The sequence below is a fragment of the Prosthecochloris sp. genome, assembly GCA_015482705.2.
Lineage (GTDB): Bacteria > Bacteroidota > Chlorobiia > Chlorobiales > Chlorobiaceae > Prosthecochloris.
This window is the reverse complement of record JADMLA020000041.1, coordinates 1-57,671: the sequence shown is the minus strand read 5'-3', so window position 1 is coordinate 57,671 and position 57,671 is coordinate 1. Positions and strand designations below refer to the sequence as shown.

Below are 57,671 nucleotides of genomic sequence, written 5' to 3'. Positions count from 1 at the left end.
ATCGTTCATCCTCCATCATCCTCACTGCTGCCATGACACCCATACCGTCATAACCTTTCCGCTTACGATGACATTCTCGTAAAATCGATACCCTTCAGGTCTTCGAGCGACTGAAGCCGCTACTGAAAAGGGAATGTGCATATTCTTTATCGAAAAGATGTATATTGTTTCTTACCGCAGGGTGAGTGATTTTTTCAAATTCGTTCAATGCAAAGGGAGCACCGCTATGAGCTGGGGAATGGAAGACCCGAAAAAAAGAGAGGATATCCTCTACCTGATGGAGTTGTCCACAAAGAAAATGATGGAAAACCCCAACTATGTCAACGAGGTCAAAAAAAGCTCCAACGGTTGCTGGATGGAACAGATGTATGGCATTCAGCGGTGCGATATTTGTGATCTCGACGATAACTGCCCCGGCAAACTCGAAAAATTATGGCAGGAGTATTGCGAAGCAAACAACATCATCATCGAGAAAAACAGTGATGACAATCACTGAAAAACTTGTTTGATCTTTTTTTTAAAGCTATATTTTTAGCTTTGCTGAAAACCTGAAGAACAGGTTTTCAACCCTCCGTTAGTTTTTTTTCACCACTCGCCGATATCAAGCTCTGAAATGAAATGACTATTCATTGGCAGGGGTGAAATCGTATTTTTATTTTTTTTACAAGCAAGAACACCAACAATGAGTGACCAAATAATCCTAAACAATGAAAATATGGTAACATCTAAAACCAGTGTGTCGGTTCTTTTTGCCGGAGACTCCGGCGACGGCATGCAGCTTACTGGCACCCAGTTCGCAAATACTGTAGCTGTTTACGGTTCTGACCTCAATACATTCCCGAACTTTCCGTCAGAGATACGCGCCCCTGCCGGAACAATTTCAGGTGTTTCAGGTTTCCAGCTTCAGTTTGGAAGCAAAGCGGTTTACACGCCTGGTGCGAAGTTCGATGTCATGGTGGCAATGAACGCGGCCGCGTTGAAAGCAAATTTGAAAAACCTGCATCACGGCGGAATCATTCTTGCAAACACCGATGGATTCGATGCAAAAAACCTCAAACTTGCAGGTTACGGTGAAGAAAACAATCCGCTTGATGACGGTACACTCAAAGATTATACCGTATTTACAATACCGGTCGTGACTCTCACCCGGAAAGCTCTTGCCGATACCGGACTCAGTACGAAAAACATCGACCGCTGCAAAAATATGTTTGTACTGGGAACCCTCTACTGGCTCTACAGCCTTCCGATCGAAACAACGATTGAAACCCTCAGAACAAAGTTCAAGAAAAAAGCCGATGTTGCCGAAGCGAACATCAAGGCGGTCAAAGCCGGCTACAATTTCGGTGATGAAACGGAAATGTTTTCACAGCATGGCCGCTTTTCAGTCGATCCGGCAAACAAGAAACCGGGCATCTACCGCCGTGTCACCGGTAATGAGGCTTCGGCCATCGGCCTGACTGCGGCGGCAAAGAAAGCCGGTATAGAGCTGTTCCTCGGCTCCTATCCGATAACCCCTGCCTCGGAAATCCTGCAAACGCTTTCCGGCCTGAAAAAATGGGGAGTCAAAACATTCCAGGCGGAAGATGAAATAGCCGGTGTTCTAACCAGTATCGGCGCATCGTATGGAGGAGCTCTCGCAGCAACCAACACCTCCGGTCCGGGCCTCGCGCTCAAGGCAGAAGGTCTCGGTCTGGCCATGATTCTGGAAGTTCCTTTGGTCGTCGTCAACGTTCAGAGAGGGGGGCCCTCTACAGGTCTTCCTACGAAACCGGAGCAGTCCGACCTTTTCATAGCCATGTTTGGCCGTCATGGTGATGCACCGGTCCCGATTATCGCAGCTACATCTCCGGTCGACTGTTTCTACGCAGCCTATGAAGCAGCGAAAATCGCCGTTGAATACATGACTCCGGTCATTTGCCTTACCGATGGTTATCTCGCGCTCAGCTCCGAGCCCATGTTGATTCCTTCACCGGAAGATCTTGCTGAAATAACACCAAAGCTTGCCAAAGCACGAAATGAGGACGACCCGCCTTACCTCCCTTACAAACGTGATGACCGGGGTGTCCGTGAGTGGGCCATTCCCGGTACAAAGGGCCTTGAACACCGTATAGGCGGTCTTGAAAAACAGCACGAAACCGGCCATGTTTCACATGACCCGGAAAACCATGCTTTGATGACAAGACTGCGCGCCGAAAAAGTCGAACGCGTCATCGATCTCGTTCCTGACCAGACCATTGACAACGGCCCTGAAAACGGTGATCTCCTGGTTCTTGGCTGGGGCTCGACCTACGGAGCGATTAAAATCGCGGTTGAACAAGCACTTGCTGGAGGATGCAATGTTGCTCATGCCCATCTCCGCTACTTGAATCCGTTCCCGAAAAATCTTGGTCAGATTCTCGGCAACTATAAGAAGATTCTGATACCGGAAAACAACAACGGTCAACTTATCCACATTATCAGGGACAAGTTCCAGATAGAACCCATCGGCTTCAGCAAAGTGCAGGGTCTACCGTTCAACGAGATGGAAATCGAAGCAAAAATTACAGACATTTTAAAGGAGCTTTAAACTATGAGCGATACAAATACTCTATTGACGGCTAAAGATTTTACGTCAAGCCAGGAACCCAAGTGGTGTCCAGGATGTGGCGATCATGCTGTACTTCAGCAGCTCAAAAATGCGATGGCCGATCTGGGCCTAAAACCTGAAGAGGTAATCGTTGTATCAGGTATCGGCTGTTCTTCGAGGCTACCATACTATGTTTCGACCTATGGTGTCCACGGCATTCATGGCAGAGCCATGGCTATGGCATCAGGGCTCAAAACCGCACGTCCTGATCTGAGCGTTTGGGTAGCTACCGGTGATGGCGATGCTTTATCCATAGGCGGCAACCACTATATTCATACTGTCAGAAGAAACCTCGACATGAATGTCATCCTGTTCAACAACGAAATCTACGGACTGACGAAAGGACAGTACTCACCGACCTCGAAAGTCGGGCTTAAAACGGTCACCTCTCCCAATGGTGTCGTCGACTACCCGATGAACACGGCTGCCCTGACGCTTGGTTCGGGAGGAACGTTTGTAGCAAGAGTTCTTGATCGTGATGGCAAATTTATGCGCGAAGTATTCAAGCGAGCCGCACATCACAAAGGCACATCGGTTGTTGAAATCTACCAAAACTGCCCGATCTATAACGATGGTGCTTTTGCTGTGTTTACCGATAAGGAAAGAAAGGCCGATACGACCGTCTACCTCGAACAGGACAAGCCTCTTGTTTTCGGTGCACAGCAAGACAAAGGCATCAAACTTGACGGTTTCACACCTGTGATCGTAGACCTTACCGATTCATCGGTTTCGAAAGACGATCTGTGGATTCATGATGAAAAGGATAAACTGAAAGCGAACATTCTTGCCGGTTTCTTCGATGATCCGGATACAATGGAAAACTGCCTGCCCAGGCCAATCGGCATCTTTTATGTCGAAGATCGCTTTACCTATGAGAATGCTCTCGACGAACAGATTGCACAGGCACAATCAGGCGGGGAAGGAACTCTCGAGGAACTGCTTGCAGGGCCCAGCACCTGGACGATCAAATAATGATTATTATCCTCGGGCTTGCCCCGGGGATCCATCTTCCAATGAAAGTCAGTATGGATGCCGCATCAAGTGCGGCATGACTTTCTGCCGGAAATGTAGGCAACGGTGACTGATAGTCGTGAAGCAGTGCTTTTGAGACAGCTACCTTGTATGTTGAGCAGTCACTCGTTTTCAAAGCCTCTTTTCACGGGGCAATTTGGCATCTTTTCCCCTGTCGTCCTTGGGCTTGACTTCTCCCTCTCTCATCCTTGAACCTGCCCCGGAATCAAAAGTAATTCTATTTTTCTTTGTAAATGCACCACATCATGTTTGGTATGACGTTGGGGAATTTGGGTGCTGACTGACACAATCAAGAGGCTGCCTCGGTTCTGTTTCTGAGACGACCTTTTCTTCTTAGTTGAACTCTATTAATTGCCTGCTGAAGATTGCCACAAACATTCCTCGGCACACTGGCGTGGATGCCACAAGCCTCTTTCCTTTCTTCGAATTTTCCTTTTGATTTTTACCTTTCGACCTTTGACTTACACCTGTCCATCCTTATTCCATACCCCCATCCCTGCAAACTTATCGATTCTTTCATCAACGAGCTCTTCAGGTGTTCTTCCTTGTAGAAGTCGTAACTCATCAATAAGCACCGACTTGACTGTTTCCGCCATTTTTTCCGGATTATGGTGCGCTCCACCAAGCGGCTCGGGTATGATTCTATCAATAATCTTTTGTTCGAGAAGATCTTCAGCAGTCAGTTTCAGTGCTTCTGCCGCCTGTTCCTTGAACTTCCAGCTTCTCCATAGAATGGATGAACAGCTTTCCGGAGAAATAACCGAGTACCATGCATTTTCAGCCATCAGTATACGATCTCCAACACCAATACCTATTGCGCCACCGCTCGCCCCTTCCCCTATGATGACACAGATAATAGGGACACGCAGTCCGGCCATCTCGAATAAATTGCGGGCAATCGCCTCCGCCTGCCCCATTTCTTCAGCTTCGATACCAGGGTACGCCCCGGGAGTATCGATCAGGGTAACGACCGGTTTACCGAACTTTTCGGCAAGCTTCATCAACCTAAGAGCCTTGCGATACCCCTCTGGCTGAGCCATGCCGAAATTCCTGTACAGATTCGACTTTGTATCACGACCCTTTTGGTGCCCGATAACCATAACCGTCTGATTGAAGCCTGACTCCTCCTCCTCTATCCTGGCAAATCCCCCGACAATCGCTTTGTCATCACGGTAATGCCTGTCACCGGCGAGTTCTACAAAGTCCTGCGTCATCATGTAGATATAATCCAGGGTATACGGTCGTTCCGGATGACGCGCCAGCTGCACCTTCTGCCACCTTGTAAGGTTCTGGTAGATCGAAAGCCTGAGGGCATCAACTTTTGATTCAAGAACCTCTATCTCACGATTCAGCCCTTCCGTCTCAACAAGATTATGCTCACCTGAACTTTTTTTCAAACACACCCGCATCTCGTGAAGCTTCTCTTCGAGCTCGAACAGTGGCTTCTCAAAATCAAGAACTACTTTTGTTGCCATAAAATCAGATGCCTTTTTTATAAAAAAAGCCCATCGAGCACTCGCCGGATGGACTTGAAGAAACAGAAAAAAAGAAAGGATACATAGAAAAAAGGACCTCTCAGGCCACCTCTTCTTTCAATGCCTTGCCAGGCTTGAATTTCACAACTTTTTTCGCTGCGATGGTAATTGTCTCGCCTGTCTGAGGATTTCGTCCCTGCCGTTCGGCTCTTTCACCTGTGGAAAAAGTCCCGAAACCAACAAGCGTGATATCATCACCTGCTTTAAGACCAGCTGTCACAACATTCACAAAGGCGTTCACAGCCCTTTCCGCGTCGGCTTTGGTTAACCCTGCCTGGGATGCGATCTTTTCAACTAACTCAGCTTTAGACATAGGATAATTTTTTTGTTGTTGGAGTCAATAACCACCAGATTAACTGTAAACTGCATTAAAATTAATGTAACCAGTCTGTTACAAACTTGCAATCTGTTTTTCCGTCGGCATCGGAGCACCATTTTCACCGCTCCCTGCCATGAACAATTGCTCGAATATCGACTGTGGCAATTAAAAACGCTCAACTTAGGAGATTGTTAATCACATTGCGCTGTATTATATTAAACTCTTCGCCGAACAGCAAGCCATAAGGCACAGAACATTTGTTTATTTTCGCTTCATATGACATCAATCAGTAACGTATCGAAAGGCTCGATCATCCGTTTTCGGGGTGAGCCGCATCGTATAGAAAGTCTGGTACACCGGACCCCCGGCAATCTGAGAGCATTTTACCAAGCCGGTATGAAAAACCTCAATACCGGACGCAATGTCGAATACCGTTTCAGCGCAAATGAATCAGTCGATGTCGTTCAGACTGAACGGAAACAGTACCAGTACCTCTATCGGGATGGAGAAGATTTTGTGATGATGGATTCCGAAACCTTCGACCAGATCAACATTGCGAAGGAAATTATCGGTACACCGGCAAGCTTTCTCAAGGAAGGAATGCTTGTCGATATCGTCTTTGCGGATGATGGATCGATCATCGAAGCAGAACTGCCTATATTTGTCGAGCTCGAAATAACCGAAACAAGTCCTGCGACAAAAGATGACCGGGCCACGAGCGGAACAAAGCCTGCGATTCTTGAAACCGGAACGGAAGTCAACGTCCCCATGTTCATCCAGACCGGCAGCGTTATCCGTGTCGATACTCGTAGCGGAGAATACATGGAAAGGGTAAAAAAATAACCCCACCCCTATACGATCTGCACCAAACTTAAAGCATGAAATCATGAACCTGAAAGAAATTCAGCAGCTTATCGATATGATCAATAACTCGGATCTCGATGAAGCGACTATCGAAGAAGGTGATTTTAAAATCACCCTTAAAAGATCTTCTGCGAACCCTGTTCCCAACAACAGCCAGTTAGTTTCGACGCATGCTGTCACTCAGGCAGTTTCCGAACCCCAGCCTGTCATAGAATCTCAGGTAAAAGAGCCAGAGCCATCAAAACCGATGAACGAAGGTTTGATAGAAATCCGTTCACCTATTGTCGGAACCTTCTACAGAGCACCATCTCCGGAAGCCGATGCTTTCGTCAATGTCAATGACCGTATTGAAAATGGTCAGGTACTTTGTATTATCGAGGCCATGAAACTCATGAACGAAATCGAGTCTGATTTTGCAGGATCCATTGTTGAAATCCTTGTGGACAATGGCCAGCCCGTTGAATATGACCAGGTACTTTTCCTCATCAAACCTTGAAAAAACCTTGACCGGGAAATCAATCGCATTGTTTTCAAACTCATAGAGTGGCAAGAGGGAATAACAAAGTCAACAAGGTTACCGGCAGCGGTTTCCGTCACACGTCACTGTCAAAAAAATAACCGAGCAATCGATCATTATCAAGTCCAAACAAAACAGAACGTTGTTTAAAAAAATACTTATTGCCAATCGTGGAGAAATCGCGTTACGGGTCATGCAAACCTGCCGCGAATTGGGAATCAGCACCGTCGGCGTATACTCTACAGCCGATAAGGATTCACTACACGTCAGATATGCAGACGAAGCGGTATGCATAGGTCCCCCTCCCGGGAAAGACAGTTATTTGAATATCTCCCGTATTTTAGCTGCAGCTGAAATCACCAATGCCGACGCGATACATCCGGGTTACGGTTTTCTGGCAGAAAATGCAGACTTTGCTGAAGTATGCTGCTCCTCCGGCTTCAAATTCATTGGCCCACACGCTGAAATGATCCGCAAAATGGGCGACAAGAATACGGCGAGAGAAACGGTCGTTGCTGCCGGTGTACCTGTAGTTCCGGGCAGCGACGGGTTGGTTTCAAACGTCAAGGAAGCGGTAGATATCGCAGAAAAAATCGGATACCCTGTTATCATCAAACCAACTGCCGGCGGTGGCGGGAAAGGGATGAGAGTCGTGAATGAAACTTCACAGCTCGAGAATGCCCTTGCCACAGCCCAGAACGAAGCACAACAGGCTTTCGGAAACAGCGGGGTTTACATCGAAAAGTTCATTGAAAATCCCCGCCACGTCGAAATACAGGTTCTCGCTGATCAGCACGGTAACACCATACACCTTGGAGAACGTGACTGTACGATACAGCGTCGCCATCAAAAACTTATCGAAGAAACACCTTCTCCAGTTGTCGATAGCGAACTTCGGACAAAAATGGGTAACGCTGCCGTGGCAGCCGCTGCTGCCATCAGCTACGAGGGAGCCGGCACCATCGAGTTTCTTCTGGACAGTGACCGGAATTTCTACTTCATGGAAATGAATACCCGCATTCAGGTCGAGCATCCCGTCACGGAAGAGCGATACGATGTCGATCTGGTAAGGCAGCAGATTCTCGTCGCTTCAGGTGAAAACATCGAAAACCGCTCCTACACTCCTAAAGGACATTCCATTGAATGTCGAATCAACGCTGAAGATCCTAAACACGGTTTTCGCCCTTCTCCGGGAGAACTAAAGGTATTCCATACCCCTGGCGGCCACGGCGTACGCGTCGATACCCACGGTTACGCAAGTTACAAAGTCCCTCCCCACTATGATTCGCTGATAGCAAAGCTCATAGTCCATGCAGACACGAGAGAAGAAGCCATTGATAGAATGCAGCGTGCTCTCGATGAATTTATCGTTACCGGTATCAAGACAACGATCCCATTCCATAAGCAACTCCTCACGACCAGCGCATTCAAGAGCGGTGAATTCGATACCGGATTTCTCGAAAACTCCGGGTTTACGGTTTCATAGTCGTACCCGCGGTCCATGTATCTGAACTACTGACTGAATAGTACCAGCTAACAATAAAAGAGGCTGCCTGTAAAGGGCAGCCTCTTTTATTGTAGATTTTGGAGAGCAGAGCACTTTCCGTTCTATTACTCATACACTGTGTGGCATAGAACTATTCAGTCTCTTCTTCGATAACCGGTCCTTCCAGTTCAACATCATCGTTCTCAAAAGCATCGGTGATGTCTTCTCCGTTTTCCGGAAACGCAAGGTCCAGCTTACGATACTTTTTCAACCCTGTACCGGCAGGAATGAGCTTACCGACAATGACGTTTTCCTTCAGCCCGGCCAGATTGTCGATCTTACCGGCTACTGCTGCATCGGTGAGAACCTTCGTGGTTTCCTGGAAAGAAGCAGCGGAAATAACGCTTTCAGTCTGCAAGGCTGCACTTGTGATACCGAGCAGAACCGGATGAGATGTCGCCTGCAGTGCTGGTTCGATGACAATCAATTGTTTGCTGTTTCGACGAAGCTCCCTGTTAATCTTGGTTATATCACGCATTTTATACAGATGACCTCCCTGAATTCTCGGTGGGGCATCTCCCCTTTCCGTCACCCGTACTTTTTCGGCAACATCTCTGTTGGCTTCGATGAACACTGTTCTATCGATAAGATCACCCGGCAACAGTTCGGTATCTCCCGGCTCTTCAACCCTCACCTTCTGCAACATCTGGCGAACGATCACTTCAAGATGTTTGTCATTGATTTCAACACCGGCGTTGATCTGATAAACCTTCTGAATTTCATTTACCAAATATTGCTGCACAGCATTCGGCCCCTGAATTCTCAGAATATCCTGTGGAGATACTGCACCGTCGGTAAGAGGCTCTCCGGCATTGACCTCGTCCCCTTCGTTGGCGAGAACATGCTTACCAACCTGTACGTAATAATTCTTTTCCTCTCCAAACTCGTTTTTAACCTTGATCTCCTTACTGCTTCTGCGTTGCGGCCCGAAACTGACGTAGCCGTCAATCTCGGATACAATAGCCGGATCCGATGGAATGCGAGCTTCGAAGAGTTCGGTGACTTTCGGAAGACCAGCGGTAATATCACCACCGACCCGGTCAAGATTTCTCGGAACTTTGGCCATGACATCGCCAACTTTAACCACTCTGCCATCCTCGACAAAGAGGTTCGACTTGATTGGCACAGGATAGGTCTTGAGAATCTCTCCTGTTTCGCTGACGAGCAAAATCCTTGGCTCTCTTGTTTCTGAAGCCCGTAGCTTGGTACGCCAGTTGATAATCACATGTTGTACGTAACCGGTCTGAGGATCAACCTCTTCCTTGTAGGTTACGCCTTTTTCGATATCGGCGAATTTTACCTGTCCCTCGATTTCAGCGATAATTTGTGTACTGTTGGGTTCACTGCTGAAAAGGACATCATCCTTTTTGACAAGGTCGCCGTTTTGTGATGCAAGATGTGCACCGTGAGGCACTTCATAACGTTTCAGTATTTTTCCTGAATCAGGATCGACAATGTTGATTTTTCCATTTTTCTGGATTACCAGAACCTGGGTTTCTGGCACACCGTCCTCATTGATGGTTTCCTGCTCGACACTTCTGATACTCTCGAACTCGACCTGACCCTCACAGGAAGACTTGGTCTCGGTTTCCGCGATACCGCCCTGTGCCGTTCCGCCCTGATGGAAAGTACGAAGAGTAAGCTGGGTACCCGGCTCACCGATGGATTGTGCGGCGATGACACCGACAGCCTCACCGATTTCGACAAGCTTGTGTACCGCAAGGTTGGTGCCGTAACATTTGGAGCATATTCCCTGTTTGGCTTCACAAGTCAGCACCGACCGGATATCTGCCTCGATCACACCGACATTTTTCTGAATGGCATCGGCAATCTCATCCGTGATGATACCCCCTGCCGGAACAACGATTTCATCGGCAAGCGCGTCGATGATATCCCGGGAAGCGACACGTCCCCGAATTTTTTCGCTGAATTTGATCTGGCCACCCGTCTCTTCTTCAATACCACGCTCTACATGAATTCCCCTTGTCGTACCGCAATCCTCTTCGGTAACGATGACATCCTGTGCAACATCGTGCAGTCGCCTTGTCAGGTAACCGGCATCAGCGGTTTTAAGCGATGTATCGGACAAACCTTTACGGGCACCGTGTGTCGAAACAAAATACTCGAGAACGGTCAACCCCTCTTTAAGGTTTGAAATAATCGGATTTTCAATAATCTCGCCTGGCTGTCCCGACATGGACTTCTGCGGACGGGCAATAAGCCCTCTCATACCGGTAAGCTGTCGGACCTGTTCTCTCGAACCTCGAGCGCCGGAATCAAGCATCATGAAGAGCGGATTGAAACCTGCGCGGTCTTTGCGAAGCTTCTGATATGATTCCTCGGCAACAAGGTTCGTCACTTTCTGCCAAACATCGACGATCTGGTTATACCGTTCGTTTTCCGTCAGCGTCCCTCTGTTGTACTCTCTGACAATCTTGTTACTTTCCCTTGTCGCTTTTTTAATATGCTGGATCTTGGCTTCGGGAATGATCGCATCGGCAAGCCCGATGGAAAGACCGCCTTTCATGGCGTAATGGAAGCCAACCTCCTTGATGTTATCGAGGAACTCCGCCGCTGCAACATTACCTACCTCTCCGGAAAGCTTGGAGATAAGCTCCTTCGCCCCTTTCTTATCGATAACCTTGTTGATGAACCCGATTTTTTCCGGCACGTTTTGGTTGAAGATCACACGGCCAACGGTCGTCACAAGGATTCTGTTTTCTTCTATTTCCTTTTTCAGCCACTCTTTCTGCTCGACATTCTCTTCCGGAATGATATCGAGCATTCGTAAAGGATCGAATTTCTGTTCGATGTTACCGCTGTATTTGACAAAGACAAGTGCATGAAGACCGATACGTTCCTCATTGTAAGCAATCATGACCTCCTCGGTACCATAAAAGAGCTGCCCCTGACCTTTTTCTCCAAGCCTGGATTTCGTCAGGTAGTACATACCGAGAACCATATCCTGTGAAGGAACGGTAACGGGCTTACCCGACTGCGGCAGGATGAGGTTATGCGACGAAAGCATCAATAGAGTAGCCTCGAGTTGCGCTTCCTGTGACAGCGGAACATGTACCGCCATCTGATCGCCATCGAAGTCTGCATTGAACGCAGTACAAACCAAAGGATGAATCTGAATTGCCTTGCCCTCGATCAGGACCGGCTGAAAAGCCTGGATGCCGAGGCGATGCAACGTCGGTGCACGGTTAAGGAGCACCGGTCGGCCGTCGATCACTTTTTCCAGAACATCCCATACAACCGGATCTTTTTTGTCGATCAACTTCTTGGCAGATTTTACCGACTTTGCAATACCGCGCTCGACAAGGCGCCTGATCACAAACGGCTGGAACAGTTCGATCGCCATACTTTTCGGCAATCCGCATTCATGTAATTTCAGCTCGGGTCCGACAACGATAACCGACCTGCCGGAGTAATCGACACGCTTACCGAGCAGATTTTGACGAAAACGGCCTTGTTTCCCTTTCAATGCATCGGAAAGGGATTTCAGCGGTCTGTTGGATTCACCTGTTTTAACCGCATTTGCTTTGCGGGAATTATCAAACAGCGCATCGACCGCTTCCTGCAACATTCTTTTTTCGTTGCGCAGAATCACTTCAGGTGCGCGAATATCGATCAATTTCTTCAAGCGGTTGTTGCGAATGATGACCCTGCGGTAAAGATCATTCAGGTCGGAAGTGGCGAATCGTCCACCTTCGAGAGGAACAAGAGGGCGAAGTTCAGGAGGAATGACCGGGATAACCTCCATGACCATGTATTCGGGTTTATTACCCTCATAAACATATGGTTCCGGTGCTTCGTCTTCAGGAAACAGCCCTGTTGACTTTTTCCTCGACTTCTTTACCGGTTCGTAACTTTTCCGGAAAGCCTCGACAACTTTCAGACGTTTCAGCGCATCTGCTTTTTTCTGCTCCGAACCACTTTCACGGAGTATCTTTCGCAGTTCGACAGCCTGAGAATCCAGATCGAGCCCCTTGAGCAGCGTGTGAATCGCTTCACCGCCCATCTTCGCAACAAACTTTGCCGGATCGTTATCGTCGAGATCCTGATTATCCTCGTATTCGGTTATAATCTGGAAATACTGCTCCTCCGTCAAACGATCGAGCTTTTTGATCCCCTGCTTTTCTCCCGGTTCCCCAGGGTTGATAACAACATAAACTTCATAGTATATTATACGCTCGAGTTCCTTGGTGGAAAGGTCGAGCAATGCCCCTATCTTGCTGGGGACAGAACGGAAAAACCATGTGTGCACAACTGGAACCGCCAGTGAGATGTGTCCCATGCGTTCGCGCCGAACGCTTTTCATGGTTACTTCCACACCGCAGCGGTCACAGATAATACCTTTGTACCTGACACGTTTATACTTGCCGCAATAGCATTCCCAGTCTTTTGTCGGACCGAAAATTTTCTCACACATCAGTCCGTCTCTTTCAGGCTTGAACGTGCGATAGTTTATTGTTTCGGGTTTGAGTACCTCACCTCTTGAATGTGCGAGAATGCTTTCAGGAGATGCGATGCTGAATTTTATCTTTGAAAAATCACCTTTTATCGGTGAAGCTCCCTGTGAAAAAATCATAGTAAATGTCCCTGTTAAAACAACCGTTTAGAAATCCCGGAAAGTACCACGTTACAACAATCCCTGCCCTACGGCACCTTGTTGTCAATACGTATTTCAAGTCCAAGACCCTGTAACTCCCGAACCAGCACATTGAACGATTCCGGTGTTCCGGGATCGGGCAGGTTCTGGCCCTTCACAATCGATTCATACGTTTTATTTCGTCCTACAACATCATCCGATTTAACGGTAAGCATCTCTCTGAGAATGTTGGCCGCCCCATATGCTTCTAGCGCCCAGACCTCCATCTCACCGAACCTCTGTCCTCCAAACTGGGCTTTACCGCCAAGAGGCTGCTGTGTTATAAGCGAGTATGGACCAGTGGAACGAGCATGGATCTTGTCATCGACAAGGTGACTGAGTTTCAGCATGTAGATATAGCCAACCGTCACTTCATCATCGAATGGCTCACCTGTCCTGCCATCGTACAACCTGACTTTACCATGCTTTGGCAGTCCTGCCCTTTCAAGCTGCTGCTCAACCTCTTCGTAGGTCGCGCCATCGAAAATAGGGGTTTTGAACTGCACACCAAGCTGCTTTCCGGCCCATCCGAGCGATGTTTCATAGAGCTGCCCGATATTCATACGGCTGGGAACGCCAAGAGGATTCAGCACAATATCAACCGGAGTTCCATTAGCCATGAACGGCATATCCTCGATCGGTAATATTTTACCGACAACACCCTTGTTACCATGACGTCCTGCCATTTTATCGCCTACCTGAATCTTTCTTTTCTGCGCGATGTACACTTTGGCAAGCTCTTCGATACCCGGAGGAAGCTCGTCACCGATATTGAGCTTGTATTTTTCGTTTTCTCGTTCATCCGAAAGGTCCTTGAGCATGAGGCGATACTCCCTGCACAACCTGAGTAGACTTTCGTTCGCTTTCTCCTCTTTTACAACACCTTTCGAAAGATCCAGAGATTCCAGGAAACCAAGACCGGCAAACTTACCGAGCAATTCTTCATCGAGAACTGTCCCTGCCGCGATCAGCTCTTTACCTTTTTGATTGTATATCCCGGTGCTTTTCTTCCCTTCGAAAAGCTCTTTCATCCATTTTTTGAAACGACTTCGAAGATCGGACTCCTTACGATCATACAAGGCATCGATCACTTCCTGCTGTTCCCTGATATCCAGACCGACCTTTTTCTTACGGCTGAACAGTTTTGTTTTGATCACGATGCCTTTCATCCCTGCCGGGACATGCATCGACGCATCCTTTACATCGCTGGACTTGTCACCAAAAATCGCACGAAGAAGTTTTTCCTCGGGCGTCGGATCGCTTTCTCCTTTCGGTGTTATTTTTCCGACAAGAATATCACGTTCCTTGACCTCGGCACCGATTCGAATGATACCGTTCTCATCGAGGTTACGCAGCGCTTCTTCGCTGACATTGTAAATGTCGCGGGTAAACTGTTCCTCACCGCGCTTCGTATCTCGAACGTTTGCCTCGAACTCATGGATGTGAATCGAAGTAAAGACATCATCATAGACCAACCGCTCACTCAGAACAATAGCATCCTCGAAATTATAACCTCTCCATGGCATGAACGCGACAAGCACGTTCTTACCCAACGCCAGTTCGCCGTTTTCAGTGGAAGGGCCATCGGCCAACACATCTCCTTTTTCGACAACCTGACCATTCTTCACAACGGGTTTCTGGGTTATGCAGGTGTCCTGGTTCGACCGCTTGAATTTGATCAATTCATAGGTTTTGACTCCCTCATCAGGGTCGAGCATGATCATTCTGTTTTCATCATCGCTGTCCATCTCGTAGCGAATACGGATACTTTCGGAAGTAACCGACTCGACAACACCTGCCCCTTCGGCGAGAACGACGGCTCGGGAATCACGTGCAACCTTTGCCTCCATGCCGGTTCCAACAACAGGGGCATCTGCCACGAGTAGAGGAACAGCCTGACGCTGCATGTTGGCTCCCATGAGAGCACGGTTACCGTCATCATGCTCGAGGAACGGTATAAGAGCCGCTGCCGCGCTGACGATCTGAATTGGAGAGACATCCATGTAATCGACCTCTTCGGCCGTTACAACCGGATAGTCACCCTTTGTCCTAGCCTGAACGGTTTCGGAATCTATTTTCCTTTTTTCATCCAGCGGAACGTTCACCGGAACGGTAATCTTGTTCTCTTCATCCTCGGCAGAAAGCATCAGTACCTCATCCGTAACGACACCATCCTCAACAACACGGTAAGGTGTCTGGATGAATCCTTTGTCATTGATTTCGGCGTAAACCGACAATGAAGAGATCAAACCGATGTTCGGACCCTCAGGGGTTTCGATCGGGCAGAGACGTCCATAGTGCGTGTAATGTACGTCACGAACCTCAAATCCTGCACGCTCTCTTGTAAGCCCTCCAGGACCGAGAGCGGACACCCTTCGCTTGTTGGTCATCTCAGCCAGCGGATTTGTCTGATCCATAAACTGAGAAAGCTGGCTTGTTGCAAAAAAGCTCGAAACCACGCTCGATACCGTACGGGCATTGATAAGGTCTGCCGGTGCAATCTTGTCGGTGTCCCTCGAGTTGAGTTTTTCACGAACGTTTTTTCCCATTCTGGCAAGCCCGACAACAAACTGAGCGGCAAGCTGCTCGCCAACGGTCCGAACCCTTCTGTTTGCAAGATGGTCCACGTCGTCAACCTCGGCCTGCCCGTTGACAAGCTTGATCAGATAGTTGATAACGGCAATAATATCATAGTGTGTCAACACCATGATCTCATCACCTATCGGCTCGTCCGAATATGATTGAATCGTCTGGAGAATTTTTTCGTAGATTCCATCCGAAAGAGCCTTCAGCTCGGGATCACCCTCGAGGAATGCTTTAAAGGCATCATGCTCTCTGCCGAGCTTTTTATCGATCCTGTAGCGCCCGACATCTCCCAGATCATATTTTTTCTGATTGAAAAATGTTCTTTCCAGAAAACTCCTGGCTGCATCGATATCCGGAGCCTCGTTTGCCCGCAGCTCTTCATAAACAATTTCAAGTGCTTCTTCCTCGGTAGCAGAACTGTCGTTGAGAATGGTGTTGGTAACTACCGATTTATCCAGTCCCTTTTCGCCGGCACCGGTTTTCATGATCCTGACAGTCTTGTATCCCGCCGCAGTGATCTGATCGAGAATATCTTCTGTAATGGATGTCCGGGCACTGACCACTTCACCGGTCTGCATATCGATAATATCCGATGCAAGGTTTTTACCGATGAGATAATCCTTCTTGCTTGCCTTGACCGGAACCTCCTCGACGAGATCGAAGAGGCTTAGGATATCCTCATCTTTCGTAAATCCTATCGCCCTGAGCAACGCACTGACCAGGAAATTCTTTTTCTGGTCTATATAGACGTATATCTGATTATTGATATCGGTCTGAAACTCTATCCACGACCCTCTGGTCGGCACAATTTTGGCCGAGTACATCTTTTTGCCGTTCGGATGTACAGCTTCGCTGAACACAACACCAGGAGAGCGGTGCAGCTGGGCGACGACAACACGCTCCGCACCGTTGACAATAAATGTACCTCGGTCGGTCATATAAGGTATTCGACCAAGATACACCTCCTGCTGGATGGTCTCTTTCCAGTCCGACTCATCGGGCTCGTCTTTATACGACAGCTTGAGCTTGACCTTGAGCGAAACATCAAAGGTCAGCCCTCTCTCGATACACTCCTCTACTGTATATTTCGGTTTGTCAAACGTATATGATATATATTCAAGTAAATACAGGCCGCGGGTATCCGTGATCGGAAAAGCGCTGCGAAGAACCTTTTCAAGACCTTGATCTTTACGTTTGGCAAGGGGAACGCTGTCCTGAATAAACCTCTTGAATGAATCTAACTGAACTTGTAATAAATCAGGAGGATTGACAATACTCTGGATCTTTGAAAAGGCAATACACTCTTTCTGTGTTTTATCAGCCACTTTCACTTGCACCTCACTTTTATCGATTGCAGGAAGTACTTCTCTTTCTCTTCATTGAATCAAAACACAACAGCCGTTCACAGCAGATACGCATTACTGGTATTGAACACCGTATTTGCGGAACGAAACCTCTAAACTCTTACAAACAGGCAAAGCTCCGCCTCATGCTGAAACGGAGCTTATGATCATAATCGACGCCCGAAAAAATGTCACTTGAGCTCAACTTCCGCGCCTGCGTCCTTGAGTTCTTTAGCGATTTTTTCGGCCTCTTCCTTACTGACAGCCTCTTTAACGACTTTCGGTGCACCGTCAACCATCTCTTTCGCCTCTTTGAGACCCAGACCGGTAATGGAACGGACAACTTTGATAACGTTGATTTTGTTACCACCGATGGCCTTGAGTTCGACGTCAAACTCGGTTTTTTCTTCCTGAGCTGCCGCTTCACCTGCGGGAGCAGCCGCTACACCACCGGCAACAACAGCCGGAGCAGCACTCACACCGAACTTCTCTTCCAGGGCTTTCACCAGCTCGGAAGCTTCGGTAAGCGACAACTTACCAATTTCCTCTACAAGTGTGTCAATAGATGCCATTATCTTCCTCTCTTGTTTTTATTTATTGTATACAATGCTTTTTGAGTGCGTAATAGGTAATAGACGTAATCATGAATCCTGCTTTTGTTTCGCTATCTGATCGATAACGGAAACAAGATCCCTCATCACAGCGTTCACCACCATAGGCACGGAACTGATGACATTGTTCACCAGACCAGCCATACGGCCTATGTTTTCGGTTTTACTGAGCATCTTGGAAAGCTCTTTCAACTTATCCGCCTCGAACACGGAGCCGTCGATGGCAGCCATCTTGAATTTCAACTGCTCATTATCTTTACCGAACTTCTCTATGATTTTTGCCGGAACGACAGGATCGTCATACCCGAGAGCTACACCGGTAGTATTCACCAGACCATCGGCCAAGCGATCCCCGCCTTCGACACTTTCGAGAGCCTTCTTCACCAGTGTATTTTTCACCACTGTATACTCGACACCCGCCTGACGGAACTGGTTTCTCAACTCGGCCATTGTAGCGACATCAAGCCCTTGAAACTCGGTCAGATAAATCCCCTGTGCCTTCTGAAGTTTTTCAGAAACCTCTTTAACAATCTGCTCTTTTTTCTCGCGTTTCATCGTATAAACCGTTTATGTTAGGCGACATACTTGTCTTTTTTCACCCTGACACCAGGGGACATCGTGCTGGATACGGAAATGTTTCTTACATACTGTCCTTTTGCAGCGGAAGGCTTCAATCTGATAACCTCTTTGATAAAACTGGCTGCGTTATCGACAAGCTGTTCGGATCCAAAGGATATTTTACCCACTGGAGCATGAACATTTCCGGCCTTGTCGACCCGAAACTCGATTTTACCAGCCTTAACCTCTTTTACCGCTTTCGCAACATCCATCGTAACCGTACCTGATTTCGGGTTCGGCATGAGTCCGCGAGGACCAAGAATTTTACCAACCCGGCCCAGCTTACCCATAACGTCCGGAGTTGCGATGATGACATCGACATCTGTCCAACCGTTCTGGATTTTCTCGATATAGTCCTCAAAACCAACCATATCGGCACCGGCCTCCTGAGCCTCTGCAGCTTTAGCCTCGTTGCAAATAACGAGAACCGATACGGTTTTCCCTGTTCCGTGAGGCAGCATGACAGTACCACGAACAACCTGGTCCGCATGACGCGGATCAACCCCCAGCCTCATCGCGACATCGACCGAAGCATCGAACTTGACGCCACTAATATCTTTGAGAAGCTCCACTGCCTGCTGCAAATCGTACTCACTCTGTGCAGCGACTTTTTCTGCAGCGTTTTTATATTTTTTTCCTGCCATAGTTATTTTTCTTGCAAGTGGTTAAAAAAACGACCTGACGGTCTCCCACAATCACTCATCAACACCGAAAAAATCAGCCTTCCACTTCGATACCCATACTTCTTGCCGTTCCGCGAACCATCTGCATTGCACCTTCGACATTGAAAGCGTTCAAATCGGGCATTTTCAGCTCGGCAATCTTACGAACCTGCTCTTCGGTTACCTTCCCGACCTTGTTCTTGTTCGGCTCTCCTGAACCTTTCTGCAGTTTGGCCTCTTTAAGCAACAAAACAGCGGCTGGAGGTGTCTTGGTGATAAACGTGAACGATTTATCGGAAAACACCGTAATCACAACCGGAATAATGGTCCCTGCCTGCGACTGGGTTTTCGCATTGAATTGCTTGCAGAACTCCATGATATTCACGCCTTTCTGACCGAGGGCCGGTCCAACGGGTGGCGCAGGATTGGCACCGCCTGCCGGAATCTGCAGCTTAATAAACCCAACTACCTTCTTTGCCATACAAAATCACTGTTTCAACAGCTGAATAATACTCAAGCTGTGTTATTGAGAAATTGACTTAACCTGTGAAAAATCAAGCTCGGTAGGAGTGCTTCGCCCGAAAAAGTTAATCATCACCTTGACTTTCATTCTCTCGGTGCACACTTCATGAACCACCCCGATCAACGAACTGAAAGGACCATCTATCACCTTGACGGAATCACCAAGGCGGAAAGGAGCCTCGACAACAGAGCGTTGCTCGACAGTACCTCCGGGCTCGAGAATTTTTTCCACCTCATCTGGCCTCAGGGGTGTCGGGATGTCATTAACGCCGAGAAACCCCATAACCGAAGGAATGTCCATAATCAGATTCTTGGTCTGCTTATCGAGCACAGCTTCGATAAGAACATAACCCGGAAATGCATTTTTGGTAAGGCTTCTCTTCTTGCCGTTTTTGACTTCGACAAACTTTTCATAAGGAACATAAACCTGCAGGATTTTCTCCCCCAAGGCTTGGCGCTCCACTTCAAGCTCAATACCTTCCTTTACCTTTCGCTCATGGCCTGAATAGATCCTCAAAGCATACCAGCGGGGTTTCGGAAGTCCCTGAGCCTCTTTTTCCTTTGTCGTTTCGCTCATCCTACCTTAACCTTTCTTTTCTTACAACAATTTTCCGATAAACGAGTTTATAACCCAGTCCACCACAAACGTAAACAAAGCAAGCAACCCGGAAACGGTCAAGACTACAACAGTCAAATCGCGGGTATCCTCAGGACTTGGCCAGGCAACCTTCTTCATCTCATTGACAACATCATGGTAGTACCGGACCACCTTATCGAGATATTTCTTCATATGCCGCCTTTCACAATATGAATATCTTTTTTTGCGCTTTACCCCTATACCGGCACGTCAGGAGGGACTCGAACCCCCAACCTGCGGTTTTGGAGACCGCTGCTCTACCAATTAAGCTACTGACGTCTGTATAACCACACGAGTATGAGAGCTGATGACCGGACTTGAACCGGTGACCTCTTCCTTACCAAGGAAGTGCTCTACCGACTGAGCTACATCAGCCTGGCTACCAGAAAACCACAGTGGGTAGGGAAGGATTCGAACCTCCGAAGACATATGTCGACAGATTTACAGTCTGTTGCGTTTGACCGCTTCGCTACCTACCCGCTTTACTGTCTTACTCCGAGCTGGTGATGGGACTCGAACCCGCAACCTGCTGATTACAAATCAGCTGCTCTACCAATTGAGCTACACCAGCACAGCTTCAAAAAAACAGGGCAGGTAATATAATCCTATAAAATCAAATTCCAAAAAAAATCGCTTTTCTTACCTGACTGATTTCAAAAAAACATTGTTGAAAGTCTGTGAGCCATCTCTATAACTTGAGAGGTGCCAGAAATGATGCCGTTTTCAATACTGTGCTTCTCGGCAGAAAACGCTGAAGAAAAACCAGCAAAAAGTCAAGAAATGTCGGAAAAACATGTAACCTGTTTTTATAAAGTCCCTTGATCGATGCTTTGACAACCACGGAAGGTTCCGAAACAGGCAGCATACTCTGCTCGGGGTATTGATGCGCCCTTGCATGAAACCCAGTCTCTATGTATCCAGGGCAGACGACGACAACCTTTATCCCCTTGTCTTTCAATTCTTCGTGAAGCGATTCACTCAGTGTTGTGATAAATGATTTTGTTGCCGAATAAAGCCCTAAAAAAGCAACGCCCTGAAATCCACTGACCGACGACACATTTATGATACCTCCTTTCTTTTTCGCTATCATATCCGGCATGAAGAGTCGTACAAGCAATGCCATTGCCGCTACGTTCACCTGTACCATTTCCTGCAAATCCGCCAAAGGCATAGACGTATAGTCGCCAGCGAACCCGAAACCCGCACAGTTGACAATCAGCCCGATTTTAAGCCCTTTTTGAACACTATAGTCATAAATTCTTCCGGGGCTATCCGGATCTCCCAAATCTTCAGCGCACACATGAATATCAAGATTACCCGAAGGGTTCACCTCTGCACTGAGCCTTTGTAACCGCTCCTCAGAGCGGGCAACAAGAACCATATCGCACTTCCGTCGCGCAAACTCACGTACAAACTCCTGGCCAATTCCGGTTGATGCGCCGGTTATCAACGTATAAGACATAGTTACCCGTTTTTTCACTCGACACTGCCAGGTACACAGTGTACTCCTGATTTCACACAATACCTCAGGAAGCATCTGCATCGGCACTCTTTTTCAACACCACTTTTAGTGCTGATTACCATTTCCAGTTTCTATCAAATACTTGCAAACACTCTTTTTCAGCTATTCCACAGGGTCAACCCATCGCCCATGCGATTTGATCAGTTCAACCAGTTTTTCAACGGCATCCTCTTCAGGAATGTTCGACGTGACACATTCTTTGCCAACATACAAGCTGACTCCGTTCTTGCCCGAACCTACATAACCGAAATCCGCATCTGCCATTTCACCTGGACCATTGACGATACACCCCATGATGCCGATTTTCAAACCTTTCAGATGTGACATTCTGGTCTTGATAATGCCAGCTGTTTTTTCGAGGTCAAAATAGGTTCTGCCACATCCCGGACAGGAGATAAACTCCGTTTTCGACATCCGAACTCTCGCCGCCTGCAGAATGTTGAAAGCGAGCCTCACCTCCTCATCTTCAGGAAGTTCGCTCTCCAGTGCAAGCATATCACCTATACCGTCGCAAAAGAGAGTTCCGATTTGAATCGCAGAATCAATAAGTGCTTCGAGACGATCTTTTTTCCCCTTGCTATACCGAACTGCCAGCGGATAATCGATCCCAGCCTGACTGAAACTCCGAACAAGATAACGATACGCATAGACAGCATCTGCAGAATCAATGGAAAACAATACGCGTCGTAATCCCATGGCATCGACTCTCAACGCAATTCTTTTGAGAACATCAGCCGAAGCACTGGTCGAGGAGTTTTCATGTATGAAGCAAAACTCCAGTACCGCACTCCCGTCATCGAGACCATCGAGCACATCCTTATCAATCATCTGTCCCTCGACAATTCCTAAGCGCACCTTGGCGGCGATACTCATAAACACCGGGGCAAGTGCTATATCTTTCAAAGAAACACCGACACGTTCCCGGTATGCACCAAGTCTGCAGAGTACCGCATCGAGCCGCGCCGCATCCTCCAGCGATGAGACCGGAACAGTCACAAACTCCGAGCGAAAAACCGAATCCGGCCTCTCAACGGCAAGCCTGCTCCTGAGTTCCGCAAGCAGCAGGTCCGGGTTCGAAGGCACCTGCGTGGCGGTGGTTTCCACCATCGGGAGGTACTCTCCTCCGATACCGCCGGCCCCTGTCTCGATTACCGTTGTTTTTCGTCTGCTATAACCGACAGGATCGAAGGGCGGCATATCGAAGACCGGCTTCGTAACCTGAGACTCGATAAGCTGCTTGACAGGCATATGCCCCTTGTCGCCCATAACTTTCTGGTAATCGTTATACTTTTTAACCAATGCGAATCCTACAGGCACCTCGTTGACAGGATCTTCGGTCAACGAAACCCGTATGGTATCACCAAGCCCTTCCTCGAGAAGCGCTCCGATACCCATTGCGGATTTAACCCTCCCTTCATCACCGTCACCAGCCTCGGTAACCCCAAGATGTAACGGATAGGCATGACGTAACTCGGCATCCGCTTTCATCACCAGCAACCTGTATGCCTGTATCATCACTCGAACATTGGATGACTTCATCGAGAAAAGAATATCATAATACCCTTCATCCTCGCAGATCCTCGCGAACTCAAGTGCCGCCTCGACCATCCCGTCGGGTGTATTACCATAACGGCTGACAATACGGTCTGAAAGCGAACCATGATTGGTTCCGATCCTCATCGACACCCCGAACTCCTTCGCTTTTGCGATTAAAGGAAGAAACTCGTTCCTTACATTTTCGTATTCAGCCCTGAAAGCTTCATCCGAATACTCCTCGTTCGAAAACTTCTTCGTATTGGCGAAATTTCCCGGATTTATGCGAACATTTTCGACAAACTCCACCGCCTTCAGGGCAGCTTTCCTTGAAAAGTGAATATCAGCCACCAATGGTGTCGTTATACCGTCTCGACGAAGTTGATCCCGAATGATCTCAAGGTTACTGGCGTCTTTTTCTGTCGGCACCGTCAGGCGGATAATCTCGCAACCCGCCTCATAGAGCCGCCTGCACTGCTCTACAGATGCAGTTGTATCCATCGTATGCGTTGTCGTCATCGACTCGACTCGTATGGGTTGGTAACCTCCAAGAGATAGGGGGCCAAAACCAACTTCGTGCGTCAGTCTCCGGCTGTAATGGTACACTGCTATCGGAAAATGTTGCATACTTCGCATACTACTTAATTATTTATTTTAGCTTGATATTGGGAAGATATCGTTGTCAAACAGGTTGTTTCGGTGCACTGTTTTATTTTTTTTCATCCTCGATAATAAACAGAGTCTCGTCATCTTTTGAAAAATTATACTTTTCCCTGGCTATCTTTTCTATCGTCTCCGGATTGTATGCACTGTGGATTTTCCGGGTGTTTTCAATGATTCTCAATTCCTCTTGTTCCTGAAGCTCTCTGAGCATACGATTCTCTGCCTCCATACGAAACCTCGCGACCACCCCGTAATTTCCAAAAACAACCCATAACACCAGTACACCTGCAAGAGCGAGTAAAAATATTTTTCTCGGGTGGGACAGAACATATGCCCATATGTCAGATAAAAGCTGTTTCAACCGCACATCCGTTCGTTTTTGACTTTTCCACCGGCAGCATTCCCTCCCTCGATGGGTTCGGGGCCGTTATCGAAATCGGCATCGAAATCATAATCAATGTAACCCCATTTCGATCCCAAGACCCGACAACGACCCCGATGCTCGAAGCCCTCTCTGACCAAAAGCCGGCACTGCTTTGACTTTTGAAGGTTTACCGTTACCCGGCAACATCAGAACATCTATACCCTGAATGCTTTCGCACCTGGATAGTATGCCTCGGCGCCCAGCTCTTCCTCGATCCTCAGTAACTCGTTGTATTTTGCCATGCGGTCAGAGCGGGATAAGCTACCTGTTTTAATCTGACCGGCGTTGGTTGCGACCGCAATCTGCGCTATCGTCGTATCTTCGGTCTCTCCGCTTCTGTGGCTGATCACCGAGGTATAACCGTTACGCTTCGCTAGATCTATAGCCTGCAGTGTCTCTGTGAGGGTGCCAATTTGGTTGACCTTGATAAGAATAGAGTTGCCAACCTGCCTGCCGATGCCGTCAGAGAGCCTGCTGGTGTTGGTGACGAAAAGGTCGTCTCCGACAAGCTGAACACGATCCCCAATCTTTTCGGTGAGAACTTTCCAGCCATCCCAGTCATCCTCAGCCATCCCGTCTTCTATGGAGATGATGGGATAGTCTCCGCACCATTTCTCCCAATATTCAGCCATTTCCCCTGATTCAAGCTCCTTACCGGACGATTTCTTGAAAACGTATTTCTTGCGATCGGCATCATAAAACTCGGAACTCGCCGGATCGAGAGCTATCATCACCTGAGCATCACCCAAGCCCCCGGCATTTGTAGGTGAACCGACCTTATAACCTGCTTTTCCAATAGCTTCGATAACGACTTCTATCGCATCTTCGTTTGAACCGAGGTTAGGCGCAAAACCACCTTCGTCACCAACAGCCGTACTGAGCCCCTTGCTTTTGAGCAGAGCCTTGAGAGCATGGAAAATCTCCGCCCCGCAACGCAGTGCATCAGAATAAGCCGTAAAACCGATGGGCATGATCATGAACTCCTGAAAATCAACCGTATTGTCAGCATGAGCACCACCGTTCAGCACATTCATCATCGGAACAGGCAGCGTATTGGCGAGAGTACCCCCAATGTACCGGAAAAGAGCCAGTCCTGAATATTCAGCAGCAGCCTTGGCACATGCAAGAGAGACACCAAGAATGGCATTGGCTCCAAGATTGGATTTGTTCGATTTTCCGTCAAGGTCTATCAGAGTATTGTCTATTTCAGTCTGCTCGGTAACATGCATACCCCTCAAACGATCATTGATAACCGTATTGACATTGTCCACCGCCTTCATCACACTTTTTCCCAGGTAAATATCCGTATCCCCATCACGTAATTCAACTGCCTCATGAATACCTGTCGATGCTCCACTTGGCACAGCCGCTCGGCCATAGGAAGTTTCAGTCAGGACATCGACCTCGACGGTTGGGTTTCCGCGAGAGTCAAGAATCTGCCGGGCGATTACATTGGTGATTAATGGCATGATAACGATTGGTTTTTATGTTCAAAAAGCCGGTAAAAAAATATGAGACGCAACGGGGACAATTCCTCCGCTAAACATAAGAATTTATCACCTATTCGCCAGCTTTTCATCAATGCCGCCTGAGCTTAAGAAACTTTTTTTTACTTTTCTTTTTTATCGGCTGTTTCCTCTCGACAACAAACAGCTCCGCAAATTGTTCGTCCGGTATTACCGGGCACCAGCAATTCAACAACAAGGAGTCCTACTTATGCACGCAGTCCAATCCGATCAACTTCGTAACATCGTTATCACAGGCCATGCCGGTTCAGGCAAAACCATCCTTACCGAATCACTCGCACTTTCCATGAAAGTCACCAACCGTCTCGGCACTATCGAAGATGGAACAACAATCTCCGATTATGCAGAAGATGAAATAAGAAGGCGGCACAGTCTCAACTCAAGCCTTGTTCACGGCACATGGAATGAACACAAAATAAATATCATAGACACGCCGGGCCTCCCGGATTTTCATGGAGATGTCAAGTCAGCCATGCGCGTGGCCGATACCGTTTTTCTGACAGTCAACACGTCCATCGGAGTGGAAGTCGGCACGGACCTTATCTGGGACTATACCAGAGAATACTATAAACCAACCGTATTCGTACTGACAAAACTCGATGCCGACAGGACAAACTATACCAGAACCGTTGAGGAACTTCAAGATCATTTCGGACATGAAGTAACCCCTATACAATTCCCTGCTGAAGAAGGCTTGGGACATCATATCATTATCGACGTCCTGCTGATGAAACAGCTTGTATTCAGCCCTGACAAGCCTGGCAGCATGACTGTTTCCGAAATACCCGATTTATATAAAAAACGTGCCGAGGACCTGCATTTCAAGCTTGTCGAAGCCGTTGCCGAAACCGACGAAGAACTCATGAACCGTTATTTCGAAGTCGGCAACCTGACGGAAGACGAACTTCGTGCCGGTATAAAATCAGCTCTACTCTCCAGAACTTTCTTCCCTGTTTTCTGTATATCACCACTTCACCTTATCGGTTCTGAACGCCTCCTCAACGCCATAGTCAATCTCTGCCCGTCACCTATAGAACGCGGACCCGAACATGCTTACTGTAGCAACAAAAACAATGAAAAGCTGCTCGACCCCAACCCTGATGGCCCGACAGTCGCATTTATCTTCAAAACAATGTCCGAACCAAGAGTAGGCGAGATCTCCTATCTCAGGGTTTATTCCGGACACATTGAAACAGGCCACGAACTGATCGATGCCCAGACCGGACAACTCGAAAAGATCGGGCAGGTCTATACCATGGAAGGCCAAAAAAAGATCCCTGTCGAAAAGCTGCTTGCCGGTGATATCGGCATGGTTGTCAAGCTCAAAGACTCCCATACAAACGATACTCTTGCCGACAAGGGAACCGACTGCAGAATCAGTCCGATCATTTTTCCGGAACCACTCTTGGCTACGGCAATCGAACCCGTTGCACAGGGTGATGAAGAAAAAATATCATCAGGCCTTTTTCACCTGCACGAAGAAGACCCGAGCTTCAGTATCGAACATGACACTGAATTCAACCAGACAATCCTCAAAACACTCGGCGAAACCCACCTCGACACGATTCTCAATCGCCTTGAAAAAAAATTCAATGTTTCGGTTAAAACTTCGCCGGTACGGATCCCATACCGTGAAACAATCCGGATAACAGCAAGTGCGCAAGGAAAGTACAAAAAACAATCCGGTGGGAGGGGTCAATACGGCGATGTATGGGTACGCATCGAACCTACCGAGAGAAATTCAGGTTTTTCATTTTCGAGCGAGGTTGTCGGCGGTGTGGTACCTACCCGTTATTTACCTGCAGTTGAAAAAGGTCTTCGAGAAACCGTAACTGCGGGTGTTCTGTGCGGCTACCCTGTTGTCGATTTGAAAACTGTAGTGTACGATGGCTCACACCATCCTGTCGACAGCTCTGAATTCGCATTTAAAATAGCAGCCAGTATGGCTTTCAAGGCAGCATTCGATAAAGCCAAACCCCTTTTGCTTGAACCGTACTACACGCTCAGCGTACAGAGTCCGGAGCAATACACAGGAGAAATTGTAGGAGAAATATCCAGCAAAAGAGGTAAAATCATCGGTATGGATGCAGATTCCCGTTTTCAGATTGTCAATGCTCATATTCCTCAATCTTCATTACGGGACTTTCATATGCAGCTTGTTCGCCTGACACAGGGTAGAGCGCGCTATAGCTGTTCGTTCAGTCACTATGAAGAGGTACCGCAAGATGTTGCGAGTCAGATTGTTACGTCGAAAGAGGAAAAAGAAAGCGCATAATCGTTGTACAGGAGGCACTGGCGGCACGGCAGGAAAAAAGGCACCGCGCCGCCAACCACCTCTGTATGTTGGTTTACAAGCGGCGGAACAACGATAGTATCGGCAGCCACCAAACAACCCAAACAGCTTCGACAATGTTTCTTTTCGTCATTTTCGATTTTCCGACAGCACGGTCGATAAAAATGATCGGAACTTCATCAATCGTAAATCCTTTTTTCCATACCTTGAAATTCATTTCAATCTGAAAAGAGTACCCCTGTGATTTCACCCTGTCGAGGTCGATCTCTTTTAGAACATGAACCTGGAAACATTTATATCCACTTGTCGGGTCTGATACCGGCATACCGGTAATAAGTCTTGTGTAAATACTCGCCATTTTCGACAGCACCAGCCTGCCAAGCGGCCAGTTAATGACATTTACCGTATTGTTGATATACCGTGAACCGATAACAAGATCCGTCATCGCTGATTTTTCAAGCATGACTCCGATAACTTCGGGGTCATGGGAATAATCCGCATCCATTTCTATAACGCTGCAGTAGCCATGCCCCAACGCATATCTGAAACCCTCGATGTACGCCGTCCCCAGTCCCATTTTCCCGGGTCGTTCGTGCAGGAAAAGCCGTTCATGGCTTTGTTGTTTCCTTCTTATCAGATCTGCCGTTCCATCAGGAGAATTGTCATCGATGACGAGAACATCGAGATCTTCAGGGTAACGAGTAAAAATATCATCAAGCAACGCACCAATATTTTCAGACTCGTTATAGGTTGGAATAATAACAAGCGCCTTTCCCGCACACTCTCTACTTTCAGACATCACAAATCATGATTATTCATACAACAAAAAAAGCATTGCCCATTTTCGGGCAATGCTTTTACAACGTTTATTCGTGCAAAAACCTGCTCTACCTGTTCTCCTTGTGGAAACGGTGCAAAAAGCGTAAATCGAAATCCAGACGCTCCGGCGGTGTATACGTAAAATCCAGAATCTCGCCATCCGGAAGTATTTCAATAAGAGCTCCTGTAGGACATTCGTCCGATGAAAAACATGCTGAGCAAGATATACAGGCATCCTGATCGATATAACAGCGGAAACCGTTTTCCTGTACATCACCATAGAACTTGTAACCTATCGCATTAACCTTGGGCGGGCATTTGTCGAGACAGAGCCCACAACCGACACAAAGGTTTTCAAGAATAAAATAATGTTTCTTCGGGCGAGGTGCTTTCTTCTTGGCAACAGGCTTTGCCCCGGGTTTCGGAACACCCTTGGCTGCTGGAGCCGCCCCTTTAGCAGCAGGAGCACCACCTTTAGCAGCAGGAGCACCACCTTTCGCCGAAGGAGGACCACCCTTCGCTTTAGGTGCAGGTGGTTTCGGTTTAGCAACAGGCTTTGGTTTTGGCTTGACTATCGGAAGTGCAGATTCCATCCTGCGGCCTGTACGTCCAAGATTAACATCGAGATTTACCATGCGTTTTTTCGATACCGGCGAAACCCCTGCCCCTTTCGGTACAGCAGCCTGTTTCGCTTTTGGAGCTGACGTTCCCTGAGGAGCAGCCTGCTTCGCCTTAGGCTCCGGCTTTACCTCAGGAGCAGCAGATTTCGCTTTGGGAACCGGCGCTTTAGGTGCCGGCGGCTTTGGCTTTACCGCTTCCTTAGCAGGCGCTGTACCCTGTTGTTTTACAGGATCGGCCATAAACCCTCCTATCTTTGTTAAGTAACAATTTTTCTTTTTACAAAGGATGAACGAGAAGTTAAAGGAGCCGAATCACGGCTCCTTTACATCCTCATCAAGCAATCAGCTTTATAAAAAAGTCAACCACCTGAGTCAACAATTGCTGCCCAGCACCTGCGGCATCACCAACAGGCGGCAAGGCTGGAGTATCGGTTTGATAGAAACCGTTTGCAATGAACAGGAAGACCAGCATAAATGTACCGCCGAAATATAGAAACGTACCGGCAAGCTTCGAGTCGGAAATCGTCAGCACAGGGAACCTGAACTTCACGTCACGATTGAGGAACTTCTTGCCGAGCCATCTGACAGTACGAGTCTGAATGTCGGCACCTTCGAGACGTGATCCCCTGTCTTCGAACCAGACCGCAAAGCTAATGAACCAGACAAGGTGACCGATCATCAGGATGACCGACAGATGAGAACTCGAGAAAATCGTCACGGTTTCCGTCCAGAAGTAGTAGAAAATACCGGCGGAATAGTGATGTGACAATCCGGCGACAGCATCCCATGCTTTCGCATCGGCTGCAGGCACACCGTACATCATGGAAGCAATCCATGCACCATCGATATACCAGCAAACAGCCGAAAGACCCTTGACGCCCCACAACATAGCAAACCAGAGCTGATCCTGGATGGATACACCGCAGGTACCTCCGTATACAGGACCGAGGCAAGGGAAGGAATACGAGTTTTTCTTGAGACCGAGATCATCCCACAACGGTGACGTATGTGAGAAAAATGCAATACGGGCTAAAGCGATAAGCGAGAACAGTGAACCGGCAACGATCACATGAGCCATAACCCAGTCATTAATGCTTGGATCTTCGAACATCCAGTGCAAAAACGGCAGTGGTTTGAGCCAGTAGAACGACATCATGATATTGGTACCGAAAAAGTTCAGCTCACAGATAGTGTTCCACACGATAACCGCATAAACCGAAAGCATCGTGGCGAAACAAAGAGCCATGATGGTACCGAGAATCTTGACCTGTGCTTCCTGATCGCGGCCTTTGGCAACCCAGATGGACTTGATCTGGTTATACAATCCGTTGATTTGAACCTTGAGCAGGTACTGACCACCATGATAAACACCTGCAAATACATAGAGAACGCCACAGATGATATGGTTGAAAACGATCAGGTTGATGACAACCCGAGCCATACCGAACGATTCACCGTTTTTGGGAAGAATCGCAAAAGCGGGAAACTCCTCGAACTCTTTGGACCCGGAAATGATCTGTCCACCTTCCTGCACAAAATCAAAACTGACGCGGTTGAAGGGTTCACCGTAAATATAGAAAACCAACTTGTCCAGCTCGGCATAATAAGGAGCGAAGGAATCCTGCTGGAAAGCAACAAAAGCAATGACACCAAGAGCGATGTTGATATATCCAATTGCGGTGAGATGCACTGAAAACGCCGCCTTCATGTCGTCATTGAGATGAATGGCCGCATTCGGTGGATTTTGCCACCAGTACACACCAAGAGCGAAAAAGACAATAAACCAAATGAAGGACATGAAGGTTTCGGAGTTTATTGTCTGGAAATCAGGAATGGGAGCAAAACCAAGAACAAGCCACATGAGCAGCCCCCAACCAAGAAAGAGCAGTGACATGTAAACTGCATGAGGGCCGAGAGCATCTTTATAGGTTTTTGCACTGGTGCCCTGAAAAACAAGATCACCGAATTTCCCAAGGAATCTGAACTCGCGGAAATTACCGGCACGCCCTGTAAAAGGATTGGTGAGATTGTGCGTCCAGTGACGCCATCCACCAAAAATGAGAATGGAGCCCGAAACAAAATGCAGCATCGCCCATCCAACGAGCTTCCAGGAAGCCGCCATCAAATCTTCGGTCTTTGGACTATACGTGTCGATACCCAACGAAACCATTCGAGGTTTGATTGTCAGATAGAACCAGTTGTCATGAAAAGCAGGCGCCCCATTCCACGGTAAAACCTGCATTCCCGACAAATAGTAAATTCCCATAACAAACCCGAGCACACCAAGCAATGCCAGATGGCCGCCAACCACCTGTTCATCGTCAAGCTTATCGGTATCAAACACCTGATACCATTTCGTTGACCGGGTTTCTGTTCGCTGAAACAGGAAACGCCTCATTTGCGCGGCATCCTTTTCCTTGATCACGGATGCCCCGGCAGGCGCTCCATTCCCCTTTGGAGGTGGAACCTTCCCTTTAGGAGGGGGCACCTTCCCCTTTGGCTTGACTCCAGTTGGATTCGCTTGATCAGCCATTGTATTCTCTCCTTTATTTGGACATATTAACTGGTTGAAAAAACCGTAAAGAAATATGAAGCTCGTCTCATAACTGCATGCAAATCAGAGAGTTCATGTGCACAACCATTTCGCTGAGCCCTGCTTTGTATCGGGGTATTACTGACCGGATCATTACCATGTGCTGCAGTTCTATACAGATCGGGAAAACCTTCAATGAAGCGATATCGACAATTAATTTACTAAAAAAAATCCCGGCTACTGTAGCGATTAAGATAAGAAAATTTATTTAATAATAAATTTTTTTGGGGTGGCTCTCCAGAAGGTATGGCAACCGGATCTGTTATAATAGCTGAAGATACCGGCTCTATCCAAGCATGCCCTGTTGCAGAGTCCGGCTGAAATCATCATACAACCAAAACAGTTCATTATGCAGATCATATTTTCAAAAATGTCGGGTGCCGGCAACGATTTCATCGTCATAGATGCCATACAGCAACCCGTCAACCTGACAGAATCCCAAATTCTTTTTCTCTGTACAAGAAGAACGGGCATAGGGGCAGATGGGTTGATTCTCATAGAACCCTCCGAAGCACTCGATTTCAACATGCGATACTACAATGCAGATGGGAAGCCGGGTTCAATGTGCGGCAATGGCGGTAGATGCGCCGCTTATTTTGCTTATACCGAAGGTATTTCCGGTAATACAATTTCTTTTACGGCAAACGGTGAACGCTATAACGCATGGATAACCGGTGTTGCATGTGTGAAACTGAAAATGACGATACCCGATGATTTCAGAAATAATTTTTATGCAAATGGCTTCTCCTGCCATTTCGTCAACACCGGATCACCGCATACAATCATCTATACCGATGAGCTCGACACCTTCAATGTCGAAAATGCCGGGAGCACCATTCGCAACAACAGTACATTGTTTCCGGAAGGCACCAATGTAAATTTTCTTGAAGTCACCGGACCCGATACACTTTCCGTCAGAACATTCGAACGAGGTGTGGAAGCCGAAACACTCGCATGTGGAACCGGAGCCGTTGCCGCTGCGTTAATGAGCTACAAACTGGGGAAAGTATCATCGACCAGCGTCAGTGTAACCGTAAGAAGCGGCGATATTCTAAACGTGGATTTTTCCGACGATATGAAAGAGGTTTATCTTTCCGGACCTGCGAAAGCAGTCTATACGGGCACCGTGACTGTTTGATGGTTTGACTATTCTACCACCCTTACCATTGTGATGCTGGAAAAAGCGAAATTTTATCATGTACTGCAGGATAATGTAGCACAATGTGATCTGTGTCATCATTTTTGTAAAATACGCGATGGCCGTTCCGGCTTTTGCCGAACCAGGGTGAATCGGGGAGGAAAACTTTTCACACTGAATTACGGACACCCTGCTGCGATAGGAACAGACCCTGTTGAAAAAAAACCTCTCTATCATTTTCTACCGGGCAGCCTGACTTTTTCCCTTGGAACCCATGGTTGCAACTTCAGGTGCGACAACTGTCAAAACTGGGTAATCAGCCAAAAGTCGGGTTACGATAGACAACCACCGTTCCGAACCGCAGTCTCTGTTGTCCAGGATGCTCTTGCAAGAGGATGCCCATCCATTTCCTTCACCTATAACGAACCGACGATATTCGCAGAATATGCACTGGACATCATGAAGCACAGCCGATCAGCCGGTCTGAAAAATATCTGGGTGAGTAACGGCTATATGTCGGACTACTGTCTGGATACGGTGGAACCATTGCTTGACGCGGTAAACATCGATCTGAAGTCAATGGATGATGCGTTTTACAGGCGAACATGCAGCGCTCTCCAGCGCCCCGTTTTGCAAAACCTTCAACGCCTTGCCCGCTCGGATATACACCTGGAGATAACAACCCTGTTGATTCCCGGTTTATCCGACTCTCCCGAAATGCTCCGGCGCCTTGCCGATTTCATTGCAGTGGAACTCGGGCCTGAAACGCCATGGCATCTTACCTCTTTCATTCCCTGGATTTCATGGAAATCACATGGCATTCCGGCCACGACAGCAGAGGGCACTGAAAAGGTTCATGCGATTGGCAAAAAAGCGGGGCTCGCCTATGTTTACGACCAGCACCATCACACGAACACTCTGTGCCCAAAATGTGGAACAGCCGTTGTGGAACGGCACCGCTATACAACGATATGTCATGACAAAGCGGGCAGTTGCCCTGGATGCGGTTATCCCATCGTCACACAGCGCTGATGGAAAAAGATATGGCACCATCTTCCCGACATCCTGCTTTTTCAGGCTCATTCTACCCATCCGATCCAAATGAACTCACGGCTCTCATCGCTGCTCTCCTGGAGAGCCGACCTGAAAAAAAGCCCGAAAAAAGAAAAATCAGGGCAATCATGGTTCCCCATGCCGGCTACAGCTACAGCGGTGATGTCGCTGCCGTAGCCTATAACACACTATCGAACTGCGCCGTTCAAACGATTTTTCTGATCGGAAACGCCCATAGCGCACTGTTCGAAGGAATCGCACTCGATGAAAACGACATCTGGGCCACTCCTTTGGGAGACGTCCCGGTAAACACAGCTCTCGTGAGAAAATTACATGAACGTTATCCTGAATTTGTTCAGCTTTCGAAGAGAGCACACCAGTCGGATCATATTCTTGAAGTGCAGCTTCCTTTTCTTCAACATTCCCTGGAACCCGGTTTTAGCATTGTTCCGTTGCTTTTCGGCAACAATCCACCGGAAATCTATGATACCTGCACGACAATCCTTTCATCAGTTCTACAAACCGGCGACCTTGTCATAGCAAGCACGGACCTTTCTCATTACCCGTCCTTTCACAACGCCAACGTCGTTGACAGCAGAACCCTTGAATACATTGCAAGAAAGGATATCAATGGCCTCGAGAAACACGTTCGAAGAACGTTGATGCAAAACATTCCCCGGGAAGAAACGCTTTTCTGCGGACCGGACACCATTAAAACCCTTCTGCAGCTCGCTAAACGTTTCGGCTGGACAACAGAGGTGCTCAGCTATGCAAACAGCGGCAACAAGTCTTTTGGCGACAGGGAAACTGTCGTTGGCTATGGTTCGGTAGCTTTTTTCGATGTGGTTACATGACCCACTTTCGATGAATGTTCCTGAGTGCCAAAACGAATAGAAGCAGTATAAAAAGCAACATCATCAGAAAATCGAATGAAAGCGGCATCATATTGTTTCCGGCAATAGCCCCGTGCAAAATATCCGTACCATATGTCAGAGGAAGCAGAAATGAAAGAGGTTGCAGAAAATCGGGCAGTTCACTGACTGGAAAAAACAGCCCGCAGAGAAACATCATTGGAAACCGGAAAAAATTGGAAAATGTTTGTGCCTCGAAAACCTCACTGACCGAGACAGCTATGAACATAGCCAGAAATGTCGAAACTGCGGCAATCAGAATCACTGCAGGAACAATCGCCTCCCAGACAAATGCAGAAAAATCCGTTAACAGAATAAAACCGATGAGAAAAGGGACAAAAGCATTGAAAATCCCGAAAAGTATCGCTCCACTTGTCTTGGCAAACATCAAAAGACCTAGTGGAACAGGGGCGAGCAACAAACGCTCAAAAGCTTTTGCCTTGCGTTCAAATGTAACCGTCACCGCCAACATGGAAGTTGTCCCGAACAAAATGGAAATCGAAACCATACCGGGAAGTAAAGAGAGAATATTTTCCGAACCCATGCCCGATTTCACGAAAAACATCCCTGTCCATACGAGGGGAAAAAGCAACCCCCAGCTGATATTCGGCGGCTTGAGATAATATGCCCGCATATCCTTCATAAGAATACTCATGAACGCTGTAAACAGCTTTCCCTTCCTGTCATTGTTATCGAGAACGACCATTACCAGACATTCTATCCACTTATTTATTCATTACTCCTGCCTCGAGACCGGTAATCCTTATAAAAACATCTTCGAGTGACAACGCCGTCCTTTTCACCTCGGCAACGTCAAATCCCTGATCTTCAAGCACTCGCACAACCACCCCGACATCGATCTTCCCGGTCGATTCGATGCGAATCCCTCCATCGGCCGCTCGACCGATACCATAGTCAGGAAAAAGATCGCCAAGTATTTCAAGATCAGGAACTTCCGTCCCCAATACCGAAGCCTGCACCACCTCCCGCCCCTCCACAGGCTTTACAAGATTACTCACGGAATCAACCCTGACCACCAATCCATTCACCATAAAGGCTATACGATCACACATCCTTTCAGCTTCTTCGATATAATGCGTCGTTAAAAAAATGGTGGTACCTGATCGATGCAGCTCCTGCAGAATTTCTCTTGTCAAACGGGCACTCTGCACGTCGATCCCTGTCGTAGGTTCATCGAGGAAAAGTATCGGAGGAGAGTGCATTATCCCGGCAGCGATGGTCAATCGTCGCTTCATACCTCTTGAATACCCGGAAAATTTTCTTTCCGCCACCCCTGCAAGACCGAACAGTTCCAGCAGTTCGACTGCCCTTCCCTTACGCTCTGACGACCGCATACCGTACAAACCTCCGCAGAAACAGAGATTGTCATACCCGGTGAGCTCGGGATAAAGATTGCTTTCATCAGGAACCACACCGATAAGGTGCTGCGCCGATTTCATTTTGTTTGTACAATCGATTCCGCCAACCGTAATCGTTCCGGCATCGGGACGCGCCAATCCCGTCAGCATATTGATGGTTGTGGTTTTCCCTGCTCCATTGGGGCCGAGAAATCCGAAAAGTTCACCATCCATGACATCGAAGGATATCCCGTCAACGGCCGTCACATCTCCGAATGATTTCCTGAGCCCCGAAACCCTGATATGTGCTTCCGACATTGTATTTATAGCTTATCTACCTGCTTCACCGGCTCCAACCGCGATTACGATACCCTGTTTCGAACCAGAAGCTCATAGCAATGTTCCATCGAAACAGGAAAGATTCACTCCACATCGAGCTCCGATCTTCTCAACGGCTTCCAGAACCATTTTCGTGCACCTGAATCCTGATCGAACTGTTTTTTCAGCATACCATATCCCCGATGATCGACAAAAAACCACCCCAGCATCGACAATGTAACCCATGCGTAATCACTGCTATTCAAGAGCACTATCCCGCCTTTCTGGACAACAAGCATCCATGCGGCAATGATAATGGTCAAGATGCTCAATCCTTTAAAACCATACTGATAGAAAGGATTACGCATGCTTTTGACAAAGCATTCGAACGTTTGTTCATCATGACAACCGTGTCGACTGAGAAAATGACCGATCCTGCGTACCGACCAGAGTTCACGAAGGATGAAACAGTCGCAGACCAGGGCGACGAACGGTGCGATATACACCGTTCCGAACAATGTGATATCGGAAACTCCCTGTGAGCCGATGATATCAATTTTCCCAATTGTCCCGATACCAAAAAGGGTTGTAAGAAACGTTAGCTTTGTCATATCGATCCTTGAACGCCGTTCAAGCGTTTGTAAAATCTCTTCGTGTAATTTGTCCTCGAAGTTCATTGTCACCTCCTGGATCGTCATTTGTTGGCAAATCATCGAGATGCAAAAATTACGCAATTCCTCGCACTTCCAGGAATACACTGTCACAAAGGAGATTACGGAAAACTCTCTCCGAACCGTTATCAATTTCCTGGTTGGAGCTTAGCGAAAGAAACAACTTCCCTCTTGCGCATAATCCTGTATATACGTTCCGCTTTCCGCCGAACATACGGCGAAGCACCATCAGGCCTGAACTTCTGTGGATTCGGCAGCACCGCGGCAAGGCTTGCCGCTTGACGTGCCGTAAGCGACCGGGCACTTTTCCCGTAGTAATACAACGCCGCTTTTTCGATACCGAAAATCCCATCACCCCATTCGACAACATTGAGGTAAATTTCCAGGATCCTTTTTTTGGGCAAGCTGCGTTCGAGACGCCAGGTAAGAATCGCCTCTTTGATTTTTCGAACCGGGTTCCTGGAAGGCGAAAGATAAAGATTCTTGGCAAGTTGCTGGGTAATTGTACTGGCACCGAAAGCAAATCGTCTCTTTTCAATGTTTTTTCCAATCGCAAACTCGATCGCTTCATAATCAAAGCCGTCGTGCTCCCAGAACTTGTCGTCTTCCGATATCAATACAGCTTCTTGCACATAACGGGAAATGCGTGTAAGCGGTACCCAGTCCTTACTGATTGATTTTTCATTCCCTTCATTTTCCCACTGCCTTTGACGATACTGCATAAAGGCAGTTGTTTCAGGGTTGTTTTCCTGCAGCTCGTTAACATCAGGAACAAACCAGTATCTGCCTATATCGAAAAATACCAGGAGCAGAAAAAGCCCTATCGTTTGCGTAATCGATTTCATCTGAATCGGGGATTTTGCAAAAAAACAGTCCGGCGTTGCATCACGGTCATGAGTTTTTTATCATAATCTTTCAGGCGGCTTTTTTTGCCGGTCATTCCTCGTGACAGACGAGAACCATATTTCCACAATGGCTTTTCGGTACTGATTACGTCTATGCCATTGCCATGTATTACCGAACCAATCAAAGATACACATGAAACGCTTTTTTTCACCTCTTGCGCTCGGAGCATTACTGATCGTTTCAACAATGACATTCTCCGCATGTCAGAAGCAAACCGATCCTGTACCCGAAAAACAGCCTGTAGCAGCTGAAGAACCGAAAATTCCTGCCGAAACAAACACCGGTTCCGTTTCAGAAAGTAACCTTGAAACCATTGCACAAAAAGAAGCAGCTGAAGCTGCCCGGCAAGAAGCGGAAACAATCTATCAAAACAACTGCCAATCTTGTCACTCGATGACACCACCGGCAATAAGCGCACCCCCGATCGTCGCTCTTGCCGGGCAGTACAGAGCCCGCTACAGCAAAAAAGCGGGTGCGGTCGCCGATATGGTATCGTTCATGAAAGAACCGTCGGTAGGCAAATCCATTCTTGGCTCCGCAACATTTGAACGTTTCGGTTTGATGCCGGCGATATCCCTTCCCGATGAAGAACTGGAAAAAGTCGCCGGTTGGCTCTGGGATCAGTACGATCCTAATTTTCAAGGAGGCGGTGACTGCCAGTAGAAAACCATCGTTGCACTGACGCGCATGAAAAAAGAGGCTGATTCACGACAATCGGTCACTATGCATACGTTTCAGGCAGAGAGTCGTGCAGCTCCGTGAAATCCGAACCTCTGTTTCACGGGGCTGCATCCATACCGACGTTCTTTGGAAGATTGATCTCCGGTCAAGCCCGCGGACGACTGCATGAAGAAAAATTGCAGGGCCAATGAATCAGCCTCTTTTTTATGCTGTTTCATAACGAAACCCGAACCGAGTATCTTGCCCTTATGATTTCCTGTTGTCTATAGCTTTCAAAGAACCAGATATTTATGAACATGAAACGCTTTTTTCCACTGGTCATTGCGGCCACGGCAGCTTTCTCAACCGTGCCATCTTTCCTCCACACGACGTTTCTTCAATCCGCAAGAGCTGCGGAAAACACGGTCTCCGATCAATTGAGCGGTGAGCAGCTCTACAAGAGAAACTGTGAAGTTTGCCATTCCATGCGTCCTCCGGCAAAGGCAGCACCTCCCATTGTCAGGCTTGCCTCACGCTACAGAATGTTGCATGGCAACAAGGAAGATGCTGTAAACGCAATGGTTTCATTCATGAAAACTCCCGATGCAAGCAAATCCGTTCTCATGCCTCATGTCATAGAACGTTTCGGTTTGATGCCTGCAATGTCCTTGCCGGATGAAGAGCTGGAAAATGTCGCCGGCTGGCTCTGGGACCAGTACGACCCCACTTACGAAAAGCAACGGGGTTATTACCGTTAATGGTAAACACTCTTATCGAGCAAGGTAAGGCGTAAACGCAGATATTCAAGGTGGAAGAGAAAGGAAGTCTGTACCCTTGGGCAGACTCGAACTGCCGACCCACAGTTTAGGAAACTGTTGCTCTATCCACTGAGCTACAAGGGTATGGGATTCAATGTAATACTTTTCCCTATCCACCACAAATCTACTTGCGCCCGAACATTCTGTCTAGCTGTTCGAGCGATATCCTGATAATAACCGGGCGACCATGCGGACAAACATAGGGCATGTTCGTTGCAAAAAGTCTGTCGATCAACGAACGCATATCGTCGATACTCAATTTTTGACCGCTCATTATCGCATTACGACAGGAATATGATTTCGCAAGATTTTCACGTTTTTCAAGCTTGAGCTTTTCGGCGTTTTGCTGATACTCCTGAATCATTTCCTGGAGGATATAGGCCTCGGTACCGCTACGCACATCCTGGGGAACCCCTTCTATCATGACAGTCCTTGTTCCAAGCGTACCGAGATTGAAACCAAGCCTCTCGAGATCACCACATATTTCCTCGAAAACTTCGAACTCCCATGATTTTAAATCCACTTTCTGAGGAAACAACAGTTGCTGTGAGTTCGGCACGTTGTTATTCATAATATCCACTGCCCGTTCATACAAAACCCTTTCATGGGCAACATGCTGATCGATAACCATCAGTCCGGTCTTAATCTGGCAGACTATATACTTGTTATGCAGCTGCCAAATTTTTGGATCGGACTCCTGCTCTCCGTGTAGATCATCATCCGCAATTCCTCCTGAAGCTTGTACGAAATCGCTTCTGCGCAGCTCTCTTTGAGGTTCAACGAAATGGTCTCGTTCTGCTGCAAACATCTCTTCTTGTGTAAACATTTCTTTCTGTTCACCGACAATAGTTTTTCCAGGAATCCTTTCATACCGTTCATTTTCCCTATACTCGCCGTAGAGCTCACCGGTTGTCGATGCCGCCGAAGGAACCTTGTGATATTCAAGCTTTGTTTCATGAACCTCCGAACCTCTCCGGGAAAACTGCTGATTTCCTTCCGGAAAATTTGCACCACCGACGTTGGGTGAAAAATCCTGAGACCGAACGGCTTTCTTTATAATTGTATAAAACATCGTTCGGACACTTCGTTCATCTTCGAACTTGACTTCGAGTTTCGACGGATGAACGTTGACGTCGATCTGTTGAGCATCGAGCCGGAGAAAAAGAAGCGCGAAAGGGGAGTGGCGCTCTATCAGGAGTTCTCCGTATGCCTGTTGCAATGCCTGAGAAAGCATCCTGTTTTGTATCACGCGCCTGTTTACATAAACAAACTGCTCGCTTTTCTGGCGTTTCTGCATCGCCGGTTTCCCGACATAACCGTGAAGAGAAAGAAAATCGTTATCCTCATGCACCTCTATCAGGCTATCGGCAAAGTCTTCACCGAAAAAAAAGTTGATCCGCTCGAAAATATCGGTGCTTTTAAAATCGAACAGTTCCTGATCATCATTGAACATCTGCCACTGAATCTCGGGATATGCAAGAACCTGTGCTTTGACGCTTTCAAAAATGTGCTTGAATTCCGTAGCGTTTGTTTTAAGAAACTTCCTTCGGGCAGGAACGTTGAAAAAGAGGTTTCTGACGCTTATCATCGTACCAGGGTCACATGCCGCGATGTTTTGTTCAACAGGTTCACCTCCTTCATAGCGCAGTTGAATCCCAACGTCGTCACTCTCACGCCGGGTTCTGATTTCGAAATGCGAAACTGCCGAAATGCTCGCAAGGGCTTCTCCTCTGAACCCGAGAGTTCCGAGAGCATCGAGTTCTTCGGCAGAGGAAATTTTGCTCGTTGCAAAACGTTCGACACACCTCGTAGCATCCTCCGCTTCCATTCCCTCACCGTTATCGATGACCTGGACAAGCTGTTTACCGGCCTCTTTAACAGAAATGGTAATTCTTGACGCACCGGCATCAATGGCATTTTCCAGTAGTTCCTTTACAACTGAAGCCGGACGCTGGACAACCTCACCGGCTGATATTTTGTTCGCAACGATATCAGGTAACCTGTTAATTCTCGGCATGAAGCTTTTTCGTTTATCATATTGAAATTGACACAACGTCTTTACCCTCTTGCGTTTACAATCCGATACCCTTTCAAAGGAAACAAGACATTTCAAATAGCTAAAAAAACTTCAGCCCAAAAACCTCTTTTTGCGAAAAAACCTCTAAATTATTTTTTTTACCCTTACGAGTACCTAACGACTCCTTTTTTTCGGAGAATCGCCACTATGACAAGGAAAAGAACAATCTGGCTCATACTAGTGCTTTTAGCATTGTCCGGTGCTGTCGGTATAGCATCGTTCCAGTATCAAACCGGTTCCGGTTCGGCTCAACCCGATGCCGTTACAGCCGAAATGAAAACGGTTACCGACCCGGAAAAGCTCATCGGAACATGGAAGCTTGTCAAAGCTTCCGTTACTCCGGAATTTCTCAATGTACCGATCCCAATCAACACATTCGAAGCTATCGGAGCCGTAACCCGCGACCACACTTACACAATCGAGGCAAACGGCTCCTTTTTCGGCAGTAATTACGGTTATCTTGGAAATGGAGATATAGAAATACAGGATAAAAAACTCACCCTGACCATAGGCAAAGGAATCATCACTGTCAACGAAAAAAAGAAAAAAAAGGACAAGAAAGGCAGCACCATAACCGGGAGTTACCGTATTACCGATCGTGATACTCTTCACGTCGAAGCATTCAAGTATCAGGACGGTATACGTTACACGTTCAATCTCGCGTTGATAAATCCCTGAGTTTTTTCCACACCATCCTCAAAGCGGCTTCGCTGAACCGGATTTTATTGCGCAAACGGTCACCCTGCGTATAAAAGGTCGCTGTTTCGATCTCGATGCTGCCGATCCTGTTACGATACGCCAGGCCCAGACACACCATTCCGACTGGTTTTTTCTCTGTCCCACCCCCAGGGCCTGCAATCCCTGTTGTAGAAACCGCAATATCCGCACCGGCAGTCAAAAGAGAACCTTCGGCCATTTCAGCGGCGACTTTTTCGCTCACAGCGCCGTGGGAAACAAGGGTTTGAGCTTTTACGTCAAGAGTTTCCTCTTTTGCATCATTGTCGTAGACGACAAAACCCTGTACAAAATACCGCGAAGAACCGGGAACATCGGTCAGTCTCGTAGCAATGAGGCCTCCGGTACAAGATTCGGCGGTTGCAATCTTCATCTCGGTCGAAAGCAATAACCTGCCGATACACTCTTCCAAAGAAATATCGCTCGTTGCATAGACAAATGCTTCAGCCCTACTGGCGATTGCATCGACGGTTATTCGGTTATCATTTTCAACGACCTCTTTATCGCTTCCTATCGAGCTGACCCGAAGATCAACACCGGCTGCATGAGGTAGATAGGCCAACGACGTGCCATCCGACAGATTATCCTCGATTTCACGGACGATGTCCGCAAGAGCTGTTTCACCGATACCTGTCGTCTTGATAGGTGAATGAACAATACAAACACCCGATTTACCTGAAAAAAAGGGTACCACCGTGCTCCGCATCATAGCCTCCATTTCTTGCGGCACACCTGGCATTAAAACAAGATAGCGTTCCTGTCCCCCATCGTTCCATGGAATGATCATGCCCGGTGCTAGCCCCTTCTCATTCGGGATCACCGTAGCCCCGTCGATTATCATCGCATTGTGTTTCAGATATGCCGAAGGCTCTCGTCCACTACTGCGGTAGCGTTCAACCGTTCGGGCATAGACTTCCTCGTCGAGCACAAGCGACCTCTTTAAAAAGCGTAGTGCCGACTGCTTCGTCCTGTCGTCCCTTGTCGGTCCAAGCCCTCCAGTCACGATGGCGATATCGGAACGCTGCAACGAATCTGTAAACTGATCGATAATGGCATCTTCGCTGTCGGCACAGGCAATGATCCTTTTCACACCGACCCCGGCACCGACAAGCTCTGAACAGATAAACCCGGCATTGGTATTGATCCTTTGCCCCGTAAGCAGTTCATCACCGATTGATATGACCTCGGCATTCATCTCTTTTAAATCAAATAGCTTGCAATTCGCAGAATATCGGCGAAAACTCCACCGGCAGTCACCTCTCCCCCGGCCCCCGGCCCCTTGACTACAAGTGGCGTGTCGAGGTAACGGTCGGTTGTGAACACTACCATGTTCTCCGTACCGTTCAACCCAGCTACAGGGTTAGAAAGCGGCAGCATTTTCACACTGATGCGTGCTTTACCTTCACTGATCTCACCCGCATAAGCGATGGTCATATCGTTTTCAGCAGCTTCCCTGATCATCTCATCATACCCTGCATCGGCAGAACTCAGCTTTTCCATAAATGTATCGACACTCATGTCGGTCCTCAAGTGGTCGGGAACAAGGCTCTCACACTCGATATCTTCATAATCGAGCCGGTAACCGAGTTCTCTGCCAAGTATGAGAAATTTCCTTGCAAAATCAGCTCCTGAAAGGTCTTCACGCGGGTCCGGTTCGGTGTAACCCGCCTCTTTGGCCTGCCTGACAATATCGCTGAACTTTCCACCTTTACGGAGTTCGTTGAAAATATAGCTCAATGTTCCGGAGAGAACCCCCTCTATTTTAACGATCTTGTCACCACTGTTACGCAAATCGTTGAGGGTATTGATAATCGGAAGACCCGCTCCGACGTTGGTTTCGTAAAGAAAACGCGCATTCGAAGAATACTGAGCGCCCCGAATGGTTTCATACAAAGCCCATGAACCGGCCATTCCCAGCTTGTTTGCCGTGACAACGGAAATATTCGATGCCAGAAGATCCGGATAACTCTCAGCAACTTCGGCACTTGCCGTACAATCCACAAAGATTGAATTATGCAGGTTCCTTGCCTTGATCCGTTCGATATAGTTCTTTACTGATTTGCCGTCATCTCTTGGCTTGAGAGCTTTTTCCCAATTCCGGAGATCGATTCCGGCATCCTTGACAGCCATAGCCCGCGTATTCGCCATACCGCTGACGATAACATCGAGCTCCATCTCTTTTCTGAGTGTAAGCGTATGATCGCGGAGTTGCCCGATCAAACTTCTCGCAATTGTTCCGGTTCCGGCAATAAAAACATGTACGGTACGACGAGAGAGAAGAAACGATTCGTGCACGCAGTTCAGAGCCTTGTCTTCATCACGGCTGTCAACAACAAACGAGATATTCATCTCGTTGGCCCCCTGTGCAACGGCAATGACATTGATACCGTTTTTTCCGAGGGTTTCGAAAAGATGTGCCGATACCCCGGGATGACCGGACATGTCATTACCGACAACCGCAATAATGGCAATATGCCTTCTGAGAGTCAGAGATTCTATCTGCCGTGCAGCAATCTCGACGGCAAACTCCTTTTCAAGAATCCGACGAGCTTTTTCCGCCTGGGCAAGATTGATAACCAGACTGATGGACTGCTCGGACGAAGCCTGTGAAATAAAAATAATATTGATCATATGGCCTGCCAGGCAACTGAAAAGCCTGGAAGCAATTCCCGGCACACCAACCATCCCGCTGCCGGAAAGATTGAGCAGCACAACGCTGTTGATCGAACTGAGACCGGTCACCGGCCTTTCTGGAACGGTTTCGCTTTTTTCCGACAACCCGATACGCGTTCCTTCGGCATCCGGGTTGTACGAGTTTCTGATACTAATGGGAATCCCTGCCTTCATGGCAGGATGTACCGAATAGGGATGCAAAACCTTGGCCCCCGAATGTGACAGCTCCATTGCTTCGCTGTAACTGATAAACGGCAACGCATATGCATCTCTGACCCGTTTTGGATCGGCACTGAAAAAGCCGTCGACGTCGGTCCATATTTCTATTTTATCCACACCTACCGACGCGCCGATAATCGTGGCAGTATAATCCGATCCCCCCCGTCCGAGCGTTGTTGCCGTCCCGTCCGGCGCAGCACCGATATAACCGGTAACCACAGGAACACCGCTGGTCCCCTTGTACCATGCCCTGATAAGCTTTTTAGATACCTTCATATCAACCTTCGCATCGCAATGGTTGCTATCGGTCACTATCATATTTCTGGCATCGACATACGATGCTTCAATCCCTTCCTGACGGAGAAAACTGCTTATAATCCAGGCCGAAAACCGCTCACCGAAACTCATGATTAAAGCACTGCTCTTATCGGACAACTCGTGCAGCAGGCACACGCCGTGCAACACATCACCAAGCTCGGTCAGTTCAGCCTGCAGATACTCCTCAACCTCTTTTCTACCGGCTGTTTCAATAAGATCGTCAACAAGCTCCCTGTGAAGAGTCTCTATCTCTCCAAGCTTTTTGCTGTAACCGACATCCCCGTCACTGGCCATAACCGCTACTTCCAGCAGCAAATCGGTCACTTTCCGGATAGCGGAAACCACGACGATCACAGGCGTATCCTGTACAGTTCTGCGTATAATACCCAGAACGTTTCTGATCCTGTCGCCATCCTGTATAGACGTACCGCCAAATTTCAAAACCTTCATGCTCATCGTGCTATTTATGTGGTGTAAACTCTTGACACTGTGATAAAAGCAGAGTCAAAGATACAAATCATTTATACAAATGGTCAAACTCCAGGGTTCAACCGTAACATCGCAGCAAAAAAAAAGCGCCCCGACTTTTCGGGGCGCTTCGATGATATCGAACGTAAAGCGTTTTATTCGGCCTGCAACGCTTCGGCACCCGCGACAATCTCACTGAGTTCTGTCGTGATAGCGGCCTGACGCGCACGGTTATAGCTGATGTTCAGAACTCTCAGCAATTCTTTTGCGTTTTCCGTTGCCGAATCCATTGCGGTCATCCTTGCTGCGTGATCTGCAGCGTTGGATTCAAGCATCATCCCCCAAAGTTGGGTGTTGAGATGTTTGGGAACGAGAACATCGATGATGGATGACGGTGACGGTTCGTAAATATAATCGCTCGAACTCCCACTGCTCTTTTCCTGCCCCTCATCCTGTTCTGGCGAAATTGGCAAAAGAACCTCTTTTTTGAGCGTTGGAGCAAGAACCGACTTGAATTCGTTGTACACAACAATCACCCTGTCCACCTCGCCATTGAGATACTTTTCCGAAGCATATTCGACGATCTCTTTCGCGACGCTGAAATGCAGATTCTGAAAAACACCTGGGTATGATTTCTCAACAGCAAAACCACGCTTGCGGAAATAATCATATCCTCTCGTTCCTGCACAGAGTAACTCCACCCTTCCATCACGATGCAGATCACCGTACTCTTCGGTAACGACTTTATTCGCCAGTTTGATGATATTGGCATTGAACGCTCCGCACAATCCCCTGTCGGACGTAATGAGCACAACCAGGACATTTCTCACATCGTCACGCCCGGAAAGAAGCGGATTGAGAGAGGTATCAACCCTGGTTGAAAGCGAACCGAGCATTTCTTTCAGCTTTGCGGCATAAGGGCGAGCCTGGATCGCAGCATCCTGAGCTCTGCGAAGCTTGGCTGCAGATACCATCTTCATTGCCTTGGTGACCTGCTGCGTCGACTTGATACTCGAGATTCGTGTTCGTATATCCTTTAAGGTTGCCATGAATATTCTTTGGTTGTTGAATTGCTGAAAATCATCAAGCTTTCTACGCTTTTACCTTTGCCTTGAATGAACCAAGAAACTGTTCGGCAACCTCTTTCAACCTGTTCGCAACATCGGCATCCATTTGACCTGTCTCCGAAATCGACTTCAGCAGATCATCATGTTTGTGCTCGAGAAGACTGAGGAATTCCTCTTCAAACTTCCGAATGTACTGAACCTCGAGCTGATCGAGTAGCCCCTGAGTACCGAGATAGATAATGGCAACCTGTTTTTCAACCGCCATTGGGACATACTGCCCCTGTTTGAGTATCTCAACCAAGCGTGCACCGCGGTCGAGCTGCGCTTTCGTTGCCTTGTCAAGATCGGAACCGAACTTCGAGAACGCTTCAAGCTCACGGAACTGAGCAAGGTCGAGACGGAGCGTTCCGGCGATTTTCTTCATAGCCTTGATCTGGGCGCTGCCGCCGACACGGGAAACCGAAATACCAACATTGATCGCCGGTCTCTGACCCGCGTTGAAGAGGTTCGGTTCGAGGAATATCTGGCCATCGGTAATCGAAATAACGTTTGTCGGAATGTATGCCGATACGTCACCCGCCTGTGTCTCGATAACCGGCAGAGCTGTAAGGCTCCCCCCTCCTTTTACCATTGGGATCAATGGTTCAGGCAGGTCATTCATGTTTTTCACAACCTCCTGATCATCGGTTATTTTCGCAGCACGCTCGAGAAGACGAGAATGGAGATAAAACACGTCACCTGGATATGCTTCACGTCCTGGTGGACGGCGAAGAAGCAGGGAAAGCTGACGATAAGCAACAGCCTGCTTGGAAAGATCATCATAGACAACCAATGCATGACGGCCGGTATCACGGAAAAACTCACCGATAGCCGCCCCTGCATAAGGAGCGATGAACTGCATAGGAGCCGGATCGGAAGCCGAGGATGCAATCACCGTCGTGTACTCCATAGCCCCGAATTTCTCGAGCGTGTTTACAACCTGAGCAATCGTGGAACCTTTCTGACCGACAGCAACATAAATACAGTAAACGTCCTTACCTTTCTGATTGATGATGGTATCGATTGCAACAGCCGTTTTACCTGTCTGACGGTCACCGATAATCAACTCGCGCTGACCGCGCCCAATCGGGATCATGGAATCGATCGCTTTCAGACCGGTCTGAAGCGGTTCATGCACCGATTTACGGAAAATCACCCCGGGAGCCTTTCGCTCGAGAGGAAGGCGTATCTTGGTTTCGATCGGGCCTTTTCCATCGACCGGCTCGCCAAGAGGATTGATAACTCTGCCGAGCATGGCTTCACCAACAGGAATCGAAGCGAGAATACCGGTACGTTTTACTGTATCCCCTTCTTTTACGGTGTCTGACTCTCCAAACAAAACGGCGCCGACATTATCTTCTTCAAGGTTCAACGCCATACCCATGACATCACCCGGAAACTCGAGCAATTCACCGGCAGCCACTTTTGATAACCCATAAATACGCGCAATACCATCACCCACCTGGAGCACGGTTCCAACATCATAGACATCCGCTTCCGACTCAAACCCCGCCAGGTGCTTGCGGAGTATGGCTGAAACCTCATCAGGCCTGACTGTTGTAGACATATCGTAATTAGCTTTGTTATTTGTTAAGAATGAAGAAAGTTTATTTATTATACTTTCTTTTAGAAATCAGACTCCGTCATCAATTCCTTTCCAAAAACCTTGAATTGTGAATTTAAGGAAAAGCTGTTAGTAATTCAAATCCAACTTGAGCTATTATTGGCTCAATCCAACAGACTCGAGGCAATTCGGGCAAAATCAAACCGGATTGGGACATTGTATTGCCATCGACAACCTGGAGTACCTTCGAATTAACACATCATTATATTATTGGCAAGGGAATACCGCAACTGTAAACTCATATGAAAACTGTCACTGGATTTGCTTCGGCAACCATCGGAAATGTCGCCTGTGGTTTTGATGTTCTCGGGTTTGCCATTACGGAGCCGGGTGACGAGGTAATTCTGACCCAAAGAGAAAAAAGGACAGATCTCCTCCCTGTATCGATAACATCGATCACGGGCGACGGCGGAGCCTTACCGAGAGATCCTAAGAAAAACACCTCCAGCTTCGTTGTTCTCAAATTCCTCGAATACATCAGAACCAATAAAGGAATCGATTTCGAAGGCCATATCGAGCTTCAGCTCAAAAAAAACCTTCCCCTCAGCAGCGGCATGGGCAGCAGTGCTGCCAGTGCAGCAGCAGCGCTGGTTGCCGCTAATGAACTGATGGGAAATCCTTGCAGCAAAATGGAGCTCGTACACTTCGCCATTGAAGGAGAACGCGTGGCTTGCGGGTCCGCACATGCTGATAATGCAGCGCCGGCCATGCTTGGCAATTTCGTACTGATACGAAGCTACAACCCGATCGACCTGGTTACGATTCCACCCCCCGACAATCTTTTTTGCACACTCGCTCACCCGCACATCGAGGTGAGGACAGCATATGCGCGTTCTGTCCTGCCCCGTACGATTTCCCTTAAAACAGCGACTGAGCAGTGGGGTAATGTAGGGGCGCTCATTTCCGGCTTGCTAACATCCGATTACGAGTTGATAGGACGGTCTCTTGTCGATGCAATTGCCGAGCCCAAAAGAGCGCCACTGATTCCTGGTTTTTACAATGTCAAAAACGCAGCTCTCGAAGCTGGCGCGCTTGGATGCAGTATTGCCGGATCCGGCCCATCAATCTTTGCCTTTTCTTCCTCATATGAAACAGCTTGCGAGGTAGGAGAGGCAATGAAGCAGGCGTTTTCGAGCATACGTGAAAAACTCCAGTCCGATATATGGGTTTCACCTGTCTGCAAAGAAGGCGCAAAAATCATTTAAGCACACTCTCATGATTTTCTACAGTACAAATAAAAAATCAACACCCGCATCTCTTAAGAGAGCTACTCTCGAGGGTCTTGCAACCGATGGAGGGCTCTACGTTCCTTCTGAAATTCCCAGGTTTTCAATAGATGAAATCGAGCTGCTCAAGGAAGCACCCTTCAATCACATTGCATTCGCCATAGCGAAAAAGTTCAACGAAGGAGAGATATCCGATGACAAGCTCTGGGAAATAGTCGAAAACTGCTTCACGTTTAAAACTCCTCTTGTAGGGCTGGAAAAAAAGACCTACATCGAAGAACTTTTTCACGGCCCGACGTTGGCGTTCAAGGATTACGGTGCACGCTTCCTGGCCCACCTCACCGGTTATTTCGCAAAGGAAGACCATACGCTCATCACCGTCCTGGTTGCCACATCGGGTGATACCGGCAGCGCTGTAGCATACGGCTTCAAAGGAGTACCGAATACACGGGTGGTGCTGCTTTATCCCTCGGGCAAGGTCAGCAGATTACAGGAACAGCAACTCACAACCGTCGGAAGCAATGTAACGGCACTCGAAGTGAGTGGTGACTTCGACGATTGCCAGCGCCTCGTCAAGCAAGCGTTCATGGACGCTGAACTGAAACAACGCCTTGCATTGACATCAGCCAATTCCATCAATATTTCCCGCCTTATCCCTCAGACATTCTATTACGCCTGGGGATCTTTGCAGCTTGCAACCCGGTATCCGGGCAAAAAAGCTGTTTTTTCGGTTCCAAGCGGCAATTACGGCAACCTCACCGGAGGGGTTCTCGCAAAAATGATGGGTTTCCCTATAAACCATTTTATCGCAGGCTCCAATGCGAACGACAGTGTAACCCGCTATCTCGAAGAGGGCCGGTATGAACCGAATCCGACCGTAGCAACTCTTTCATCGGCGATGGATGTAGGCAATCCGAGTAATTTCGCCCGGCTGAGGCATTTTTATGGAGATGACTACCGAGCAATGGCTGCCGACATTACCGGTTACGCTGTCACCGATGATGAAACGATTGAAACGATCGGCGACGTCTATGACCGTTTCGGCTATATCATGGACCCTCACACGGCCGTGGGGTTCCGGGCACTGGAAAAGTTCAGGACCACCAACGAGGATTTCGATGAACCCGCCGCCGTCATGTCAACCGCACATCCGGCAAAATTCATCGAAGCGATAAAAAAAGCCCTGGATATGGAGATTTCGATTCCTGACCGTCTTCAGGAGGTTCTCGACAGACGGAAGGTCTCGATTCCTATGAGTCCGGACTACAGAGACCTCGCTGCATTTCTTATGAAGCTTTGAAACAGTAAAGAGGTAATTGTTGAACTGTCGATTTGTTGAATCGTTGAATTTTACACGAAACAAGAAAAGAAACACCTAAACAGCTCAACAAATAAACAGCTCAACAAATAAACAGCTCAACAGTATTCATTCATGACTCTCCAGACACTTCTGTTTTTCCTTATCGTTATACCGGTAATGTTCTTCGGATTACTGATCGCGCTTGTCGTCAACCTTATCGATCCATCAGGCGACCGTTTCCACCGAATGGCTGCATGGTGGGGCCGCTTCTGTGCCCGGCTCATGGGAATAAGCATCGAGATAACCGGTGAAAAGCGTTATGACCCAAATACAAACTATTTAATAGTAAGCAATCATGCCGGTATGGCGGACATCCCTCTCATACTCGGCGCCATACATCTCAACATGCGTTTCGTGGCCAAGGAGGAACTGGGTAAAATTCCGATATTCGGCTGGGCCATTAAACAGGCAGGCTACGTCCTGATCAAACGAGGACAAAACAAAGAAGCCCTGAAAAGCCTGCTGAAAGCTTCGGAAGTTCTGAAAAACGGACGCTCGGTCCACATCTTCCCTGAAGGCACCAGATCGGAAACAGGGGAGATCAAGCCGTTCAAGCGAGGAGCATTCATGATTGCCCAAAAAGCGCATACACCGATTTTACCGGTAACGATTATCGGCAGCAACCGCATAACACCGAAAAAAAGTCTCAGAATAAGTAAATCGAATGTAAAGCTCATTATAGGCGAACCGATTGAAACCAAAGATAAAAACGCTCAGGAACTACAAGACATAACCTACTCGGCCATCACCAGCTCCATGAAACGCTACAAAACTGTAGCGTAGAGCTCTGCCCATTTTCCCCTCACATAACACCCCGACAACTATATAACCATAAAGTGAAAATATTATTTCATTTTTGAAGTAATATTTTGTAAAATTCCTCTGTTACGGCAGTTCTGCCCCACTCATATCACTGCCACACCCCACATATCAACAAGAAAATCGAAGAAATTGGCAATGATGGTTACGCACTATTGTGAACCATAATTGAAAACATGTTGGTCGATGCACAGACTTGTAGAGCATATGCCCTTGCCACTGAGCACGTTTGACAGTGAGGGACGGTTGTTGTCAGCGAACACCGCGTTTGCAGACCTTTTGTCCATTCCCAGAGAAGCGCTTTCAGGAAAAGCAGTATGGGAGATAATGCCCCGAAGAGAGGCTCTACTCCTGAAAAAGGGGCTCCAGAGTGTTTCCAGAAACAGGAAAAACATCATTATCGAGGAATACACACCGTCCACCGGGAATAAACGGTATTACCGAATGATTCTGTTTTCCATCCCCCTTTCCGCAGAGAAAGATGAGCTCTTTGGATTGTTGAGTATCGACATAAGCGAGCAAAAACAGAGCCGTGAAAAGCTTCGTGAGCACAAAGAACGCATCGAAGCGATATTCAAGGCAGTTCAATCCGGAATCGTACTTGTCGACGCAAAATCACACCGTATACTCGATGTCAATCCAGCTGCATGCAAGATTATCGGACTTTCACATGAAGAGATAACAGGAAAAACCTGCTGCAAGTTCATCTGCTCCTACGAACACGAGAGCTGTCCTTTTATAGGTATGATTCCTCCTGGCGACAATGAAGAATTAATGACCGATTCAGAACAACAGCTTATTCAAGCAGGAGGTAAAATGCTTACCATCCTTAAAACGGTCAAGTACATCACAATCGAAGGCCAAGAGTACCTGCTTGAAAGTTTTGTCGATATTTCAGAGCAAAAACGGCAGCAGACTCAACTCAGAAGGATGTACTCCAAGCTGAAAAAACTCAACACCAGTCTCGAAGAAGAAATTGCTTTTGCCAACAGAATGGCTATAGAATCTGAAACCGCGAATATCGCAAAATCAGAGTTTCTCGCCAATATGAGTCACGAAATCCGTACACCTCTCAATGGCATAACCGGCATGGTAAGCCTGCTGCTCGACACCGGTTTGACTCCCAAACAACATGAATATGCCGATACACTTCGGCAAAGCGCCGATATACTGCTCGACATCATCAACAAAGTGCTCGAATACACAAGTCTTGAAACAAACCGTGTAAAGGCAAGCACGGTAACATTCAATCTCAGGGATCTTCTCCTGAGAATTATCGAAGTCATCAAACTCAAGGCGCAAGATAAAAAATTACGTTTCGGCAGTCGTATCAGCCATGACATTCCCGAGCACATTACCTGTGACGAAGAATACCTCAGACAAATACTCGTCAATCTTGGAAACAACGCAATAAAGTTCACACCAAAAGGCAGTATCTATTTTACAGCAGCCACAGCATCGGAAAGAACAAGCAGAAACCACCTGCTTTATTTTTCTTTTCAGGACACCGGCATAGGTATTTCCGAAGAGATGCAGGGCTCGATCTTCAAAGAGTTCACTCAGGCCGACTCCTCCTTCACGCGAAAATATGGAGGAATGGGACTCGGCTTGACAATATCAAAACGGCTGGTAGACCTCATGGGTGGAGAAATCGGCCTGAGAAGCAAGCCTGAAAAAGGCTCCGAATTCTGGTTTACCATACCGTTTTCCGACCATGAAAACCACCCTTTGTCATCGACGGTTAAAACGCACACAGGTCTACCGTTCTCTCCTGATAAAACAGAAAAACCACGTGCTCATGTGTCGAACGCCGAGGCAGAACCGGCGATACTGGTTGTTGAAGATAATCTCATCAACCAGCGTGTAGTCATCGCATTGCTGAACAAAATGGGATACTCCGCGGATATTGCAAACAATGGTGCCGAAGCCATAAAAGCCCTGGAGCTGAAAGACTATGATCTCATCTTGATGGATATCCAGATGCCTGAAATGGACGGACTAGAAGCCACCCGAATCATCAGATCCTCATCGCTCGATCGTGTGGATCCCTGTATCCCGATCGTAGCCATGACCGCTCATACCCTCCAGGAAGATCGAGATATGTGTTTCAAGGCGGGCATGAACGACTTTATAAGCAAACCCCTCTCTTCCGAAACCCTTTCCGCTCCTTTACAGCGCTGGCTGTCGAAACAGGACCCGGAAGAGCAGTAAACAACCATCCATTATTGAAAAGCCTCATTCAGCCAGTCACCAATCGAGATTCCTGACCAGTTCACGGTAGAATAAAGATGAACGCCCATGTACAGAAGCTCCTCTCCCACCTGTCGATAAAAACCGAAGACAGCAACAGCGGCCGGAGGACCCGGCAAAACATAATCACGCTGGACGTCGATGGTCAGTAAAGCTTTACGGCTGAAATCCTCCGGCATGGTTTATGGCCGAGAGCATTTTTCAATGACTTACAAGCACCGCAAACAAGCCGATTCGGGGGGCTACACCTGCCGATAGAGGTTGACCATTTCAATTGCGGCAAGCGCGGCGTCAAACCCCTTGTTGCCAGCCTTGGTTCCCGCCCGTTCGATCGCCTGTTCGAGATTATCGGTGGTCAATACACCGAATGTAATCGGGATCATGGTTTCAAGACCTGCCTGCGCAATACCTTTCGTTGCCTCGGCCGCAATCACATCATAATGAGAAGTTGCCCCCCTGATGATCGCTCCAAGGGTTATAACGGCATCGTAGCGGCCCGACACTGCAGCTTTCTTAGCTGTTGCAGGCAGCTCGAACGCTCCGGGGCATTTGTAAATCTCAATATTTTCTTCTGCACCGCCATGGCGGAGAATGCAGTCGACCGCACCTTCAACAAGTTTCTGGCCGATAAAGTCATTGAATCGGGAAACTACAAGTGCAAAGCTGGTATTTTTTGCATCGAGCGTTCCCTCTATTGTTTTAATGGTCATCTACTTGAATGTTTAGGAATTAAAAAGCCTATTTATCCACAATACCCCATGATTCTTTCAATACAGTCGACAATAACATGCCCGATGGCGATATGGCATTCCTGTATCCGGTCTGCCGCTTCGGCATAAGGCACAATAACCGCAAGGTCTGCAACATCTCTGATACATCCGCCATCTCCACCGAGCAGGGCAAGCGTGTGCAGTCCGCATGAGCGCCCTCGCTCGAGTGCATTATACACGTTCCTGCTGTTGCCACTGGTAGAGATTCCGACGATCACATCCCCTTCGTCACCATATGCTTCAACCAGACGAGCAAAAACCTGGTCGTAACCAAGGTCGTTCGCTCCAGCGGTAAGCGCTGATGTATCCGTCGATAGGGCAATTGCAGGCAAAGCCCTCCTGGAAACACTGCTTCTGTAACGAATTGTCAGTTCGGTTGCGAGATGTTGTGCATCGGCTGCACTCCCGCCGTTCCCGCAAAGCAAGAGCTTGCCGCCTCTCTTGAAAGAATCGGAAATAACATGAGACATGGCCACAATCGCCGAACTCTGCGTTTCGGCAACCTTTTGCTTGAGACTTGCACTGAACAACAGGGATGAACGTGCAAGATCCTCCATTGATTTATCCGAAACACAACAACCGCCGAACTCCTGGGATTTTCCCTTCATGTACAATACCGTCTATTCCGATAATAGATACTTACCGAGGCATAATATAGTAAAACCCCTGCAAACAGGAATTTCAACCTTCCATCCTGTTGGCAAAGTTGCCTCACTTGTCCCGTCCTGAAATAGTTGACAGTTTTTAAGCTGCGTGAACTTCAGCTGGTGTGCGATAATTTAATGCCAGATGAAGCCGTTTATTGTTGTACAAATCTATCGCTTCCCGAACCAGTTTCTTTGCCACTTTGAACGACCGCATCACACCTCCCAAACCCAGCTCTTGCTTTAAGATGCCATTGAGTCGTTCCGCATTGGCATTCTCATACACATGAGCTTCCTCGGTCATACTGATCTTTACTCCTCGCTTGCCTAACAATCCAGCGTACATCTTGCTACAGTACTGGATACCTCGATCCGAGTGATGGATCATCCCTTTCGGCTCGTTGACGCTTCGCAAGGCCATCCGCAGGGCCTCTACACTTCCTTCTACCGCCAGACTCTTGCTCAGATGATAGCCAACAACTTTTCTCGAATACAGATCCATGAGCAACGACAAATAACAGAATCCCTCCACCGTTCGCAGATAGGTAATATCACTTACCATCACTTCTTTCGGGCCTTTGGGCCTGTCGTTTCTTATCAGGTTCTTGTAGACCCGAAAACCATGGCTACTGTTCGTTGTCCGGCAATACTTTTTCTTCCTCGACACCAACAGATCATGTTCTCGCAACAGTTGCAACAAACGATCTCTGCCTATCCGGATTCCTTGCTGCTTCAAATGCTTCTGTAGCTTACGCCCTCCTGTTTCCGGCAAGAGCTGTCGGATCGATCGCACTCCTGCAAGTACACGCAACGACTCCTTTGAACGCGCCTCTTCTCGTTCTCTTGCCTTGTAGTAGCTTTGCCGACTATAACCCAATTCTCGGCATATGCCTTGTAGGCCTGTCGGCTTGCCCGAGGCGCTCATTCGTTCCCTGGTAAGCCCGGCAGCTCTAAGCCAGACTTTTTTTTAATGTCTATTTTCAGCTCTTTCTCGGCTACTTCTATCACCGATTCCAGCATCACCACACGAACCTGGGTCTTTGCCAGCGCTGCTTCTAGCTCTCGTTTCTCTTTCTCTAACTGCTTGATCCTGTCCGACTCATTCTTCATTTGCACCAACACCGTTTTGTTGATCAGATGACCTTTCCCATAACGACGAAGCCAGTTGTATATCGTTGTGCCACCTCCAATCTCATAGACTCGATGGGCTTCACCTATACTGAATTTACCATTTTCGATCTCGGTCACCACTTTGTGCTTGAAGGCTGCACTGTACTTTTTGTTAACGCCCATGGGTTGACTCTCCTTCTTTTTTTTGTCAACCGTTTTCAGGACGTCTCAGTCATGATTGTGCACTGCATACCACTCCCTGTTCACGTTTCTAATATGTTATTGTCTAACCGATACAAACGATTTACCCGATATTTTCCCATCATCAAGTGCCTTGAGATCACCGAGCAGTTTACCGATCGTTATCCCGTCAA

General features: G+C 47.8%; 49 protein-coding genes and 5 tRNA genes. 17 read left to right on the top strand and 37 right to left on the bottom strand.

The features are described from left to right. Positions 1 to 226 precede the first annotated feature (226 nt). The 3 genes from QZ209_RS11775 to QZ209_RS11765 all read left to right on the top strand — a co-directional run bounded on the left by QZ209_RS11775 (position 227) and on the right by QZ209_RS11765 (position 3,598). Positions 227 to 496, top strand: coding sequence for a hypothetical protein (locus QZ209_RS11775; protein WP_294348146.1), 270 nt, complete (start codon positions 227 to 229; stop codon positions 494 to 496). Between the two features lie 186 nt (positions 497 to 682). Continuing rightward, positions 683 to 2,566, top strand: coding sequence for a 2-oxoacid:acceptor oxidoreductase subunit alpha (locus QZ209_RS11770; RefSeq protein ID WP_294348143.1), 1,884 nt, complete (start codon positions 683 to 685; stop codon positions 2,564 to 2,566). Between the two features lie 3 nt (positions 2,567 to 2,569). Further along, positions 2,570 to 3,598, top strand: coding sequence for a 2-oxoacid:ferredoxin oxidoreductase subunit beta (locus tag QZ209_RS11765; protein WP_294348137.1), 1,029 nt, complete (start codon positions 2,570 to 2,572; stop codon positions 3,596 to 3,598). Between the two features lie 521 nt (positions 3,599 to 4,119). Here the strand turns inward: QZ209_RS11765 and QZ209_RS11760 are convergent. Continuing rightward, positions 4,120 to 5,133 carry an acetyl-CoA carboxylase carboxyltransferase subunit alpha gene (locus QZ209_RS11760; protein WP_294348134.1) on the bottom strand — a complete coding sequence of 338 codons (1,014 nt, stop codon included), beginning with the start codon at positions 5,131 to 5,133 and terminating at the stop codon, positions 4,120 to 4,122. Positions 5,134 to 5,233: 100 nt separating this feature from the next. Further along, positions 5,234 to 5,506 (bottom strand): HU family DNA-binding protein, encoded by a 273-nt coding sequence (locus QZ209_RS11755; RefSeq protein WP_110022890.1) that lies wholly within the window; start codon positions 5,504 to 5,506, stop codon positions 5,234 to 5,236. 282 nt (positions 5,507 to 5,788) lie between these two features. Here QZ209_RS11755 and efp point away from each other — a divergent pair, with 282 nt between their 5' ends. The 3 genes from efp (at position 5,789) to accC (ending at position 8,379) form a co-directional block, all read left to right on the top strand. Then, a complete protein-coding gene (efp, locus tag QZ209_RS11750; protein ID WP_294348131.1) occupies positions 5,789 to 6,355 on the top strand; it encodes an elongation factor P in 567 nt (188 codons plus the stop codon). A 43-nt stretch (positions 6,356 to 6,398) separates the two neighbouring features. Next, positions 6,399 to 6,872: an acetyl-CoA carboxylase biotin carboxyl carrier protein gene (gene accB / locus QZ209_RS11745; RefSeq protein ID WP_294348129.1), complete on the top strand. Its 474-nt coding sequence runs from the start codon at positions 6,399 to 6,401 to the stop codon at positions 6,870 to 6,872. Positions 6,873 to 7,035: 163 nt separating this feature from the next. After that, the gene (gene accC / locus QZ209_RS11740) at positions 7,036 to 8,379 is read left to right on the top strand and encodes an acetyl-CoA carboxylase biotin carboxylase subunit (RefSeq protein WP_294348127.1); all 1,344 of its coding nucleotides are present in this window, start codon (positions 7,036 to 7,038) and stop codon (positions 8,377 to 8,379) included. Positions 8,380 to 8,530: 151 nt separating this feature from the next. Here the strand turns inward: accC and rpoC are convergent, their stop codons facing one another. From rpoC to eno, 17 genes are all read right to left on the bottom strand, one after another. Next, on the bottom strand, positions 8,531 to 13,033 hold the full coding sequence (gene rpoC / locus QZ209_RS11735) for a DNA-directed RNA polymerase subunit beta' (RefSeq protein ID WP_294348126.1): 4,503 nt from the start codon (positions 13,031 to 13,033) through the stop codon (positions 8,531 to 8,533). A gap of 68 nt (positions 13,034 to 13,101) precedes the next feature. Next, positions 13,102 to 17,010 carry a DNA-directed RNA polymerase subunit beta gene (gene rpoB / locus QZ209_RS11730; protein ID WP_294348123.1) on the bottom strand — a complete coding sequence of 1,303 codons (3,909 nt, stop codon included), beginning with the start codon at positions 17,008 to 17,010 and terminating at the stop codon, positions 13,102 to 13,104. Positions 17,011 to 17,213: 203 nt separating this feature from the next. Further along, complete coding sequence (gene rplL, locus QZ209_RS11725; protein WP_110022896.1) at positions 17,214 to 17,594, bottom strand: 50S ribosomal protein L7/L12; 381 nt, start codon at positions 17,592 to 17,594, stop codon at positions 17,214 to 17,216. Between the two features lie 69 nt (positions 17,595 to 17,663). Beyond that, positions 17,664 to 18,188, bottom strand: a complete 525-nt coding sequence (rplJ, locus tag QZ209_RS11720; RefSeq protein WP_294348119.1) for a 50S ribosomal protein L10 — start codon at positions 18,186 to 18,188, stop codon at positions 17,664 to 17,666. A gap of 17 nt (positions 18,189 to 18,205) precedes the next feature. Then, positions 18,206 to 18,895 (bottom strand): 50S ribosomal protein L1, encoded by a 690-nt coding sequence (rplA, locus tag QZ209_RS11715; protein ID WP_294348117.1) that lies wholly within the window; start codon positions 18,893 to 18,895, stop codon positions 18,206 to 18,208. A 73-nt stretch (positions 18,896 to 18,968) separates the two neighbouring features. Next, a complete protein-coding gene (rplK, locus tag QZ209_RS11710; RefSeq protein ID WP_294348114.1) occupies positions 18,969 to 19,394 on the bottom strand; it encodes a 50S ribosomal protein L11 in 426 nt (141 codons plus the stop codon). Between the two features lie 42 nt (positions 19,395 to 19,436). Beyond that, complete coding sequence (gene nusG, locus QZ209_RS11705) at positions 19,437 to 20,012, bottom strand: transcription termination/antitermination protein NusG (RefSeq protein ID WP_294348112.1); 576 nt, start codon at positions 20,010 to 20,012, stop codon at positions 19,437 to 19,439. A gap of 21 nt (positions 20,013 to 20,033) precedes the next feature. Beyond that, the gene (secE, locus tag QZ209_RS11700) at positions 20,034 to 20,225 is read right to left on the bottom strand and encodes a preprotein translocase subunit SecE (protein WP_294348109.1); all 192 of its coding nucleotides are present in this window, start codon (positions 20,223 to 20,225) and stop codon (positions 20,034 to 20,036) included. A gap of 53 nt (positions 20,226 to 20,278) precedes the next feature. Next, positions 20,279 to 20,351 (bottom strand) — tRNA-Trp (locus tag QZ209_RS11695). A 23-nt stretch (positions 20,352 to 20,374) separates the two neighbouring features. Continuing rightward, positions 20,375 to 20,447: transfer RNA gene (locus QZ209_RS11690), tRNA-Thr, on the bottom strand. Between the two features lie 21 nt (positions 20,448 to 20,468). Continuing rightward, positions 20,469 to 20,551: transfer RNA gene (locus QZ209_RS11685), tRNA-Tyr, on the bottom strand. A 19-nt stretch (positions 20,552 to 20,570) separates the two neighbouring features. Beyond that, positions 20,571 to 20,643, bottom strand: a tRNA-Thr gene (locus tag QZ209_RS11680). A 117-nt stretch (positions 20,644 to 20,760) separates the two neighbouring features. Further along, entirely contained in the window at positions 20,761 to 21,534 is a 774-nt protein-coding gene (locus QZ209_RS11675; protein WP_294348107.1) for an SDR family oxidoreductase, read from the bottom strand. A gap of 162 nt (positions 21,535 to 21,696) precedes the next feature. After that, the gene (ispG, locus tag QZ209_RS11670) at positions 21,697 to 23,754 is read right to left on the bottom strand and encodes a (E)-4-hydroxy-3-methylbut-2-enyl-diphosphate synthase (protein ID WP_294348162.1); all 2,058 of its coding nucleotides are present in this window, start codon (positions 23,752 to 23,754) and stop codon (positions 21,697 to 21,699) included. An 82-nt stretch (positions 23,755 to 23,836) separates the two neighbouring features. Beyond that, on the bottom strand, positions 23,837 to 24,151 hold the full coding sequence (locus QZ209_RS11665; protein WP_294348106.1) for a septum formation initiator family protein: 315 nt from the start codon (positions 24,149 to 24,151) through the stop codon (positions 23,837 to 23,839). Beyond that, on the bottom strand, positions 24,148 to 24,312 hold the full coding sequence (locus QZ209_RS11660; RefSeq protein ID WP_294348105.1) for a hypothetical protein: 165 nt from the start codon (positions 24,310 to 24,312) through the stop codon (positions 24,148 to 24,150). The genes QZ209_RS11665 and QZ209_RS11660 overlap by 4 nt, the downstream gene beginning before the upstream one ends. 57 nt (positions 24,313 to 24,369) lie before the next feature. Continuing rightward, the gene (eno, locus tag QZ209_RS11655) at positions 24,370 to 25,683 is read right to left on the bottom strand and encodes a phosphopyruvate hydratase (protein ID WP_294348104.1); all 1,314 of its coding nucleotides are present in this window, start codon (positions 25,681 to 25,683) and stop codon (positions 24,370 to 24,372) included. A gap of 247 nt (positions 25,684 to 25,930) precedes the next feature. Here eno and fusA point away from each other — a divergent pair, with 247 nt between their 5' ends. After that, the gene (gene fusA / locus QZ209_RS11650; protein ID WP_294348102.1) at positions 25,931 to 28,015 is read left to right on the top strand and encodes an elongation factor G; all 2,085 of its coding nucleotides are present in this window, start codon (positions 25,931 to 25,933) and stop codon (positions 28,013 to 28,015) included. Positions 28,016 to 28,088: 73 nt separating this feature from the next. Here fusA and QZ209_RS11645 read toward each other — a convergent pair whose 3' ends face one another. From QZ209_RS11645 to QZ209_RS11635, 3 genes are all read right to left on the bottom strand, one after another. Next, positions 28,089 to 28,832 carry a polyprenol monophosphomannose synthase gene (locus tag QZ209_RS11645; protein WP_294348101.1) on the bottom strand — a complete coding sequence of 248 codons (744 nt, stop codon included), beginning with the start codon at positions 28,830 to 28,832 and terminating at the stop codon, positions 28,089 to 28,091. 88 nt (positions 28,833 to 28,920) lie between these two features. Next, complete coding sequence (locus QZ209_RS11640) at positions 28,921 to 29,712, bottom strand: 4Fe-4S dicluster domain-containing protein (RefSeq protein ID WP_294348100.1); 792 nt, start codon at positions 29,710 to 29,712, stop codon at positions 28,921 to 28,923. A 94-nt stretch (positions 29,713 to 29,806) separates the two neighbouring features. Beyond that, entirely contained in the window at positions 29,807 to 32,005 is a 2,199-nt protein-coding gene (locus tag QZ209_RS11635) for a photosystem I reaction center subunit IX (protein ID WP_294348098.1), read from the bottom strand. 409 nt (positions 32,006 to 32,414) lie between these two features. Between QZ209_RS11635 and dapF the strand changes: the two genes are divergently transcribed. The 3 genes from dapF to amrB are packed head-to-tail and all read left to right on the top strand — an operon-like array spanning position 32,415 to position 35,110. Continuing rightward, positions 32,415 to 33,203, top strand: coding sequence for a diaminopimelate epimerase (gene dapF / locus QZ209_RS11630; RefSeq protein WP_294348096.1), 789 nt, complete (start codon positions 32,415 to 32,417; stop codon positions 33,201 to 33,203). Between the two features lie 33 nt (positions 33,204 to 33,236). Beyond that, positions 33,237 to 34,235, top strand: coding sequence for an AmmeMemoRadiSam system radical SAM enzyme (amrS, locus tag QZ209_RS11625; protein WP_294348094.1), 999 nt, complete (start codon positions 33,237 to 33,239; stop codon positions 34,233 to 34,235). 11 nt (positions 34,236 to 34,246) lie between these two features. After that, positions 34,247 to 35,110, top strand: a complete 864-nt coding sequence (gene amrB / locus QZ209_RS11620) for an AmmeMemoRadiSam system protein B (protein ID WP_294348092.1) — start codon at positions 34,247 to 34,249, stop codon at positions 35,108 to 35,110. On the opposite strand, the gene QZ209_RS11615 is transcribed toward amrB, so the two are convergent. The 4 genes from QZ209_RS11615 to mtgA all read right to left on the bottom strand — a co-directional run bounded on the left by QZ209_RS11615 (position 35,103) and on the right by mtgA (position 38,359). Further along, positions 35,103 to 35,873 carry an ABC transporter permease gene (locus QZ209_RS11615; RefSeq protein WP_294348090.1) on the bottom strand — a complete coding sequence of 257 codons (771 nt, stop codon included), beginning with the start codon at positions 35,871 to 35,873 and terminating at the stop codon, positions 35,103 to 35,105. The genes amrB and QZ209_RS11615 overlap by 8 nt on opposite strands. A 19-nt stretch (positions 35,874 to 35,892) precedes the next feature. Then, complete coding sequence (locus QZ209_RS11610) at positions 35,893 to 36,843, bottom strand: ABC transporter ATP-binding protein (RefSeq protein ID WP_294348088.1); 951 nt, start codon at positions 36,841 to 36,843, stop codon at positions 35,893 to 35,895. Between the two features lie 104 nt (positions 36,844 to 36,947). Continuing rightward, the gene (locus QZ209_RS11605) at positions 36,948 to 37,520 is read right to left on the bottom strand and encodes a hypothetical protein (RefSeq protein ID WP_294348086.1); all 573 of its coding nucleotides are present in this window, start codon (positions 37,518 to 37,520) and stop codon (positions 36,948 to 36,950) included. 122 nt (positions 37,521 to 37,642) lie between these two features. Continuing rightward, on the bottom strand, positions 37,643 to 38,359 hold the full coding sequence (gene mtgA, locus QZ209_RS11600) for a monofunctional biosynthetic peptidoglycan transglycosylase (RefSeq protein WP_294348084.1): 717 nt from the start codon (positions 38,357 to 38,359) through the stop codon (positions 37,643 to 37,645). A gap of 193 nt (positions 38,360 to 38,552) precedes the next feature. Here mtgA and QZ209_RS11595 point away from each other — a divergent pair, with 193 nt between their 5' ends. Both QZ209_RS11595 and QZ209_RS11590 read left to right on the top strand, forming a co-directional pair. Beyond that, positions 38,553 to 39,083 carry a cytochrome c gene (locus QZ209_RS11595; RefSeq protein ID WP_294348081.1) on the top strand — a complete coding sequence of 177 codons (531 nt, stop codon included), beginning with the start codon at positions 38,553 to 38,555 and terminating at the stop codon, positions 39,081 to 39,083. A gap of 308 nt (positions 39,084 to 39,391) precedes the next feature. Next, the gene (locus tag QZ209_RS11590) at positions 39,392 to 39,838 is read left to right on the top strand and encodes a cytochrome c (protein WP_294348079.1); all 447 of its coding nucleotides are present in this window, start codon (positions 39,392 to 39,394) and stop codon (positions 39,836 to 39,838) included. Positions 39,839 to 39,909: 71 nt separating this feature from the next. Here QZ209_RS11590 and QZ209_RS11585 read toward each other — a convergent pair. Together QZ209_RS11585 and mutL are read right to left on the bottom strand one after the other, a co-directional pair. Then, positions 39,910 to 39,982: transfer RNA gene (locus QZ209_RS11585), tRNA-Arg, on the bottom strand. A gap of 40 nt (positions 39,983 to 40,022) precedes the next feature. Beyond that, positions 40,023 to 41,915: a DNA mismatch repair endonuclease MutL gene (gene mutL, locus QZ209_RS11580; RefSeq protein ID WP_294348077.1), complete on the bottom strand. Its 1,893-nt coding sequence runs from the start codon at positions 41,913 to 41,915 to the stop codon at positions 40,023 to 40,025. 207 nt (positions 41,916 to 42,122) lie between these two features. Between mutL and QZ209_RS11575 the strand changes: the two genes are divergently transcribed. Next, positions 42,123 to 42,653 carry a hypothetical protein gene (locus tag QZ209_RS11575; protein ID WP_294348075.1) on the top strand — a complete coding sequence of 177 codons (531 nt, stop codon included), beginning with the start codon at positions 42,123 to 42,125 and terminating at the stop codon, positions 42,651 to 42,653. Here QZ209_RS11575 and QZ209_RS11570 read toward each other — a convergent pair. The 4 genes from QZ209_RS11570 to atpA all read right to left on the bottom strand — a co-directional run bounded on the left by QZ209_RS11570 (position 42,628) and on the right by atpA (position 49,061). Beyond that, the gene (locus tag QZ209_RS11570; protein ID WP_294348073.1) at positions 42,628 to 43,905 is read right to left on the bottom strand and encodes a competence/damage-inducible protein A; all 1,278 of its coding nucleotides are present in this window, start codon (positions 43,903 to 43,905) and stop codon (positions 42,628 to 42,630) included. The two genes, QZ209_RS11575 and QZ209_RS11570, sit on opposite strands and share 26 nt — an antisense overlap. Before the next feature lie 5 nt (positions 43,906 to 43,910). Then, entirely contained in the window at positions 43,911 to 46,370 is a 2,460-nt protein-coding gene (gene thrA / locus QZ209_RS11565; RefSeq protein WP_294348071.1) for a bifunctional aspartate kinase/homoserine dehydrogenase I, read from the bottom strand. A gap of 173 nt (positions 46,371 to 46,543) precedes the next feature. Next, a complete protein-coding gene (locus tag QZ209_RS11560) occupies positions 46,544 to 47,437 on the bottom strand; it encodes a F0F1 ATP synthase subunit gamma (RefSeq protein WP_294348069.1) in 894 nt (297 codons plus the stop codon). Positions 47,438 to 47,480: 43 nt separating this feature from the next. Next, positions 47,481 to 49,061, bottom strand: coding sequence for a F0F1 ATP synthase subunit alpha (gene atpA, locus QZ209_RS11555; protein ID WP_294348067.1), 1,581 nt, complete (start codon positions 49,059 to 49,061; stop codon positions 47,481 to 47,483). 299 nt (positions 49,062 to 49,360) lie between these two features. On the opposite strand from atpA, the gene QZ209_RS11550 reads away from it, so the two are divergent. The 4 genes from QZ209_RS11550 to QZ209_RS11535 all read left to right on the top strand — a co-directional run bounded on the left by QZ209_RS11550 (position 49,361) and on the right by QZ209_RS11535 (position 54,734). Continuing rightward, positions 49,361 to 50,323 (top strand): homoserine kinase, encoded by a 963-nt coding sequence (locus tag QZ209_RS11550; protein WP_294348066.1) that lies wholly within the window; start codon positions 49,361 to 49,363, stop codon positions 50,321 to 50,323. A 10-nt stretch (positions 50,324 to 50,333) separates the two neighbouring features. After that, positions 50,334 to 51,644 carry a threonine synthase gene (gene thrC, locus QZ209_RS11545; RefSeq protein WP_294348064.1) on the top strand — a complete coding sequence of 437 codons (1,311 nt, stop codon included), beginning with the start codon at positions 50,334 to 50,336 and terminating at the stop codon, positions 51,642 to 51,644. A gap of 132 nt (positions 51,645 to 51,776) precedes the next feature. Next, a complete protein-coding gene (locus tag QZ209_RS11540; RefSeq protein ID WP_294348062.1) occupies positions 51,777 to 52,487 on the top strand; it encodes a lysophospholipid acyltransferase family protein in 711 nt (236 codons plus the stop codon). Positions 52,488 to 52,709: 222 nt separating this feature from the next. Beyond that, complete coding sequence (locus QZ209_RS11535) at positions 52,710 to 54,734, top strand: PAS domain-containing hybrid sensor histidine kinase/response regulator (RefSeq protein ID WP_294348060.1); 2,025 nt, start codon at positions 52,710 to 52,712, stop codon at positions 54,732 to 54,734. An 11-nt stretch (positions 54,735 to 54,745) separates the two neighbouring features. Here QZ209_RS11535 and QZ209_RS11530 read toward each other — a convergent pair whose 3' ends face one another. The 5 genes from QZ209_RS11530 to QZ209_RS11510 form a co-directional block, all read right to left on the bottom strand. Then, positions 54,746 to 54,952 carry a hypothetical protein gene (locus QZ209_RS11530; protein WP_294348059.1) on the bottom strand — a complete coding sequence of 69 codons (207 nt, stop codon included), beginning with the start codon at positions 54,950 to 54,952 and terminating at the stop codon, positions 54,746 to 54,748. 63 nt (positions 54,953 to 55,015) lie between these two features. After that, positions 55,016 to 55,483 (bottom strand): 6,7-dimethyl-8-ribityllumazine synthase, encoded by a 468-nt coding sequence (ribE, locus tag QZ209_RS11525; protein WP_294348057.1) that lies wholly within the window; start codon positions 55,481 to 55,483, stop codon positions 55,016 to 55,018. 32 nt (positions 55,484 to 55,515) lie between these two features. Further along, complete coding sequence (locus QZ209_RS11520; protein WP_294348055.1) at positions 55,516 to 56,151, bottom strand: SIS domain-containing protein; 636 nt, start codon at positions 56,149 to 56,151, stop codon at positions 55,516 to 55,518. Between the two features lie 136 nt (positions 56,152 to 56,287). Beyond that, positions 56,288 to 57,112, bottom strand: coding sequence for an IS3 family transposase (locus tag QZ209_RS11515; protein WP_294348053.1), 825 nt, complete (start codon positions 57,110 to 57,112; stop codon positions 56,288 to 56,290). Further along, on the bottom strand, positions 57,109 to 57,480 hold the full coding sequence (locus tag QZ209_RS11510) for a transposase (RefSeq protein ID WP_294348051.1): 372 nt from the start codon (positions 57,478 to 57,480) through the stop codon (positions 57,109 to 57,111). The genes QZ209_RS11515 and QZ209_RS11510 overlap by 4 nt, the downstream gene beginning before the upstream one ends. Positions 57,481 to 57,671: the final 191 nt, after the last annotated feature.

Bases quoted from the DNA above. Each gene is read 5' to 3' on its own strand.
- QZ209_RS11570 (WP_294348073.1), bottom strand. From the start codon at position 43,905: ATGAATGCCGAGGTCATATCAATCGGTGATGAACTGCTTACGGGGCAA.
- atpA (WP_294348067.1), bottom strand. From the start codon at position 49,061: ATGTCTACAACAGTCAGGCCTGATGAGGTTTCAGCCATACTCCGCAAG.
- QZ209_RS11605 (WP_294348086.1), bottom strand. From the start codon at position 37,520: ATGAACTTCGAGGACAAATTACACGAAGAGATTTTACAAACGCTTGAA.
- QZ209_RS11515 (WP_294348053.1), bottom strand. From the start codon at position 57,112: ATGAGCGCCTCGGGCAAGCCGACAGGCCTACAAGGCATATGCCGAGAA.
- QZ209_RS11610 (WP_294348088.1), bottom strand. From the start codon at position 36,843: ATGTCGGAAGCACATATCAGGGTTTCGGGGCTCAGGAAATCATTCGGA.
- amrS (WP_294348094.1), top strand. From the start codon at position 33,237: ATGCTGGAAAAAGCGAAATTTTATCATGTACTGCAGGATAATGTAGCA.
- rpoC (WP_294348126.1), bottom strand. From the start codon at position 13,033: ATGATTTTTTCACAGGGAGCTTCACCGATAAAAGGTGATTTTTCAAAG.
- QZ209_RS11540 (WP_294348062.1), top strand. From the start codon at position 51,777: ATGACTCTCCAGACACTTCTGTTTTTCCTTATCGTTATACCGGTAATG.
- efp (WP_294348131.1), top strand. From the start codon at position 5,789: ATGACATCAATCAGTAACGTATCGAAAGGCTCGATCATCCGTTTTCGG.
- fusA (WP_294348102.1), top strand. From the start codon at position 25,931: ATGCACGCAGTCCAATCCGATCAACTTCGTAACATCGTTATCACAGGC.
- QZ209_RS11645 (WP_294348101.1), bottom strand. From the start codon at position 28,832: ATGTCTGAAAGTAGAGAGTGTGCGGGAAAGGCGCTTGTTATTATTCCA.
- secE (WP_294348109.1), bottom strand. From the start codon at position 20,225: ATGAAGAAATATCTCGATAAGGTGGTCCGGTACTACCATGATGTTGTC.
- nusG (WP_294348112.1), bottom strand. From the start codon at position 20,012: ATGAGCGAAACGACAAAGGAAAAAGAGGCTCAGGGACTTCCGAAACCC.
- QZ209_RS11520 (WP_294348055.1), bottom strand. From the start codon at position 56,151: ATGAAGGGAAAATCCCAGGAGTTCGGCGGTTGTTGTGTTTCGGATAAA.
- rplA (WP_294348117.1), bottom strand. From the start codon at position 18,895: ATGGCAGGAAAAAAATATAAAAACGCTGCAGAAAAAGTCGCTGCACAG.
- accB (WP_294348129.1), top strand. From the start codon at position 6,399: ATGAACCTGAAAGAAATTCAGCAGCTTATCGATATGATCAATAACTCG.
- QZ209_RS11755 (WP_110022890.1), bottom strand. From the start codon at position 5,506: ATGTCTAAAGCTGAGTTAGTTGAAAAGATCGCATCCCAGGCAGGGTTA.
- eno (WP_294348104.1), bottom strand. From the start codon at position 25,683: ATGCCATTAATCACCAATGTAATCGCCCGGCAGATTCTTGACTCTCGC.
- dapF (WP_294348096.1), top strand. From the start codon at position 32,415: ATGCAGATCATATTTTCAAAAATGTCGGGTGCCGGCAACGATTTCATC.
- QZ209_RS11640 (WP_294348100.1), bottom strand. From the start codon at position 29,712: ATGGCCGATCCTGTAAAACAACAGGGTACAGCGCCTGCTAAGGAAGCG.
- rplJ (WP_294348119.1), bottom strand. From the start codon at position 18,188: ATGAAACGCGAGAAAAAAGAGCAGATTGTTAAAGAGGTTTCTGAAAAA.
- QZ209_RS11535 (WP_294348060.1), top strand. From the start codon at position 52,710: ATGCACAGACTTGTAGAGCATATGCCCTTGCCACTGAGCACGTTTGAC.
- ribE (WP_294348057.1), bottom strand. From the start codon at position 55,483: ATGACCATTAAAACAATAGAGGGAACGCTCGATGCAAAAAATACCAGC.
- QZ209_RS11635 (WP_294348098.1), bottom strand. From the start codon at position 32,005: ATGGCTGATCAAGCGAATCCAACTGGAGTCAAGCCAAAGGGGAAGGTG.
- QZ209_RS11615 (WP_294348090.1), bottom strand. From the start codon at position 35,873: ATGGTCGTTCTCGATAACAATGACAGGAAGGGAAAGCTGTTTACAGCG.
- QZ209_RS11530 (WP_294348059.1), bottom strand. From the start codon at position 54,952: ATGCCGGAGGATTTCAGCCGTAAAGCTTTACTGACCATCGACGTCCAG.
- mtgA (WP_294348084.1), bottom strand. From the start codon at position 38,359: ATGAAATCGATTACGCAAACGATAGGGCTTTTTCTGCTCCTGGTATTT.
- QZ209_RS11770 (WP_294348143.1), top strand. From the start codon at position 683: ATGAGTGACCAAATAATCCTAAACAATGAAAATATGGTAACATCTAAA.
- rplL (WP_110022896.1), bottom strand. From the start codon at position 17,594: ATGGCATCTATTGACACACTTGTAGAGGAAATTGGTAAGTTGTCGCTT.
- rplK (WP_294348114.1), bottom strand. From the start codon at position 19,394: ATGGCAAAGAAGGTAGTTGGGTTTATTAAGCTGCAGATTCCGGCAGGC.
- mutL (WP_294348077.1), bottom strand. From the start codon at position 41,915: ATGCCGAGAATTAACAGGTTACCTGATATCGTTGCGAACAAAATATCA.
- QZ209_RS11575 (WP_294348075.1), top strand. From the start codon at position 42,123: ATGACAAGGAAAAGAACAATCTGGCTCATACTAGTGCTTTTAGCATTG.
- QZ209_RS11510 (WP_294348051.1), bottom strand. From the start codon at position 57,480: ATGGGCGTTAACAAAAAGTACAGTGCAGCCTTCAAGCACAAAGTGGTG.
- ispG (WP_294348162.1), bottom strand. From the start codon at position 23,754: ATGCAACATTTTCCGATAGCAGTGTACCATTACAGCCGGAGACTGACG.
- QZ209_RS11675 (WP_294348107.1), bottom strand. From the start codon at position 21,534: ATGTCTTATACGTTGATAACCGGCGCATCAACCGGAATTGGCCAGGAG.
- QZ209_RS11775 (WP_294348146.1), top strand. From the start codon at position 227: ATGAGCTGGGGAATGGAAGACCCGAAAAAAAGAGAGGATATCCTCTAC.
- QZ209_RS11550 (WP_294348066.1), top strand. From the start codon at position 49,361: ATGAAAACTGTCACTGGATTTGCTTCGGCAACCATCGGAAATGTCGCC.
- QZ209_RS11595 (WP_294348081.1), top strand. From the start codon at position 38,553: ATGAAACGCTTTTTTTCACCTCTTGCGCTCGGAGCATTACTGATCGTT.
- QZ209_RS11760 (WP_294348134.1), bottom strand. From the start codon at position 5,133: ATGGCAACAAAAGTAGTTCTTGATTTTGAGAAGCCACTGTTCGAGCTC.
- thrA (WP_294348071.1), bottom strand. From the start codon at position 46,370: ATGAAGGTTTTGAAATTTGGCGGTACGTCTATACAGGATGGCGACAGG.
- thrC (WP_294348064.1), top strand. From the start codon at position 50,334: ATGATTTTCTACAGTACAAATAAAAAATCAACACCCGCATCTCTTAAG.
- QZ209_RS11560 (WP_294348069.1), bottom strand. From the start codon at position 47,437: ATGGCAACCTTAAAGGATATACGAACACGAATCTCGAGTATCAAGTCG.
- QZ209_RS11590 (WP_294348079.1), top strand. From the start codon at position 39,392: ATGAACATGAAACGCTTTTTTCCACTGGTCATTGCGGCCACGGCAGCT.
- amrB (WP_294348092.1), top strand. From the start codon at position 34,247: ATGGCACCATCTTCCCGACATCCTGCTTTTTCAGGCTCATTCTACCCA.
- QZ209_RS11765 (WP_294348137.1), top strand. From the start codon at position 2,570: ATGAGCGATACAAATACTCTATTGACGGCTAAAGATTTTACGTCAAGC.